Source organism: Pseudomonas sp. SJZ131 (assembly GCF_007828705.1).
Taxonomy (GTDB): Bacteria; Pseudomonadota; Gammaproteobacteria; order Pseudomonadales; family Pseudomonadaceae; genus Aquipseudomonas; species Aquipseudomonas prosekii.
The window spans coordinates 1-57,671 of the sequence record NZ_VIVC01000007.1 but is presented as its reverse complement, the minus strand read 5'-3'; the positions used below and the strand labels follow the sequence as shown (position 1 = coordinate 57,671).

Here is a 57,671-nt window from a genome sequence, read left to right as displayed (position 1 = left end):
CCTGGTGGTGGTCGGCAGCATGAGCCACATGTGCATCGACGGCATCACCCGCGCCGCCGCCGATTTTGGCTACACGGTCACGGTCATCCACGACGCCTGCGCCACCCGTGACTTGGAATTCAACGGCGTCAGCGTGCCAGCCGCGCATGTTCACGCGGCGTTCATGGCGGCGCTGGGTTTTGCTTACGCGAGTGTGGTTTCTGCTGACGAATTCCTCGCCGGCAAGCGCTGAGCGGGTGCAGCGTTGAACAAACAAAGCCCGGTGCCGTGCATCGGGCTTTTGCACGAAACGGCTTTCATTCAGGCTCAGAACCAGACAACGACAAGACATACGATTGAAAAGCCGGATAATGACGGCCATTTCGTCTATCCCGTTATTCTGGTAATCCCCCATGGAAATCAAGGTCAACTTTCTCGACAACCTTCGACTTGAAGCAAAGTTCGATGACTTCACGGTGGTGGCCGATCAACCAATCCGCTACAAGGGCGATGGCTCGGCGCCGGGCCCGTTCGATTATTTCCTGGCTTCATCGGCGCTGTGCGCGGCGTATTTCGTCAAGCTGTACTGCGACACTCGCAGCATCCCCACCGACAACATTCGCCTGTCGCAGAACAACATCGTTGACCCGGAAAACCGCTACAACCAGATTTTCAAGATTCAGGTCGAGTTGCCTGCGGACATTTCCGACAAGGATCGCCAAGGCATCCTGCGTTCGATCGATCGCTGCACCGTAAAGAAAGTGGTGCAAGCCGGGCCTGAGTTTGTCATCGAAGAAGTCGACAACCTCGACGCCGATGCCCAAGCGTTGTTGATGCCGGCGTCCAGTTCAGCGGCGAGCACTTTCATTGCTGGCAAGGACCTGCCGCTGGAGCAGACCATCGCCAACATGTCGGCGATTCTGGCGGACCTGGGGATGAAGATCGAAATCGCCTCGTGGCGCAATATCGTGCCCAACGTCTGGTCGCTGCACATCCGCGACGCGCACTCGCCGATGTGTTTCACCAACGGCAAAGGCGCGACCAAGGAAGGCGCGCTGGCCTCGGCGCTGGGCGAGTTTATCGAGCGCCTGAACTGCAACTTCTTCTATAACGATCAGTTCTGGGGCGAAGACATCGCCAATGCGCCGTTCGTGCATTACCCGGATGAACGCTGGTTCAAGCCCGGCCGTAAAGACGCACTGCCAACGGAAATTCTCGACGCGTACTGCCTGAAGATTTACAACCGCGACGGCGAACTGCGTGGTTCGCACCTGATCGATACCAACTCGGGCAATGAAGAACGCGGCATCTGCTCGCTGCCGTTTGTGCGCCAGTCGGACGGCGAAGTGGTGTATTTCCCGTCCAACCTGATCGAAAACCTGTTCCTCAGCAATGGCATGAGCGCCGGCAACACCCTGGAAGAAGCTCAGGTGCAATGCCTGTCGGAGATTTTCGAGCGCGCGGTCAAACGCGAAATCATCGAAGGCGAATTTGCCCTGCCGGACGTCCCGGCCGAGGTGCTGGCCAAATACCCAGGGATTCTTGCCGGGATTGAAGCACTGGAAGCACAAGGCTTCCCGGTACTGGTCAAGGATGCGTCGCTGGGCGGCGAATTCCCGGTGATGTGCGTGACGCTGATGAACCCGCGCACCGGCGGCGTGTTCGCCTCGTTCGGCGCGCACCCGAGCCTGGAAGTGGCGCTGGAACGCAGCCTCACCGAACTGCTCCAGGGCCGCAGTTTCGAAGGCCTTAACGACTTGCCGCAGCCGACCTTTGAAGGCCACGCGGTGACCGAGCCCAACAACTTTGTCGAGCACTTCATCGACTCGAGCGGCGTGGTCTCGTGGCGCTTCTTCAGTTCCAAGTCGGATTACGAATTCGTCGAGTGGGATTTCTCCGGCCAAGGTGAAAACTCGAATGCCGAAGAAGCCGCAACCTTGTTCGGCATCCTCAAAGACATGGGCAAAGAAGTGTACATGGCGGTTTACGAGCACATCGGCGCCAAGGCCTGCCGCATCCTCGTGCCGGACTATTCGGAAATCTATCCCGCCGACGATCTGATCTGGGATAACACCAACAAGGCGTTGTTCTTCCGCGCCGACATTCTCAACTTGCATCGTCTCGACGAAGAAGAATTGCAATCGCTGGTCGAGCGCCTGGTCGAAAGTGAACTGGACGATTACACCGACATCACTTCGCTGATTGGCATCGAATTCGACGACAACACGGCGTGGGGTCAGTTGACCATTCTGGAATTGAAACTGCTGATCTACCTCGCCCTGCAGCGATATGAAGAAGCGAAGGAAGCGGTGGAAATGTTCCTGCAGTACAACGACAACACGGTTGAGCGCGGCTTGTTCTACCAGGCGGTCAACGTGGTGCTGGAAATGAAACTGGACGAAGACCTGGAGCTGGAAGACTACGAAGCCAACTTCCGCCGGATGTTCGGCAACGAGCGCACCGATGCCGCCATCGGCTCGGTGGACGGTAGCGTGCGTTTCCACGGCTTGACGCCGACCAGCATGAAACTCGAAGGACTTGACCGGCATCTGCGGCTGATCGACAGCTACAAGAAATTGCACTCGGCACGGGACAATGTGACCGCTTCATAAAGCTGAATAGCGCCCATAAAAAAAGCGAAGCCAGATGGCTTCGCTTTTTTTTGTCTTGCGGGTCTGAACAGAGTTGCAGATCAAAATGGTTATGCCTACCTTAAAACAGTAAGCATTGCGATTTATCCTTAAAAAACATAGTGATTTGCTGAAAAATCAGCACTTCTGGTCAGTTTTTTGTTAACAAATCGGATCATTCACGCGTATTTGTTTACATCTCATCTTGCTTGATTGAGATGTCGCGATCATGGGGTCAGCTTGGATGGATCTATGAAGCGGCTCTCATTAAGAGGAACCGCCCCCATGGGACTGAGCCGATGGGTGCTTTGCGATGGGGTAAAGCGAGGGTTAGTGGCTGTTTATTTCAGTAGACCAGCATTCTACCGTGTCAGCTGATCTCAAGATCGGCTAGCAAGCGGTCATATTTTTAGCAGAGGAAGCACGATCTTACAAGGGACTCGAAAATGAAAAGGGAGCCGACCTCGTAACACTGCCCACCATCCGCAACTGCCCGAACAGAACCCTTGAGTTGATAGGCAATGACGGCCAATAGCTGCCCTTCTTGACAGGCAACTATTTGGATGCCGATTGGGAGATCAGGAGATTTATTTCTTCAACTGTCAAATGCCATCATTTGGCCGCTGTGCGCAAGAAGTTGCGCAGTAGGTCGTAATATTTCAGCGGTCAGATGCTCTGCAGGCCAAGCCAATCATGGCCTGCAGCTAAGTGCTGCAAGAAGTTGCGCAGTGCTTCGCGCAATTGCGCAACTTCTTGCGCACTTTGCGCCTGACCGCTAATCAAAAACGATCAAAATCCTGCACCTCTGCCACGAAGTCCCCGTTTGACAGGCACTTCACAAAAGCTGGCACGCTCCTTGATAACAGTCAGGCACCCACCGGGCGATATCGCCTCCCGGGCACCCTAAATTTTCAGCAAGGAGCACCTCCATGGCTACACCAGCGTACATGTCCGTCACTGGCGAAAAACAAGGCCTGATCACTGCCGGCGCTTTCACTGCCGACTCGGTTGGCAACACCTACCAGGAAGGTCACGAAGACCAGGTCATGGTTCAGGGTTTCCAGCACGAAGTGATCATCCCGCGTGACCCGCAGTCCGGCCAACCTACTGGTCAGCGCGTTCACAAGCCAGTTGTCATCACTAAAGTGTTCGACAAGGCTTCCCCACTGTTGCTGGCTGCCCTGACTTCGGGCGAGCGCATGACCACTATCGAAATCAAGTGGTACCGCACCTCCGCTCAAGGCACCCAAGAGCACTACTACACCACCAAACTTGAAGACGCGATCATCGTTGACATCAAGGACTACATGCACAACTGCCAAGACCCGGCGAACTCGCACTTCACCCACCTGGAAGACGTGCATTTCACCTACCGCAAAATCACCTGGACCCACGAAGTATCCGGTACTTCGGGTTCCGATGACTGGCGTTCCCCGGTCGCTGGCTAAGTCCGGCTGACCGCTTCAAGCATCGGCCAGCTCTGCTGGTCGATGTTGTTTACGCCCCTCCAGAATTTCGCGTCCGTTGACCCGGTTTCCGGGTGTCGACGAGCGCAGTAAGCACTGCACAAGGAACAAGGGATGTTCGCGCCGGCCAATCAGACTCACTTTGCCCTGACTATCGAAGGTCTTTCCAACGATCTGCAGGTTCTTGCCCTGCAAGGCCGGGAAGCCATCAGCCAGCCGTTTGTGTTTGAGGTGGATCTGGTCAGTGAGCAGCCGTCGCTGGACCTCGAAACCCTGCTGCACAAACCTGCATTCCTGCAGCTATCGCCCGATGGCAGCGGTATCCACGGCCAGATCTATCGCGCCGCCCAGGGTGATTCCGGCAAACGCCTGACCCGCTACGCGGTGACCCTGCGCCCGCAACTGTCCTACCTGGCGCACCGCATCAACCAGCGCATCTTCCAGAACATGACCGTGGCAAAAATCATCGCCACGGTCCTCGAAGAGCATGGCCTGAAGGGCAACGCCTACGAGTTCACCCTCGGCGCGACTTATCCGGAACGCATCTACTGCGTTCAATACGATGAGTCGGACCTGCAATTCGTCCAGCGCCTGTGCGAGGAAGAAGGTATCCACTACCACTTTGAGCACAGCACCACCGCGCACAAACTGGTGTTCGGCGATGACCAGACGGTGTTCCCGAAGCTTGCGCCAGTGGCCTACCTGCAAGACTCCGGCATGGTCGCCAAAGACCCGGTGATCAAGCGCTTCGACCTGCGCCTGGAAACCCGCACCAGCCGCACCACCCGCCGCGACTATGACTTCGAAAAACCACGCCTGACCCTCGAAGCGGAAAACCGTGGCGACGCCCTGCCCGACCTCGAAGACTACGACTATCCCGGTCGCTTCATCGACCGCGAGCGCGGCAAACACTTGGCCAAACGCGCCCTCGAACGCCACCGCAGCGACTTCCAGCTCGCCGAAGGCAAAAGCGATCAACCGTTGCTCGTCAGCGGCCACTTCCTGGCCCTGACCGAGCACCCGAAAGCCAAATGGAACGACTTGTGGCTGCTCACCGAAATCTTCCACGAAGGCAAACAGCCACAAGTGCTGGAAGAGTCAGTCACCAGCGACACCACCACGCTCAAAGATGACTTCCACCAGGGTTATCGCAACCGCTTCCAGGCCACCCCGTGGGACGTGCCGAACCGCCCGCCGCTGAACCACCCGAAACCGCGCATCCTTGGCAGCCAAAGCGCCGTGGTCACTGGGCCAAAAGGTGAAGAGATCCACTGCGACCAGTACGGCCGCGTCAAAGTCCAGTTCCGCTGGGACCGCGAAGGCCAGGCCGACGACAAAACCAGCTGCTGGCTGCGCGTCTCCTCCGCCTGGGCGGGCGCCCACTACGGCGGCATCGCCATCCCGCGCATCGGCATGGAAGTGCTCGTCACCTTCCTCGAAGGCGACCCCGACCAACCGCTGATCAGCGGCTGCCTGTACCACAAGGAAAATCTCGTCCCCTATCCCCTGCCGGCGAACAAAACCCGCAGCACCTTCAAAACCCTGAGCTCCATGGGTGGCGGCGGCTACAACGAACTGCGCATCGAGGATAAGAAGGGTCAGGAACAGATCTTTCTGCATGCTCAACGCGACTGGGATGAGAACGTCGAGCACGACCAGAAGATTCGCGTCGGCAATGAACGGCACGATACGGTTAAGCAGAACAGCTACACGGAATTCAAGGCTGAAGAGCATCACACGGTTTATGCGGATCGCAAGGTCGAGGCGCGGGCGAATGATCACCTCACTGTAGGTGTGAATCAGCACATCAAGGTCGGCACCGGCCAGTTCCTCGATGCTGGTCAGGAGATCCACCTGAGCAGCGGCATGAAAGTGGTGATGGAAGCCGGCGCCGAGTTGACCCTGGTCGGCGGCGGCAGCTTCATCAAAATCGATGCCGGCGGCGTGACCATGAGCGGCCCGGTGATCAACATGAACTCCGGCGGCAGCCCCGGCAGCGGCACGGGCGCCGCCCCGCTGATGCCCGGCCTGCTGAAACAGGCCGACGCCGACAAGGCCGGCCAGGTCCTGACCCCGGCCCAGATCAACACCCTCAAACGCAACGCGCCGTTCTGCGAAGAATGCGAAAAATGCAAGGCAGGTGCCTGTGCCATCTGATCGAATTACTCCCAAGGATTGGCTGGCACAACAGCCGTTGCAGACTGGCGAGCGTTTGTATCTGGTTATCAGCGCCGCGAGTGATTCCGACGCGCTGAAAAACCTGTATCTCACCGAACCCACCGCCCAACTCATCCCAATCTGGGGCGGCACGCCCTACTCCACTTGGCAACCGGTGATGCCCTACGTCACCGAACTAAAAGCCAATTCCGCGTTCCTGCCGTGGATCGCTGAAACCGATGCCATCGATTGGGGATGGCTGGCGGTGTCGTGCTCCGAGCCGAACGAAGTGTTCGAACATCTGCGCAGTCTGACGCAGGTGAAAATGCCGGACGGGACCGAGGTGTTTTTCCGGTTTTGGGATGGGCGGCATATCTACCCGATTCTGCATGGGCTTGGGGAGAAGGCCGGGGACGTACTGCCGATGTTTGAGCGGTATCTGATTAACGGGCAGTCGTTGGAGGTTGGGACGCGGGTTGTGCCGAAGGTGAAAGATTGGCCGTGGTGGGAGGTGCCGAAGGAGCTGTTGGATGGGTTGAATAAGGAGAATCCATCCACCGTAATTGACAACCTGATGCAGTGGCTGCGTGAAGATTGCCCCGAGCTTTATTTTGCCTTTCCTGAAAACAACCTGCACCACAAAGTCGAACGCTTCGTCCGACATCAACCGAATACAGAAGATATGGCAGAGCGCCTCGCCGCCCAGCTGACAAAGGAAGTCAACGCATGATTAGCAGCCCACTGGGAACCTTGGTTCTTCAGGTACTGGACGCCAAAGCACCCGACGTCAACCTGATCCTCAAAGACTTCAATAATTGCCTGAGTGACTACAAAAATTGGGCGGATGGCTTCTGGACACGCTGGGTTATGGACGTTGACCAAAAATTCAAGGTCGGCAACGAAGTAAGCGTTACTCAGCGCAGGACCAGGACAGGGGCCGTCGAGACCTTTGCCGTGTGTCCTAAGGATGGCAAATTTACGCTAATCCATGCATTCGAGACTGCACGCTACGTGCCCATCGGTAATACCCCGGTGCGCGTCGAACAGGTCGAAAAAGCACTGATTGGCTACTCCGTGGTGGGAGCACCGATCAATAAAGTGATTGGCCCCAGCGGTATAGAAACCATCGAAAACTGCATGCCTGGAAAACAATATCGCATCACCTTTTTTCCAGATGTCTCTGAAACAGATGTCAAAGCGCTTTATGGTTCCTATAAAGGCGTGATCAGCGATCTCGACGGCTGGCTGAAAAACGAGTGGGCGAGCAAATTCCAAGCACCATGGAGCGCCTACTCCGCGGCAGATAGGTCGCGTCGCGTGATGATTTTGCTTCAAGAGGCCCTCGATAGCTTCGAACAGGCGTTGCTCAGTTTATGGGATGACTTGAAAGACCTTGTAGGTCTTCTAGCCGACCCGATAGGCAACGCCAAAAAGCTTCGTGACTACTTGTCAGAACTTGAACTCGAAAAGCTCTATTCCACTTCCAAAGAAGCCATTGCCTCAGCCTTGTTGATACTCAACGATGAACCACTAATGTTCATCTACATCTCGGCGATTGTCGCCTGGGTAGGCATGCTGCCGCCGCAAGTAATCGTCAACGTGATCGCAAGTATCGGCGTCGAATTCCTGATCAACGTGGTCATCGGCATTTGCCTAACCGGCGGCGCCGGCCTGGCCGTACGCCTGGGCACAAAGGCCCTTAGTAAAATGAAGCCTGGGGGAGCCACCAAATACCTTGCGGATCTGGCTGAGCAACTGATGACGGCCAGTACCAAGCACAGTCTTCCGGCCCATACACAGCTATCCAAACCTGTGATGCTCAAGGCTAAAGATGCTCCGCTGAACGCGAGCAAGAAGGCCCCCCTCTCCATCAGCCCCTTGGATGCTGGCGGTGGCCCTGTGCCTCTGCCCAAGACTGTCGACACTCCCACACTGAAGGAGCCGAACGCCTCGGTGTTTGCCCGAAAGAAAACAAAACCTCAAAGCCTACTGGTCAAAGAAGAGCCGATAAAGGATGTGCCCAAGCAGTCCGAGAATCCGGCAGGGCAAGCAACACAATGCACGAAGAACACTCGCTGTGAGGGCGACCCCATCTCGATGGTCACCGGCGAGGAACTGCTGACTATCGCCGATGGCAAACTGGACGGTCTGCTACCGTTGGAATGGACACGCCTTTACCGCACCAGCGCGGCGGAGATCGATAGCCGTTTGGGCTTCGGCTGGAGTCATTCACTATCGCATAGTCTACAAATCAACGATGAAGGCGTGCTGTGGACTGATAACGAAAACCGCCAGACCCAGTTTCCGCTGCCGAACGAACAGCGTCCGGCTATCATCAATAGCCTCGCCGAGGCGGCGATTTTCTTGGGAGATGCGCCAAACGAACTGATATTGGCTCAGGCCGGACAGAACGTATGCTTTTATCATTTCCGCTCCGAGCGCCTGACCACCATCAGCGATGCCTACGACAATCAACTGCACATTAGTTATGACTTGGTTGATCGCATACAGCGCATTGATAACGGCGCCGGGCGTTCATTGTTTTTACGCTATGAAGATCGGCATATTGTTGCTCTGGACTATCAGCAACGACGCGCCGAGTACGACGAACGAGGTACCCGTCAAGACCCGTGGCAGACGGTTAAGACACTGGTCAACTACGAGTATAACGAGCATAACCAACTGGTCAGTGCTACCAACTCGGCAGGCGAAATCGAGCGCTATCGCTATGACGATCAGCATGTTATCCAGCAACGTCAACTGGCCGGTGGCGCAATCTTTCACTGGGAGTGGGAGCGCGAAGGCAAGGCGGCCCGATGCATTCGTCAGTGGTCTAATATTACGCAAATCGATACGCGTTTTGTGTGGGACGACGAAGGCACCGTCACCGCCATCAACTCCGATGGTGGTGAGCAGATATACGTACACGACAAAAACGCCCGACTAGTTAGCCAGACCGGGCCGGACGGCGCGCAAACGCAAAAAGTCTACGATGAAAAAGGCCGATTGACCGCTGAAAAAGACCCGCTTGGTGCCGTCACCGAATATCAATACGACGAAGCCGGACGCCTGGTCGCAATCATTCCCCCCGAAGATCAACCGACTACTTACCAGTATCACAACGGTCTAATAAGAGTAGTTCGTCGAGGCGAAGCCACTTGGAAATACCAGCGTAACCTCCAGGGTGACATCACCCAACAGACTGACCCCGACGGCAACGAGACTCAATACCGCTATGACCGCCAGGGCCGCTTACTGGAGATCACACATCCCGACGGTAGCCGCCATCAACTTGCCTGGAACGGACTCGGGCAATTGCTTGAAGACCGCCTGCCCGATGGTAGTCAGCGCAAGTACCGCTACGATGCCTTAGGACGACAGGTCATTCAGCAGGACGAAAGCGGTGCCATCACCGAGTACCAATGGGACGCCGCCGACCGCTTGGCGCAGATCAATCTTCCCGGCGGTGCGACCCGCGCCTTCAGTTACAACGCCTACGGCAAAGTAACCGCCGAACGCGACGAGATGGGGCGCATCACCCGTTACGAATACGCCGACAACCTGCACTTGGTCAGCCGTTGCATCAACCCGGACGGCAGTCAACTGCGTTATCGCTACGACAACGCCCGTCTGTTGCTCTCCGACATCGAAAACGAACGAGGCGAACACTATCAGCTGGATTACTACTCGAACGGGCTGATCCAGCAGGAAACCGGTTTCGACGGTCGTCGTACTGCCTATGAGTACGACCTCAACGGCCAACTGCTGAAGAAAACCGAGTTCGGCGACGACGGCAGCGAACTGGTCACTGAATATCAGCGTGACGCTGCTGGCCGACTATTGGTAAAAACCCTGGCCGATAGCGAGGAAATCCACTACAGCTACGACGCCCTTGGGCGACTCGTAAACATCGACGACGGCCATTGGCCGCTCGCATACAAGTACGACCTCCAAGACCGCCTCATCGAAGAACACCAAGGCTGGGGTACCCTGCGCTACGAATACGACAGCGTCGGCCAGCTCAAACACTGCCGCCTGCCTGACGGCAGCAAACTCGATTATCGTCGCCAACCCGGCGGGCAACTCAGCAGCATCGACCTTAACGGCTCACGCCTGACCTCCCACCAGTTCAGCGCCGGTCGCGAACAACAGCGCCAACAAGGCTTGCTGCTCAGTCAGTACCAGTACGACGAACAGGGGCGCCTGCAAGCGCACAGCGTCAGCCAGCGAGACCAAAATCTGTTTCAGCGTCGCTATGCCTACGACGCCAACGGCAACCTTGCCGGGATAGATGACAGTCGCAAAGGTAGCCGCAGGTATCACTATGATCCGCTCGATCGCCTCATCAGCGTCCGTGGCGCGATGCCGGAAAGCTTTGTACATGATCCGGCAGGCAACCTCCTCGGTCAGAACGATCTGCCCGCGGCCAACCTCGCCAATGTCAAAGGCAACCGCCTGCTGATGCAGGGTGATCGTCACTACGAGTACGACGCCTACGGCAACCTGAGCCGTGAAGGCCGTGGTACCGGGCAAAAACTGGTTACCGAGTATCGTTACGACTGCCAACACCGCTTGATCGGTGTAAGCCTACCGGGTGGTAGCATCGCGACGTACAAGTACGACGCCTTCGGTCGTCGTATTGAGAAAACCGTCGAAGGCCACACCACCGAGTTCCTGTGGCAAGGCGAACGCCTCATCGCGGAGAGCGCCAAAAACCGCTATCGCAGCTACATCTACGAACCGGGCACCTTCCGCCCATTGGCGATGCTCGACGGCGAAGGCCCGCTCAGGGCTACACCGTTCTATTACCAACTCGACCATCTCGGTACCCCGCAGGAACTCACCGATTACAGCGGCGAAATCATGTGGTCGGCCAAGTTCCGAGCTTACGGCAACCTCGCAGCATTGGAAGTCAGTGAAATCGATAACCCTTTACGGTTCCAGGGTCAGTATTTCGATGCCGAGACAGGTCTACATTACAATCGCCATCGTTACTACAATCCGAACACTGGGCGTTTTTTGACCCCGGATCCGATCAAGTTGGCGGGGGGGCTGAACAATTATAAATATGTCCATAACCCAACAGGCTGGGTAGACCCGTTAGGTTTAGACGAGTGCCCAGGAGCATCGGAAGGAAAATCTTCACGCACCCGACTCCCAAGGAACCAAGGTCGCTGGGGGCCTGACGGAAAGGGAAAGCCGGGAGAAAGCCCTTGGTACTCTGACATTCCTGAGGTCAACGAAGTAACCAAAGGAGAGCCTATTCCCTTCGTAAATGGTCGTCCCGACTTTTCACAGTGGTCCAAAGGTACTGTCAAATTCAAACCTGGTGTACTAGATGGAACAGATCAAGACTTCAAAAAAGTATATGAAAGGCTGAAAGAGGATCGGGGCCTGAAAAGTGCCAATGCTGCTAGACTACTTTTACGAAAAGCTGGCCTCACGCCGCATCATCTTGACAAAGAGACCATTCAGTTAATACCTACAGACCTGCATGGAAATATCCCCCATATCGGCTCTGCTTCAGACATGAGGAATTAGTTATGTTATATGACAAGATTTTAAACGAGCTCGGCGCGGAATCGATGTCTTTCGAGAAAAAACGGCTTCACAATAGTTTGCCAGACGATATTAAAATTTCAGAAAGCCTGAATAAGTTACTTGATAAATTCAATACAGCCATTGTCTTTTCCAATGGGGCAAAATTTAAAACCCCTAAAAAGATGCCTATCGGCGACAAAGATGGCTTCGTATTCTTAGATGTAATATACGGACTAGCCCCGGACTCAAACAACATTTACTACAAAAATGAAATGTATGCAAACCAAATACGCAGTGACCTCTACACTTTTGGCGAATCTGGTGGGGGAGATCAATTTTGCATTAACAAAAATACAGAAGAAGTATATTACTGGTATCACGAAGCAAAAGATGATGCATCTTCACTATTTCTAATTGCACCATCCTTTGCTCATTTTTTCGAGCACCTCATACCTGACAATGATGAAACCAATTCGAAAGATGACGATGGAATCGTCAGCGCCGAGTTTAATTTTTAAAAATCACAAAAAAGTACACATTCAGTTAGAGGGGGAATTCTCCACGCTTGGATTCGGGGTGCCCCCCCCTTGATTTCGTGGCCTCATGGCTCCTTTGATATTGACCGACGAAGATCTAGCCAATGCCGACTCTCTGACGGCATTACGCGCGATAACAGCCAAAATGAAATTCGCTCCTATCCCCGGAGATCCCGAATGCACCACTTTATGATCAGTCGGGGCGATTCACAGCAACTGCTTGGATTGATCAAACGCTCTTGGCTGGAAAGCGGTGGTGTTTATGGCTATCGCAAGATCCATGATGACCTGCGAGGGGTGGGTGGAGCTGTGGCCGTCACCGGGTAGCTAGGTTGATGCGCCTTGAAGGTTTACGTTCTCAGACTGGGTATCGACGGAGATCGGGGAAATATGGCGGTAAACCAGCCGTTGCCTCACCGAACTTACTGAAACGCCAATTCGATGTCAGAGAAACCTAGCTTCCTTTGGCAGTCTGCTGCTTATCTCGCAATTGGCTCATCCCCGGCGCCAGTCGATCAATACAGTTCTTGGTAACCGCCTCGTGCTCAGCGAGCATGGATTGAATTTCATAACCGATAGCGACGAATCGATCAGACGCGGTCTTATCCTCAGCTCGTTCAGCGATATGCGATGCCGCGACGCAATAAAACATGACGGAGTGAGTGGCTAAGTAAAAAGCGAAGGAGATCTTCTCTGCCTTCTGTTCCTCAAAGCATTCTGCCTTTTCTGCATCACTTAGCGGGGATTTCTCCACAACAAAGTGATTAAAGATATCATTGCTAAAGCTGTGGATGGAGTCTGACGCAGGAGTGAACAGCACGTGGTAAAAATGCTCATAGCCTGCATCCCGGAATCGCGCGGCAGCGTCCGGCCATCCCTTAACCCCTTTTGTGTCCAAGTCGCCGAACAACGCCCTGAAAACATCGAGCGATTCATCGAACTCCCTGGATCGTTCTATAGATTCGGCGTCACTGCTTTGCAAAGCGTACCGGAGCCAATTCCGAGCGCCCTTTTTAGCTCGCTCGAAGTAGTTGAGCAGGATCGATTTCGGACGATTCGAGGTACGGTCATTTTTGTAGAAAATCAGGTTTATCGCGTTTTCCAGCGACGTCCTGGACAACGACTCCGCAGCTGAGTAGCTACCAATTTTCAGACACTGCAGGATCGCATGGTTAACGTCCTCAATGATTTCAGCGGTGGTGTAGCAGCAAATCTTCGTGGCGAAAACAAAATCGCCTGGCCCATTCAGACTGACGCTGTGTAAAACGCTTTCGATTTCACGCTGTAGTTGCTCAAGTCTATGGAGGTGACGCATGTGTGCGAGGTGGGGCTTCAGCAGATGTTCTCTACGATCAAATTGCTCCACAGCTTTCAACTCCTAGTTTTCGTCAAGTGACCGGAGCTTACGCCTCTCTTATCAGAGATGGCTATTCTGAATAATCGATGCGCCCGGTAATTACATTGGATACCCTAAGATCCAGATAAAACCCAGGACAGTCGAAATACTCGCAATACGAAATCCATATGAGGAAGCAAAACTGCTCCAACAAATGCCGGGGTATTGGTTCACCGCCGAATTTGAGTAATCCTACGCAGGTCGACTCTTCCAACTAGCCTAATCAACAAACCCGCCAGGACGTTGTCTGCAGATAAGTCCGTCATGAATCAATTTTTTTACCGTTCACCTGCCCTTCCAGCCCTCTGCTAAGCGGCACGGCGACGCCATTCGATCCCCACGCATATAGCGTTTGATATGAGACCAAAATTGGCCGAGATGTGTCAGCCATTCCAAACCGAGCAGAACATTTTAAGGTTGCAAGCGAAAGCCTTTCAAGCCAGCCGATACTTATGCGGATTTAATAAAATAATGGAAACCATGGTGCCAGGCTTCAGGCGAGTAAAGGGCACCAAGATACCTACCAAAGGCATTAGCCCTGGCAAAGAAGTCACATGGCACCACATACCGGGAACGGATACACTCCAGTTGGTTTGGCGCTATCAACATGAACAGTCGAAAGACCCTCAGTGGAATGCTTTTTGGCAGAAAATGTTCCACCCTGGAAACAAAAAGGGGGCTTTGCAGATGAAAAGAAATAATTACGGAGGGCTGACATGAAGTTTGACTGGAGTTCTTTTGGGATCGAACAGGGTTCTTCAGTGGATACCAATACGATTTCCCAAGTAGAAAAACTTCTTAGCGTAAGTTTTCCAAAGTCATACTTGGACTTGGTCACATATTCCGATGAGGCCTCTCCAGAGATATCTTCATTTCCATATACCAACGAAGGGACTTGCATAAGTGAATTCTTTTCTTTCTCGCCTGATGTGGCCCCGCATACCATCTCATGGTACTCAGGGGCGGAAAAACCTCCAGGGCTTCCCAAAAAAATGATCCCGATAGCAAGGGATGCAAGTGGTTATCTAATTTGCCTAAACTTCAACACACCCTCCATCACCGTTGAGATATTTGATCCAAGCTCAAGCAAAACCGACTTCGTCGCAAACAATTTTGATGATTTTGTTAATTTGTGGAGTGAGTAAAAAAGCGAGTAAAAACAGTCTGATAAGGATCATTTTAACGACCAGTAGTAGTTGGTATGGAGGACTGTTTTTGAGGAAAGCCGCCTGTCGGCGAGATCAGCGCCTGTGAAAGTCGGCCAGTATTTGTGCCAACTTCTTCAGAAATCACCTACAAGCGCATACCTTCGATCAGCAACAGCATACCCATGAACTTACCAAACCCCGCATTCGATAACGGTAGCCCCTGCGAAACTCCCGACTTATGCGTTATAAAGAGATAGCCGTGTTTTTTGGCGCGAGGTATTTTATTTCTGAGTCTGATTACATAGTTATAAATCTGATTTGCAAGTTCAGGTATCAGCGGGAAGACCCGCTCCCGCGTCTTCACCACTGGCTGATAGGCCCGACGTCTTCGGTCGGTTGGCCTTGATCTGCGACACCATTCGCCCAATACCATCATGGCTCGGAACAGAGGTCGGTAGATTCTGGTCTGCGAGAAAGCCCAGGTAGTCCGCAATTACTGACATCCGCGTGTACTGATTGCCCTTGCTTACGGTTCGCACCGTGCGGGAAATTAAAATGCCACTCCCCCTATCCTCATCGGCCAAAGGCTTCTGCATGAAATCACGCAGCGAATGAATTTCGTGACTTAGCAGCAGCTCACCAGACGAAAAACGCGATTCGACATCAATGTTGTAATAACGCTGCCATGCATACATGGCTTTGAGGGCACTGAGTGCGCTTTGAATTGTATTCAGAGCTAATGAGCGTCCGCGCATGTGCACGGTTACGTAAAGCGCAGGGTAAAACAGAGGCATCCCAAGCTCATCGACGAGAACGATGAGCCGCTCACCATTTGAGGAATTAACCCTACGAAGAGAGAGGTTCATAGCAGCCAACTATTCTTTACATTTTTACAGGGTAGTACCTCACAGGAATTTGCTCAGAATATTTTTAACGCTCAGAAAAAACGAAGCCCCCGCATGGCGGGGGCTTCGTGGCTAAACTTTACAAAAAGCTCTAAGGTATGGCCTAGAACGGGATATCGTCATCAAAGCTGTCGAAATCCGGAGCCGGTTGCGGCGCGGCTTGCTGGGGAGCAGGTGCCTGGCGCTGTTGCGGAGCGGATTGCTGCTGCGGACGCGGAGCCTGTTGCTGGCGTGGTGCCGGCGCGGACTGCTGGTAGTTGTTGCCGCCGCCCTGCTGCTGGTCGCCCTGTTGTGGACGGCCGCCGAGCAGTTGCATGGTGCCTTGCATGTCGACCACGATTTCAGTGGTGTAACGCTTGATACCGTCTTTTTCCCACTCGCGGGTTTGCAGCTTGCCTTCGATGTACACCTGCGAACCTTTACGCAGGTATTCGCCGGCGATTTCCGCAACCTTGCCGAACATCGACACACGGTGCCATTCGGTCTTCTCGACCTTCTGACCGGTTTGCTTGTCGGTCCACTGTTCGCTGGTCGCCAGACTCAGGTTGGTCACGGCGTTACCGTTAGGCAAGTAGCGAACTTCGGGATCCTGGCCGCAAGTACCGACCAATATGACTTTGTTAACCCCACGGGCCATAACGTTCTCCTAGGCTACGCACGCTGCCTCGGCCGGGTTGTTCACCAGGCGCTCAAGGGTCGTGCGATCCAATAGTTCTGTGTCCAATTTGATGTAAATCGCCGCTTCGTCTGCGACGACCACTGCATCTGTTACCCCTACGACAGCCTTCAGGCGCTCGACCAGACCCGCTTCGCGGATTGCCTCGGGAGACAACGGCAAGCGCAGGCTCGTGACGTAAGGAGGTTCGCGCATGGTAACAGCAAAGACCAGCCAAAGTGCAGCCAGGCCGGCGCATCCAAGGAACACAACCGACAAACCGCCATGCTGGAAAAGCCAGCCGCCGAGGATGCCACCCAGCGCCGAACCGAGGAACTGGCTGGTGGAATAAACCCCCATTGCCGTGCCTTTGCCGCCTGCTGGTGAAACCTTGCTGATCAGTGATGGCAATGAAGCTTCGAGCAAGTTGAACGCGGTGAAGAACACCACCGTCCCGATCACCAGAGCCCGCAAGCTGTCACCGAACTGCCAGAAGAATAGCTCAGTGAGCATCAGCGTCGCGACGGCGCCCAATAAAACTCGTTTCATTTTGCGTTTCTTCTCGCCATAGATGATGAAAGGAATCATGGCGAAGAAAGAAATCAGCAGCGCGGTCAGGTACACCCACCAGTGCTGCTCCTTGGGCAGCCCGGCTTTTTCGACCAGGGCCAGGGGCAATGCGACAAAGCTCGACATCAACATCGCATGTAACACAAAAATGCCCAGGTCCAGGCGCAACAGGTCGGGATGCTTGAGTGTCGGAATCAGCGCCTGGCGCGCGACGCCGGACTCGCGATGCTGCAACGGCCCGGTCGCACGCGGCACCATGAACATCACGATGACGATACCGAGCAGCGCCATGCCACCCGTGGCGTAGAACAACCCGGACAAGCCGAACGCACTGGTCAGCAGCGGGCCGACGACCATAGCGACAGCGAACGACAGACCGATGGTCATGCCGATCATGGCCATGGCTTTGGTCCGATGCTGTTCGCGGGTCAGGTCTGACAGCAGCGCCATGACCGCCGCCGAAATCGCCCCGGCGCCCTGCAGGATTCGCCCGGCGATGACGCCCCAGATCGAATCGGCATTGGCCGCCAGCACACTGCCCAATGCAAAGACAATCAGCCCCAGATAAATCACCGGGCGCCGGCCAATGCGGTCGGAAATGAACCCGAACGGAATCTGAAACAGCGCCTGAGTCAGGCCGTAAGCGCCAATCGCCAGCCCGATAAGGGCCGGGGTCGCTCCCGCCAGATCCATCCCATAGGTCGCCAATACCGGCAACACCATGAACATGCCAAGCATACGGAAGGCGAACACCAGGGCCAGACCGCTGGCTGCGCGGGTCTCACTGCCACTCATGCGTTCGCTGTGGGGATCGTGCATGGAAAAACCTCATGTGAACCGGCGGCGATTCTACCAGTCCCATCGATTGACGGGGTATATCGCGACGCTATGACGCGCATAGATGACGCAGTCTTCATGTAAGCCTGCGCTGCCCCGATTTGATAGTGTGCATCCATCCAGTATTTGGCCGTATACTCCTACGTTTTCGACGCCCGCCAAGCGAGGCCACTTTGGACAAGATCCTGATTCGTGGGGCCCGAACCCACAACCTGAAGAACATCGACCTGACCCTGCCACGGGACAAACTGATCGTCATCACCGGCCTGTCCGGATCCGGCAAGTCGTCCCTGGCATTTGACACGTTGTACGCTGAAGGCCAGCGCCGCTACGTCGAATCGCTCTCGGCCTACGCCCGGCAGTTCCTGTCGATGATGGAAAAACCGGACGTCGACACTATTGAAGGTTTGTCGCCGGCGATTTCCATCGAACAGAAGTCGACCTCGCATAACCCGCGCTCGACGGTCGGCACCATTACCGAAATCTACGATTACCTGCGCTTGCTGTATGCCCGCGTCGGTATTCCGCGTTGCCCGGACCACGATATTCCGCTGGAAGCGCAGACCGTCAGCCAGATGGTCGACCTGGTCCTCGCGCAGCCCGAAGGCAGCAAATTGATGTTGCTGGCGCCGGTGATTCGCGAGCGTAAAGGCGAGCATCTGTCAGTCTTCGAAGAACTGCGCGCCCAGGGTTTTGTGCGCGCGCGGGTCAACGGCCGCCTGTGCGAGCTGGACGAGTTACCGAAGCTGGATAAACAGAAGAAGCATTCGATCGATGTCGTGGTCGACCGCTTCAAGGTCCGCGCCGATCTGCAGCAGCGCCTCGCCGAATCCTTCGAAACCGCACTGAAGCTGGCGGACGGCATCGCGCTGGTTGCGCCGATGGACGACGAACCCGGCGAAGAGATCATTTTCTCCGCGCGCTTCGCTTGCCCGATTTGCGGTCATGCGATCAGCGAACTGGAACCGAAGCTGTTTTCCTTCAACAACCCGGCCGGCGCCTGCCCGACGTGCGACGGCCTGGGCGTGAAGCAGTTCTTCGACATCAAGCGCCTGGTCAACGGTGAATTGACCCTGGCCGAGGGCGCGATACGCGGCTGGGACAGGCGTAACGTCTATTACTTCCAGATGCTCGGGTCATTGGCGTCCCACTATAAATTCAGCCTTGAAGTGCCGTTCAACGAACTGCCGGCCGACCAGCAGAAATTCATCCTGCACGGCAGCGGTTCGCAAAACGTCGACTTCAAATACCTGAACGACCGTGGCGATATCGTCAAACGCTCGCACCCGTTCGAAGGCATCGTGCCGAACCTGGAACGTCGTTATCGCGAAACCGAGTCCGCCTCGGTGCGTGAAGAGCTGGCCAAGTTCCTCAGCACCCAGCCTTGCCCGGATTGCCGTGGCACGCGTCTGCGCCGGGAAGCGCGGCACGTGTGGGTTGGCGAGAAGACCTTGCCGGCGGTGACCAATCTGCCGATCGGCGATGCCTGCGAGTACTTCGGTGTATTGAAGCTGACTGGCCGTCGCGGCGAAATTGCCGACAAGATTCTCAAGGAAATCCGCGAGCGTCTGCAGTTCCTGGTTAACGTCGGTCTGGATTATCTGTCGCTGGATCGCAGTGCGGACACGTTGTCCGGCGGTGAAGCGCAGCGCATTCGTCTGGCCAGCCAGATCGGCGCCGGTCTGGTTGGGGTTTTGTACATCCTCGACGAACCGTCGATTGGTCTGCATCAACGCGACAATGACCGGCTACTTGGCACGCTCAAGCATTTGCGCGACATCGGCAACACGGTGATCGTGGTCGAGCATGACGAAGACGCGATTCGCCTTGCCGATTATGTGGTGGACATCGGCCCGGGCGCAGGCGTCCACGGCGGCCACATCGTCGCCGAAGGCACACCGGCCGAGGTCATGGCGCATCCAGACTCGTTGACCGGCAAATATTTGTCGGGCCGCGTGAAGATTGCTGTCCCGGCCAAACGCACACCGCGCAACAAAAAGCTGTCGCTGTCGCTCAAGGGCGCTCGCGGCAACAACTTGCGCAATGTCGATCTGGATATTCCGATCGGCCTGCTGACCTGCGTGACCGGGGTTTCCGGTTCGGGTAAATCGACGCTGATCAACAACACCCTGTTCCCGCTGAGCGGGACCGCACTCAACGGTGCAACCACCCTCGAAGCTGCCGCACATGACAGCATCAAGGGCCTGGAGCATCTGGACAAGGTTGTCGACATCGACCAGAGCCCGATCGGCCGGACGCCGCGTTCCAACCCGGCGACCTACACCGGTTTGTTCACGCCGATCCGCGAACTGTTCGCCGGCGTGCCCGAGTCGCGCTCGCGCGGTTATGGCCCGGGGCGTTTCTCCTTCAACGTCAAGGGCGGACGCTGCGAAGCCTGCCAGGGCGATGGCCTGATCAAGGTTGAAATGCACTTTTTGCCGGACATCTATGTGCCGTGCGACGTGTGCAAGAGCAAGCGCTACAACCGCGAAACGCTCGAGATCAAGTACAAGGGCAAGAGCATCCACGAAACCCTAGAGATGACTATCGAGGAAGCACGGGTGTTCTTCGATGCGGTCCCGGCACTGGCGCGCAAGCTACAGACGCTGATGGACGTCGGCCTGTCGTACATCAAACTCGGGCAATCGGCGACTACCTTGTCCGGCGGCGAGGCGCAACGGGTGAAACTGTCCCGTGAGCTGTCCAAGCGCGATACCGGCAAGACGCTGTACATCCTCGATGAGCCAACCACTGGTTTGCACTTCGCCGATATTCAGCAATTGCTCGACGTCCTGCATCGACTGCGCGACCACGGCAACACTGTGGTGGTGATCGAGCACAATCTGGACGTGATCAAGACCGCCGACTGGTTGGTGGACCTTGGCCCGGAAGGTGGTTCGAAAGGCGGGCAGATCATTGCGGTCGGTACGCCGGAAGAAGTCTCGGAGATGAAGCAGTCTCACACCGGCTTCTACCTCAAGCCGCTGCTGGCTCGCGACAAGGCCTGAATCAGGCCCACGAAAAAGCCCCTGTCACTTCATCAGTGACAGGGGCTTTTTTGTAGACGGGTATTTCATTTCCGTTGTTGTATCTGGAGATCAGAACTGCGATTGCAGGTAATTCTCCAGACCGATCAGCTTGATCAGGCCCAACTGCTTCTCCAGCCAGTAGGTGTGATCTTCTTCGGTGTCGTTCAGCTGAACGCGCAGGATCTCGCGGCTGACGTAGTCTTTGTGCAACTCGCAAAGCTCGATGCCTTTGCAGAGTGCGGCGCGGACTTTGTATTCCAGTCGCAGGTCGGCAGCCAGCATTTCCGGCACCGTGGTGCCGACATCGAGATCGTCGGGACGCATGCGCGGCGTGCCTTCGAGCATCAGGATGCGGCGCATCAAGGCGTCAGCGTGCTGCGCCTCTTCTTCCATCTCGTGGTTGATACGTACGTAGAGCTCGGTGAAACCCCAGTCCTCATACATCCGCGAGTGAACGAAATATTGGTCACGCGCGGCCAGTTCGCCGGTCAGCAACGTGTTGAGGTAATCGATTACGTCTGGGTGGCCTTGCATCGCCCTACATCTCCCTGCTTGAAAGTCTGTAGTTTGAACCAAGCGGACTGATTGGTCACCCTGCACGCGCGATAAAAGCGAAGATATTCAGAGAAAAGTGGCTTAAAAAACGCAAAAACCGCCCAAATGAGGGCGGTTCTGCTTCTCGTTTAGACTTCGTTAAGCTGTACGCCCAACGCCTTTGCGATTGCTTCTCCATACGCCGGGTCAGCTTTGTAGAAGTGCTGCAACTGACGGTCTACTACATCGCCGGAGACCCCGGCCATCGCACCGGCAATGTTGCTGATCAGCAGGTGTTTTTGCTGATCACTCATCAAGCGGAACAGCGCACCGGCGTGGCTGTAGTAATCGGTATCTTCGCGGTGATCGTAGCGATCAGCCGCACCACTCAAGGCCAACGCCGGTTCGGCGTAACGCGTCGCTTGTTTTGGCGATTCGATGTAGCTGTTCGGCTCGTAATTTGGCGCTGCACCACCGTTGCTGCCGAACGCCATCGAACCATCGCGCTGATAGGTGTTGACCGGGTTGCGCGGCGCATTCACCGGCAGTTGCTGGTGATTGGTGCCAACGCGATAGCGGTGCGCATCGGCGTACGCAAATACGCGTCCCTGCAACATGCGATCCGGCGACAGGCCAACACCTGGGACCATGTTGCTCGGGCCGAACGCGGCTTGCTCGACTTCGGCAAAGTAGTTCTGCGGATTACGGTTGAGTTCCAGTTCACCCACTTCAATCAGCGGGAATTCCTTCTGCGACCAAGTCTTGGTCACATCGAACGGATTCTCGTAATGCGCTGCAGCCTGAGCCTCGGTCATGATCTGGATGCAGACCCGCCATTTCGGGAAATCACCGCGCTCGATCGCACCGAACAGGTCGCGCTGTGCGTAGTCCGGATCGGTCCCGGCCAAGCGAGCAGCTTCTGCCGGCGCCAGGTTCTTGATCCCTTGCTGGGTCTTGTAGTGCCATTTCACCCAGTGACGCTCGCCCGTCGCGCTGATCAGGCTGTAGGTGTGGCTGCCGAAGCCGTGCATGTGCCGGTAGCCGTCAGGGATGCCGCGATCCGAAAACAGGATCGTGACCTGGTGCAGCGCCTCGGGAGAATGCGACCAGAAGTCCCACATCATCTGCGCACTCTTCAGGTTGCTTTGCGGCAGACGTTTTTGCGTGTGAATAAAGTCGGGGAATTTCAGCGGATCGCGAATGAAGAATACCGGCGTGTTGTTACCAACGATGTCCCAGTTGCCTTCTTCGGTGTAGAACTTCAGGGCGAAACCACGTGGATCGCGCTCGGTATCAGCCGAACCGCGCTCGCCACCAACGGTGGAAAAACGCAGGAAGGTCGGGGTTTGCTTGCCAACGGATTCGAACAACTTGGCGCTGGTGTACTGAGTAATGTCGCGCGTTACGGTGAAAGTACCGTAAGCGCCCGAACCCTTGGCGTGGACGCGGCGTTCTGGAATGTTTTCACGATTGAAGTGAGCCAGCTTCTCGAGCAGGTGGAAATCGTCGAGGAGCAGCGGGCCACGCGGGCCGGCGGAACGGGAATTCTGGTTATCGGCGACGGGCGCGCCACTGGCGGTGGTCAGCGTTTTATTTTGGCTCATGCGATCTCTTCCTCAGTCAGTCTTGAACTGCCGGCTAATCGGCGTGGGAGGAGTATTGACCATTGATCGGCTTGCTTACAAATTCATTAATTTGTGCCGATCAATAGAAAATTACTAACAACAATCCCGCGCACATAGTGATGGCATCTACCGCAAGGAAGCTTGTACGAACCGCGCATTTCTTACAGGCACAAAAAACCGGGCACTAGGCCCGGTTCTTCGTTTCAGACTGATGTCTTACTCAGCGGATACAGCTTCACCGCCAACAGGACGATCAACCAACTCGACGTACGCCATAGGCGCGTTGTCGCCAGTGCGGAAACCGCACTTGAGGATGCGCAGGTAGCCACCCTCACGGGTAGCGTAACGCTTGCCCAGGTCGTTGAAGAGCTTGCCAACGATAGCTTTCGAACGAGTACGGTCGAAAGCCAGACGGCGGTTAGCCAGGCTGTCTGTCTTGGCCAAAGTGATCAGCGGCTCAGCAACGCGACGCAGTTCTTTAGCTTTCGGCAGTGTAGTTTTGATCAGCTCGTGCTCGAACAGCGACACTGCCATGTTTTGAAACATGGCCTTGCGGTGCGAGCTAGTGCGGCTCAGGTGACGACCACTTTTACGATGACGCATGGTTCATTCCTTACCAAACACAACGTTCGGTGATTACGACGATCAGGCAGTCGCCTTGTCGTCCTTCTTAAGACTTGCAGGCGGCCAGTTGTCGAGGCGCATGCCGAGGGACAGACCGCGGGAGGCCAGAACGTCCTTGATTTCAGTCAAGGATTTCTTGCCAAGGTTCGGAGTCTTCAACAGCTCTACTTCGGTACGCTGAATCAGGTCACCGATGTAGTAGATGTTTTCCGCCTTAAGGCAGTTAGCCGAACGTACAGTCAGTTCCAGATCGTCAACCGGGCGAAGCAGGATCGGATCGATCTCGTCTTCCTGCTCGACAACCACTGGCTCACTGTCACCTTTGAGATCGACGAACGCAGCCAACTGCTGTTGCAGGATGGTTGCAGCACGGCGGATAGCCTCTTCAGGATCCAGGGTACCGTTGGTTTCCAGATCAATAACCAGCTTGTCCAGGTTAGTACGCTGTTCGACACGGGCGTTTTCCACCACGTATGCGATACGGCGAACCGGGCTGAACGAAGAGTCAAGCTGCAAGCGACCAATGCTGCGGCTTTCGTCTTCATCGCTCTGACGCGAGTCTGCCGGTTCATAACCACGACCACGAGCTACGGTGAGCTTCATGTTCAGGGCGCCGTTAGACGCCAGGTTAGCGATTACGTGATCGGGATTAACGATCTCGACATCATGATCCAGCTGAATATCGGCAGCGGTAACCACCCCCGAACCCTTCTTCGACAAGGTCAGCGTAACTTCGTCACGGCCGTGCAGCTTGATAGCCAGACCTTTAAGGTTCAACAGGATTTCAATTACGTCTTCCTGTACACCTTCGATGGCGCTGTACTCATGGAGCACACCGTCAATCTCGGCCTCGACTACTGCGCAGCCGGGCATTGAGGACAACAGGATGCGTCGCAGCGCGTTGCCCAGGGTGTGGCCGAAACCACGCTCGAGAGGCTCGAGAGTGATCTTGGCGCGGGTTGGACTGACAACCTGCACATCAATATGGCGGGGTGTCAGGAACTCATTTACCGAAATCTGCATGGATGCACCTATTTTCTAGCCCTTACTTGGAGTAGAGCTCGACAATCAGGCTTTCGTTGATGTCGGCGGACAGATCACTGCGAGCAGGAACGTTCTTGAAAACGCCCGACTTCTTCTCAGTGTCTACTTCTACCCATTCTACGCGGCCACGTTGGGCACACAGATCGAGAGCTTGGACAATGCGAAGTTGGTTCTTTGCTTTCTCGCGAATCGCGACCACGTCACCAGCACGAACCTGGTACGACGGCACGTTTACGGTCTGACCGTTAACGCTTACGGATTTGTGCGATACCAGCTGACGGGATTCGGCACGAGTAGAGCCAAAACCCATACGGTATACAACGTTGTCCAGACGGCATTCGAGCAGTTGCAACAGGTTTTCGCCAGTTGCACCTTTCTTGCCAGCAGCTTCTTTGTAGTAGCCGCTGAATTGACGCTCGAGAACGCCGTAGATACGACGGACCTTCTGCTTTTCACGCAGTTGGGTGCCGTAATCGGACTGGCGACCGCGGCGTTGGCCGTGGATACCAGGTGCTGCTTCGATGTTGCACTTCGATTCGATCGCGCGCACGCCGCTCTTCAGGAAGAGATCGGTGCCTTCGCGACGAGCGAGTTTGCATTTTGGACCAATGTAACGAGCCATTCTTTACAATCTCCTGGATTACACGCGGCGCTTCTTCGGCGGACGGCACCCGTTGTGCGGGATTGGCGTCACGTCGGTGATGCTGGCGATCTTATAGCCACAGCCGTTCAAAGCACGGACAGCAGACTCACGACCTGGACCTGGACCTTTGACGTTAACGTCGAGGTTTTTCAGGCCGTATTCCAGCGCAGCTTGACCAGCACGTTCAGCAGCTACTTGAGCAGCAAACGGGGTGGACTTGCGGGAACCGCGGAAACCCGAACCACCGGAGGTAGCCCAAGAAAGCGCGTTACCTTGACGGTCGGTGATGGTCACGATTGTGTTGTTAAAAGAAGCATGGATGTGGGCGATGCCATCAACCACTGTCTTTTTAACTTTTTTACGAGGACGAGCAGCAGGTTTTGCCATGATAATTTTCCTGTCGATTCGCTGGGGCGATTACTTGCGGATCGGCTTACGCGGACCTTTACGGGTACGCGCGTTAGTCTTGGTACGCTGACCGCGTACTGGAAGACCACGACGATGACGCAGACCGCGATAGCAACCGAGGTCCATCAAACGCTTGATTTTCATGTTGATTTCGCGACGCAGGTCACCTTCAGTGGTGAACTTCGCCACTTCGCCACGCAGCTGTTCAATCTGCTCGTCGCTCAGATCTTTGATCTTTGCTGCTGGGTTTACCCCAGTCACCGCACAGATCTTCTGTGCAGTAGTGCGACCAACACCATAGATGTAGGTCAGCGAGATAACAGTATGCTTGTTATCTGGAATGTTAACGCCTGCAATACGGGCCATTCAGTGGGACTCCAATTGACAGCTACCTACGCCCCGGAAGCCAAGAAATAGGGCGCGAGATAATATCGCTGTAATAACAAATAATCAACCCGGTAGCGCACTAGCTACCGGGCTTGAAGCACAATCACACTCAGCCTTGGCGCTGTTTGTGACGCGGTTCCGCGCTGCAAATTACTCGAACAACACCTTCGCGGCGAATAATCTTGCAGTTACGGCACAGCTTTTTCACCGATGCACGAACTTTCATCACCAACTCCTCGAACCTTATGGGTACTCAGCGCAACATGCCGCTGCCGTAACCCTTCAGGTTGGCTTTCTTCATCAGGGATTCGTACTGGTGCGAAACGAGGTGCGATTGTACTTGGGACATGAAGTCCATCACAACCACGACGACGATCAGCAACGAGGTCCCGCCAAGGTAGAACGGTACGTTTGCCGCAACCACCAGGAACTGGGGCAGCAGGCACACGGCCGTCATGTAAAGAGCACCGAACATGGTCAAACGAGTCAAAACGCCATCAATGTAGCGCGCAGACTGCTCGCCTGGACGGATGCCCGGAATAAAGGCACCGGACTTCTTCAGGTTTTCCGCTACGTCTTTCGGATTGAACATCAACGCCGTATAGAAGAAGCAGAAGAAAATAATCCCTGCACTAAACAGCAGAATATTCAACGGCTGACCAGGAGCGATCGACTGCGAGATGTCCTGCAACCAGCCCATACCTTCAGACTGACCAAACCAGGCACCCAACGAAGCCGGGAACAGCAAAATGCTGCTCGCGAAAATAGCCGGAATAACACCGGCCATGTTCACCTTCAGCGGCAAGTGGCTAGTCTGCGCAGCAAAAACCTTGCGGCCCTGCTGACGCTTGGCGTAGTGAACAGCAATACGACGCTGACCACGCTCAATGAACACCACGAAACCGATAATCGCTACTGCCAGCAAACCGATGGCTACCAAAGCGAAGATGTTGATATCGCCCTGACGTGCAGACTCGAAAGACTGCCCGATCGCTCTCGGAAGACCGGCGACGATACCCGAAAAAATCAACATCGAGATACCGTTGCCAACACCACGCTCAGTAATCTGCTCACCCAGCCACATCATGAACATCGCACCAGCCACAAAAGTGGATACCGCGACGAAATGGAAGCCAAAGTCACCATTGAACGCAACACCCTGCCCCGCCAGACCAATGGACATGCCAATAGCCTGAACGAGAGCGAGGATGACAGTGCCGTAGCGGGTGTACTGGCTTATCTTGCGACGGCCAGCTTCACCTTCCTTCTTCAACTGTTCCAGCTGCGGGCTGACGGCGGTCATCAGTTGCATGATGATCGATGCCGAAATGTACGGCATGATCCCCAGTGCAAAGATGCTCATCCGTTCCAGCGCGCCGCCGGAAAACATGTTGAACAAGCTAAGAATGGTCCCCTCATTCTGTCGAAACAGGTCCGCGAGTCGGTCCGGGTTAATACCTGGAACCGGGATGTGTGCGCCTATTCGGTAGACGATAATCGCCAGGAACAGAAAACGCAGACGAGCCCAGAGTTCAGACATACCGCCTTTGCCGAGCGCAGAGAGAGCACCTTGCTTAGCCATTTATTCCTCGAACTTGCCGCCAGCTGCTTCGATAGCCGAACGCGCACCTTTGGTGGCGCCGATTCCCTTTCCGATGGTGACAGCGCGAGTAACTTCGCCGGACAGCATGATTTTCACACGCTGTACGTTGACGTTAATTACGTTGGCATCTTTCAGGGACTGCACGGTAACGATGTCGCCTTCCACTTTGGCCAGCTCGGACAAACGCACTTCTGCGCGATCCATGGCTTTCAGGGAAACGAAACCGAACTTCGGCAGACGACGATGCAGCGGCTGTTGACCGCCTTCAAAGCCTGGTGCAATGGTGCCACCGGAGCGGGAGGACTGACCTTTGTGGCCACGGCCACCGGTCTTGCCCAAACCACTACCGATACCACGGCCCGGACGATGCTTTTCGCGACGGGAACCCGGCGCTGGACTCAGATCATTGAGTTTCATCGATTAACCCTCGACACGCAGCATGTAGTAAGCCTTGTTGATCATCCCGCGATTCTCGGGAGTATCAAGTACTTCTACAGTGTGACCGATGCGACGCAGACCCAAACCCTTAACGCACAATTTGTGGTTAGGGATGCGGCCGGTCATGCTTTTGATCAGCGTAACTTTTACGGTAGCCATGATCAGAAGATCTCCTTGACGCTTTTGCCACGCTTGGCGGCAATGGATTCAGGAGATTGCATAGCTTTCAAACCTTTGAAAGTGGCGTGAACCACGTTTACCGGGTTAGTCGAGCCGTAGCACTTGGCCAGAACGTTCTGAACGCCAGCAACTTCGAGGACAGCACGCATAGCGCCGCCAGCGATGATACCGGTACCTTCAGAAGCAGGCTGCATGTACACCTTCGAAGCGCCGTGACCGGACTTCATTGCGTACTGCAGAGTTGTGCCGTTCAGATCAACTTGGATCATGTTGCGACGAGCAGCTTCCATTGCCTTCTGGATCGCAGCAGGCACTTCACGTGACTTGCCGCGGCCGAAGCCAACACGCCCTTTACCATCACCAACCACGGTCAACGCGGTGAAAGTGAAGATACGGCCGCCTTTAACGGTTTTGGCTACGCGGTTAACTTGAACCAGCTTCTCAATGTAGCCTTCGTCGCGCTTTTGGTCGTTATTTGACATAACTTAGAACTCCAGCCCAGCTTCACGAGCAGCATCAGCCAGCGCCTTGACGCGGCCATGGTACTTGAAGCCAGAGCGGTCGAAAGCCACCTGCGAGACGCCAGCGGCTTTTGCACGCGTAGCGACCAGCTGGCCAACCTTAGTGGCCGCGTCGATGTTGCCAGTGGCGCCATCACGCAGTTCTTTATCCAAAGTCGAGGCAGATGCCAGGACTTTGTTGCCGTCGGCCGAAATGACCTGGGCGTAGATGTGCTGCGACGAGCGGAACACGCAGAGACGCACGACTTCGAGTTCGTGCATTTTCAGGCGTGCTTTGCGAGCGCGACGCAGTCGAGTAACTTTTTTGTCGGTCATTTGCTATGCCCTACTTCTTCTTGGCTTCTTTACGACGGACGACTTCGTCCGCGTAGCGCACACCTTTGCCTTTGTACGGCTCTGGTGGACGGAAGTCGCGGATCTCGGCGGCCACTTGACCTACCAGCTGCTTATCGATGCCCTTGATCAGGATATCGGTCTGGCTAGGAGTCTCAGCGGTGATGCCTTCCGGCAGTTCATAATCCACTGGGTGCGAGAAGCCAAGAGCCAGGTTCAGCACTGTGCCTTTTGCTTGCGCTTTGTAACCAACACCGACCAGCTGGAGCTTGCGCTCGAAGCCTTGGCTTACGCCTTGGACCATGTTGTTTACCAACGCACGAGTGGTACCAGCCATTGCGCGAGTTTGTTGATCGCCATTGCGAGCAGCGAAACGCAGCTCACCAGCTTCTTCAACAATCTCAACGGACGAATGGATGTTCAGTTCGAGAGTGCCCTTGGCACCCTTCACCGAAAGCTGTTGGCCTGCGAATTTTACTTCGACACCGGCCGGCAGCTTAACGGGGTTCTTAGCGACGCGTGACATGCTTATCCCCCCTTAGAACACAGTGCAAAGAACTTCGCCGCCGACACCGGCAGCGCGCGCAGCACGATCCGTCATCACACCTTTGTTGGTGGAGACGATAGACACACCGAGACCGCCACGAACTTTTGGCAGATCATCGACGGACTTGTACTGACGCAGGCCTGGACGGCTAACGCGCTTCACTTCTTCGATAACCGGACGGCCTTCGAAGTATTTCAGCTCGATAGACAGCAGTGGTTTTGTTTCGCTGCTGATCTGATAACCCGCAATGTAACCTTCGTCCTTCAGGACTTTGGCAACAGCTACCTTCAACGTAGAAGATGGCATGCTTACGACGGACTTTTCAGCCATCTGGGCATTACGGATTCGAGTTAGCATGTCCGCTAACGGGTCCTGCATACTCATGGGCTAGACGCTCCTAATACAAAAAAATAAGCCTTGCGGCTACTACCTTCGCCGAGAACCTCCGCGCGAAAAAAGCACGGGCTCAGGCGAGCCGGGTATTCTAGACACACCCCACAAATGAATCAAGCCCCAAAAGGGGCTTGATTCAAGTTCAAGGTCACCGGCGGTCAGTATCTTGCGAAACCGAACGCCGAGACTTTGACAGTGCTTACCAGCTGGCTTTAACCAGACCAGGTACGTCACCACGCATTGCAGCTTCACGCAATTTGTTACGGCCGAGGCCGAACTTGCGGTAAACGCCGTGTGGACGACCGGTCAGGCGGCAGCGGTTACGCATGCGCGAGGCGCTTGCGTCACGTGGCTGCTTCTGCAGAGCTACTGTAGCTTCCCAACGCGCTTCTGGACTTGCGTTCAGATCAACGATGATAGCTTTCAGTGCTGCACGCTTTTTGGCGTACTTGGCAACCGTGAGCTGACGCTTCAGCTCGCGGTTTTTCATGCTCATCTTGGCCATTTTCCTACTCCAATCAGTTGCGGAACGGGAATTTGAAAGCACGCAACAGGGCGCGACCTTCATCATCGTTCTTGGCAGTGGTGGTCAGGGTAATGTCCAGACCGCGGAGAGCATCGATCTTGTCGTAGTCGATTTCCGGGAAGATGATCTGCTCTTTAACGCCCATGCTGTAGTTACCACGACCATCGAAGGACTTGGCATTCAGGCCGCGGAAGTCGCGAACCCGAGGCAGGGAGATCGACAGCAGACGATCCAGGAATTCATACATACGCTCACGGCGCAGGGTCACTTTGACGCCGATCGGCCAACCTTCACGGACTTTAAAGCCAGCGATGGATTTCCGAGCGTAAGTCACAACGACTTTCTGACCGGTGATCTTTTCCAGGTCGGCAACAGCGTGCTCGATGACTTTTTTGTCACCGACCGCTTCGCCCAGACCCATGTTCAGGGTGATTTTGGTAACGCGTGGAACTTCCATCACGTTCGAAAGCTTAAGTTCTTCCTTAAGTTTCGGTGCGATTTCCTTCCAGTAAATCTCTTTTAGTCGTGCCATGGTCTTCTACCTAGCAGTGTTCAAGCATCAACCGCTTTTTGGGTCGACTTGAAGACACGAATTTTCTTGCCGTCTTCTACTTTGAAACCAACGCGATCAGCCTTGTTGGTTTCGCCGTTGAAAATGGCGACGTTAGAAGCGTCCAGTGGAGCTTCTTTTTCGACGATACCGCCTTGTACGCCCGACATCGGGTTAGGCTTGGTATGACGCTTGACCAGGTTCAGACCGCCGATAACCAGACGGTTATTAGCGAGAACCTTAAGCACCTTACCGCGCTTACCTTTGTCTTTGCCGGCGATCACGATGATCTCGTCGTCACGACGAATCTTTTGCATGTCGGATCTCCTTACAGCACTTCTGGGGCGAGCGAGACGATCTTCATGAACTTCTCAGTACGAAGTTCACGGGTCACTGGCCCAAAGATACGGGTGCCGATCGGCTCTTGCTTGTTGTTCAGAAGAACAGCAGCGTTGCCATCAAAGCGGATAATGGAGCCATCAGCACGACGTACGCCGTGACGAGTGCGGACTACAACAGCAGTCATCACTTGGCCTTTTTTCACTTTACCGCGAGGAATTGCTTCCTTGACGGTAACTTTGATGATGTCACCGATACCAGCGTAACGACGATGGGAGCCACCCAGCACCTTGATGCACATAACGCGGCGTGCGCCGCTGTTATCGGCCACATCGAGCATGGATTGAGTCTGAATCATATAATTTCTCCGACCCCTAGTCCTTAGACTTCCACAGCGCGTTCGAGAACATCAACCAGCGCCCAAGACTTAGTCTTGGCCAAAGGACGAGTTTCACGAATAGTGACTTTGTCGCCGATGTGGCACTGATTGGTTTCGTCGTGCGCGTGCAGCTTAGTCGAACGCTTAACGTATTTACCGTAGATCGGGTGCTTAACGCGACGCTCGATCAGAACGGTGATGGTCTTGTCCATTTTGTCGCTGACAACACGGCCAGTCAGCGTACGGACGGTTTTTTCGGCTTCAGCCATGATTACTTACCTGCCTGCTGTTTGAGCACAGTCTTCACGCGAGCGATGTCACGCTTAACTTGCCGGAGCAGGTGAGACTGCCCCAACTGGCCAGTTGCTTTCTGCATGCGCAGATTGAACTGGTCGCGCAGCAGGCCGAGCAGTTGCTCGTTAAGCTGCGGCGCGTCTTTTTCACGAAGTTCGTTCGCTTTCATCACATCACCGTCCGTTTAACAAAGGCGGTGGCGAGCGGCAGCTTTGCAGCAGCCAGGGCAAAAGCCTCACGCGCCAGCTCTTCAGAAACGCCCTCGATTTCATACAGGACTTTGCCTGGCTGAATCTGGGCAACCCAGTACTCCACACTACCCTTACCTTTACCCATCCGAACTTCGAGTGGCTTCTTGGAAATAGGCTTGTCCGGGAATACACGGATCCAGATCTTGCCGCCACGTTTAACGTGACGGGTCAGTGCACGACGCGCTGACTCGATCTGACGAGCGGTGAGACGACCACGAGCTACAGACTTCAGCGCGAACTCGCCGAAGCTGACTTTGCTACCGCGCTGTGCCAGACCACGGTTGTGGCCTGTCATCTGCTTGCGGAACTTCGTACGCTTTGGTTGCAACATTTGGCGTACCCCTTACTTAGCAGCTTTTTTACGAGGCGCTGGTGCTTGTGGTTTCAGTTCTTCTTGGCGACCACCAATTACTTCGCCCTTGAAGATCCAAACCTTTACACCGATCACACCATAAGTGGTGTGAGCTTCGTAGTTGGCATAGTCGATGTCGGCACGCAGGGTGTGCAGTGGCACACGACCTTCGCGATACCATTCAGTACGTGCGATTTCAGCACCGCCGAGACGACCGCTCACTTGGATTTTGATGCCTTTGGCACCAATGCGCATGGCGTTCTGTACAGCGCGCTTCATAGCGCGACGGAACATTACGCGGCGCTCCAGCTGCTGAGCTACGCTCTGCGCAACCAACATACCGTCGAGTTCCGGCTTGCGGATTTCTTCGATATTGATGTGCACAGGCACACCCATTTGCTTGGTCAGGTCCTGACGCAGTTTCTCAACATCTTCACCTTTCTTCCCGATAACGATACCTGGACGAGCGGTGTGGATGGTGATACGTGCAGTTTGAGCCGGACGATGGATATCGATACGGCTTACGGACGCGCTTTTTAGTTTGTCTTGGAGATACTCACGCACCTTCAGATCAGCGAACAAATAGTCCGCATAAGTCCGACCGTCTGCGTACCAGACGGAGGTGTGCTCCTTGACGATTCCCAGGCGAATGCCAATGGGATGTACTTTCTGACCCATCTCTTCGACTCCGTTACTTGTCAGCAACCTTGACAGTGATATGGCAAGACCGCTTGACGATGCGATCAGCACGGCCTTTGGCACGTGGCATGATTCGCTTCAGCGAACGCCCTTCGTTGACGAAAACGGTGCTGACTTTAAGGTCATCAACGTCTGCGCCTTCGTTATGCTCGGCGTTGGCTACGGCCGACTCCAGCACTTTCTTCATGATCTCGGCGGCTTTCTTACTGCTGAAAGCCAACAGGTTGAGCGCTTCGCCCACCTTCTTCCCGCGGATCTGGTCGGCGACCAAGCGGGCTTTCTGGGCGGAGATTCGAGCGCCCGACAACTTAGCGGCTACTTCCATCGTTCCTTACCCCTTAACGCTTGGCTTTCTTGTCTGCCACGTGCCCACGATATGTGCGGGTACCGGCAAACTCGCCTAGTTTGTGGCCGACCATGTCTTCGTTCACGAGAACTGGAACATGTTGACGACCGTTATGCACTGCAATGGTCAAACCGACCATTTGTGGCAGGATCATCGAACGACGCGACCAGGTTTTCACCGGTTTGCGATCGTTCTTTTCCGCCGCCACTTCGATCTTCTTCAGTAGGTGAAGATCAATAAAAGGACCTTTTTTCAGAGAACGTGGCACTGTCGTATCCCTCTATTTACTTGCGACGACGGACGATCATTTTGTCGGTACGCTTATTACCACGAGTCTTCGCGCCCTTAGTCGGGAAGCCCCATGGCGATACCGGATGACGACCACCAGAGGTACGACCTTCACCACCACCATGTGGGTGGTCAACCGGGTTCATGGCAACACCACGAACGGTTGGGCGAACGCCACGCCAGCGTTTGGCACCAGCTTTACCCAGCGAACGCAGGCTGTGCTCGGAGTTCGAGACTTCACCCAAGGTCGCGCGGCATTCAGCCAGCACTTTACGCATCTCACCAGAACGCAGACGCAGGGTCACGTAGACACCTTCACGAGCGATCAGCTGAGCCGAAGCACCAGCGGAACGAGCGATTTGCGCGCCTTTACCTGGCTTCAATTCGATGCCGTGTACGGTGCTACCAACTGGAATGTTACGCAGTTGAAGAGCGTTGCCCGGCTTGATCGGTGCCAAAGCACCTGCGATCAGCTGGTCGCCAGCACTCACGCCTTTAGGGGCGATGATGTAGCGGCGTTCGCCATCTGCGTACAGCAGCAGAGCAATGTGAGCAGTACGGTTTGGATCGTATTCAATACGCTCGACAGTGGCAGAGATGCCATCTTTGTCGTTGCGACGGAAATCGACCAGACGATAATGCTGCTTATGGCCACCACCGATGTGACGAGTGGTAATGCGACCATTGTTGTTACGACCACCAGTCTTCGATTTTTTCTCGAGCAGCGGTGCGTGAGGAGCGCCTTTATGCAGCTCCTGGTTGACCACCTTGACCACAAAACGGCGGCCAGGGGAAGTCGGTTTGCATTTAACGATTGCCATGATGCACCCCTTCCTTACTCAGCACTGCTGCTGAAATCGAGATCTTGGCCTGGCTGAAGGGAGATAACTGCCTTCTTCCAGTCATTACGCTTGCCCAGACCGCGAGCAGTGCGCTTGCTTTTACCCAAAACATTCAGGGTAGTAACACGCTCTACTTTCACGCTGAACAGGCTTTCGACGGCCTTCTTGATTTCCAGCTTGGTTGCGTCAGTTGCAACCTTGAAAACGAACTGGCCTTTCTTGTCAGCCAGAACCGTAGCCTTTTCGGAAACGTGCGGGCCAAGCAGAACTTTAAATACGCGTTCCTGGTTCATCCCAGCAGCTCCTCGAATTTCTTCACGGCCGACACGGTGATCAACACCTTGTCGTATGCGATCAGACTAACTGGATCGGAACCTTGCACGTCACGTACATCAACGTGTGGCAGGTTACGAGCAGCCAGGTACAGGTTCTGATCAACAACTTCGGACACGATCAAGACGTCAGTCAGGCCCATGCCGGTCAGTTTGTTCAGCAGATCTTTGGTCTTCGGTGCATCAACAGCGAAGTCCTGAACCACAACCAGACGATCAGTACGCACCAGCTCAGCAAGGATGGAACGCATTGCTGCGCGATACATCTTCTTGTTCAGCTTCTGGGTGTGATCCTGAGGACGAGCTGCGAAAGTGGTACCGCCGCCACGCCAGATTGGGCTACGGATAGTACCGGCACGAGCACGGCCAGTACCTTTCTGACGCCAAGGGCGCTTACCGCCACCACGAACGTCGGAACGGGTCTTTTGCTGCTTGCTACCTTGACGGCCGCCGGCCATGTAGGCCACGACTGCTTGGTGAACGAGCGTCTCGTTGAATTCGCCGCCAAATGTCAGTTCGGAAACTTCGATCGCTTGAGCGTCATTTACATTTAATTGCATGTCAGCTTCCCCTTAACCGCGAGCCTTGGCTGCTGGACGTACAACCAAGTTGCCGCCAGTAGCGCCAGGAACAGCGCCCTTGACCAACAACAGATTGCGTTCAGCGTCCACGCGCACTACTTCGAGGGACTGCACGGTCACGCGCTCAGCGCCCATATGACCGGACATTTTTTTGCCCTTGAATACACGACCAGGAGTCTGGCACTGGCCGATAGAGCCTGGAACGCGGTGGGACACGGAGTTACCGTGCGTATTATCTTGCCCGCGGAAGTTCCAACGCTTGATCGTACCCTGGAAGCCTTTACCCTTGGACTGACCGGTTACATCAACCAGTTGACCAGCGGCGAAGATTTCAGCGTTGATCAGATCGCCGGCCTGGTACTCGCCTTCTTCAAGACGGAATTCCATTACGGTACGACCAGCGGCAACGTTCGCTTTAGCGAAGTGGCCAGCTTGAGCAGCTGTAACACGCGAAGCACGACGCTCACCTACAGTGACTTGCACTGCACGATAGCCATCGGTCTCTTCAGTTTTGAACTGGGTGACGCGATTCGGCTCGATCTCAATGACCGTGACCGGAATGGAGACACCTTCTTCGGTGAAAATACGGGTCATACCGCATTTACGACCGACTACACCAATAGTCATGTTGTAAACCTCATGAGTGTACGGGGCTTTCACCCGCTATGGCCGCCCATTTCAGAGCGTTACACGACTAAGACCGAGTCTTAGCCGAGGCTGATCTGTACTTCCACACCGGCCGCAAGGTCGAGCTTCATAAGAGCGTCAACGGTTTTATCCGTTGGCTGGACGATGTCCAGAACGCGCTTGTGAGTACGGATCTCGTACTGGTCACGCGCGTCTTTGTTGACGTGCGGGGAGACCAGAACGGTGAACCGCTCTTTGCGGGTAGGCAGTGGAATAGGACCACGCACTTGAGCACCAGTACGTTTCGCGGTTTCCACGATTTCCTGGGTGGATTGGTCGATCAGGCGATGGTCAAAAGCCTTCAACCTGATACGGATTTGCTGATTTTGCATTGGATTTCAGACTCCGGCTGCTATTCCCAGCGAGCGCAATACGCCCGTTAAAAGGAGGCGCAATTCTATAGACGGGCTACTACAGTGTCAACCCAATAAAAAAGCCCCCGCTAGGCGGGGGCTTTTTCAAGTCATCACTTATTAAGCGATGATTTTGGCTACGACGCCAGCGCCGACGGTACGACCGCCTTCACGAATAGCGAAACGCAGACCATCTTCCATTGCGATGGTTTTGATCAGGGTGACAACCATTTTGATGTTGTCGCCTGGCATTACCATTTCAACGCCTTCCGGCAGTTCGCAGTTACCGGTCACGTCAGTGGTCCGGAAGTAGAACTGTGGACGGTAGCCTTTGAAGAACGGAGTGTGACGACCGCCTTCTTCTTTGCTCAACACGTACACTTCGGCTTCGAAGGTAGTGTGCGGCTTAACCGAACCTGGCTTGACCAGAACCTGGCCACGCTCAACGTCGTCACGCTTGGTGCCGCGCAGCAGCACGCCGCAGTTCTCGCCAGCACGACCTTCGTCGAGCAGCTTACGGAACATTTCAACACCGGTGCAGGTGGTGACGGTAGTGTCACGCAGACCAACGATTTCCAGTGGATCCTGAACCTTGACGATACCGCGCTCGATACGGCCAGTTACAACAGTACCGCGACCGGAGATCGAGAATACGTCTTCGATTGGCATCAGGAACGGCTTGTCGATAACACGGACTGGATCTGGGATGTAGCTGTCCAGAGTCTCAACCAGTTTACGAACGGCAGTGGTGCCCATTTCGTTGTCGTCTTGGCCGTTCAGAGCCATCAGAGCCGAACCGATGATGATCGGAGTGTCGTCACCTGGGAAGTCGTAAGTGCTCAGCAGATCGCGCACTTCCATCTCAACCAGTTCCAGCAGCTCAGCGTCGTCAACCATGTCAGCCTTGTTCAGGAAGACAACGATGTACGGAACGCCAACCTGACGGGACAGCAGGATGTGCTCACGGGTTTGTGGCATCGGACCATCAGCGGCCGAACAAACCAGGATAGCGCCGTCCATTTGAGCAGCACCGGTGATCATGTTCTTCACATAGTCAGCGTGACCTGGGCAGTCAACGTGAGCGTAGTGACGGATCAGCGAGTTGTATTCAACGTGTGCGGTGTTGATGGTGATACCACGAGCCTTTTCTTCTGGAGCGCTGTCGATTTTATCGAAAGCAACAACAGCCGAACCGAAAACTTCGGAGCAGACGCGAGTCAGAGCAGCGGTCAGCGTGGTTTTACCGTGGTCAACGTGACCAATGGTGCCAACGTTGACGTGCGGGAGGGTACGGTCAAATTTTTCTTTAGCCACGACAATTAACTCCTAGCCTAAAGGGGCTGAATCAGCCTTGTTTTTTGGTAACGGTTTCGACGATGTGCGACGGAGCCGTATTGTATTTTTTGAATTCCATAGAGTAGCTTGCGCGACCTTGGGACATGGAACGGACGTCGGTCGCATAACCGAACATCTCACCCAGCGGAACCTCGGCACGAATTACTTTGCCGGAAACCGTGTCTTCCATACCCAGGATCATGCCGCGACGACGGTTAAGGTCGCCCATCACGTCACCCATATAGTCTTCAGGTGTAACAACCTCTACAGCCATGATCGGCTCAAGCAACTCACCACCGCCCTTCTGGGCCAGTTGCTTGGTCGCCATGGAAGCAGCCACCTTAAACGCCATCTCGTTGGAGTCGACGTCGTGGTAGGAACCATCAAACACAGTTGCCTTCAGGCCGATCAGCGGATAGCCGGCAACAACGCCGTTCTTCATCTGCTCTTCGATACCCTTCTGGATAGCCGGGATGTATTCCTTAGGAACCACACCACCCACTACTTCGTTCACGAATTGCAGACCTTCCTGACCTTCGTCAGCAGGAGCAAAACGGATCCAGCAGTGGCCGAACTGACCACGACCGCCGGACTGGCGAACGAACTTGCCTTCGATTTCACAGTTCTTCGTGATGCGCTCACGATACGAAACCTGAGGCTTGCCGATGTTGGCTTCGACGTTGAACTCACGGCGCATCCGGTCAACCAGGATGTCCAGGTGAAGCTCGCCCATGCCGGAGATGATCGTTTGACCAGTCTCTTCATCAGTCTTAACGCGGAAAGATGGATCTTCCTGAGCAAGTTTGCCCAGTGCGATACCCATTTTTTCCTGGTCATCCTTGGTCTTAGGCTCAACGGCAACCGAAATAACCGGCTCCGGGAAGTCCATACGAACCAGGATGATTGGCTTGTCAGCGCTGCACAAGGTTTCGCCAGTGGTGACGTCCTTCATGCCGATCAAGGCCGCGATGTCACCAGCGCGTACTTCCTTGATTTCTTCACGGGCGTTTGCGTGCATTTGCACCATACGACCCACGCGCTCTTTCTTGCCTTTAACCGAGTTGATCACGCCGTCGCCGGAGTTCAACACGCCCGAGTAAACGCGGACGAAGGTCAAGGTACCCACGAATGGGTCGGTAGCGATCTTGAACGCCAAAGCCGAGAACGGCTCGTCATCGTTTGCATGACGTTCCATCTGCTTTTCCTCGTCATCCGGGTCAGTACCCTTGATGGCAGGAATGTCAGTTGGAGCAGGCAGGTAATCGATAACGGCGTCGAGAACCAGGGGAACGCCCTTGTTCTTGAAGGAAGAACCGCAAACTGCCAGGACGATTTCGCCAGCGATAGTACGCTGACGCAGAGCGGCCTTGACTTCCGCGTTGGTGAGTTCTTCACCTTCGAGGTACTTGTTCATCAGCTCTTCGCTGGCTTCGGCCGCAGCCTCAACCATGTTGCCGCGCCACTCGTCAGCCAGTTCCTGCAGTTCAGCAGGGATAGGCTTACGAACTGGAACCATACCTTTGTCAGAATCGTTCCAGTAAACAGCTTCCATGGACATCAGATCGATCTGACCCTGGAAGTTGTCTTCGGAACCGATAGCCAACTGGATAGGCACTGGAGTGTGACCCAGACGCTGTTTGATCTGACCGATCACGCGCAGGAAGTTCGCACCAGCACGGTCCATCTTGTTTACGTAAACAAGACGCGGAACGCCGTATTTGTTGGCTTGACGCCATACGGTTTCCGACTGAGGCTCAACGCCCGAAGTACCGCAGAACACAACGACCGCGCCGTCGAGTACACGCAGGGAACGTTCAACTTCAATAGTGAAGTCTACGTGGCCCGGGGTATCGATTACGTTGAAACGATATTGGTCTTTGTGCTGCTTCTCGGAACCCTGCCAGAAGGCGGTAATAGCAGCAGAAGTAATGGTAATACCACGCTCCTGCTCCTGAACCATCCAGTCTGTGGTCGCGGCGCCGTCATGCACCTCGCCCATCTTGTGACTTTTGCCAGTGTAAAAAAGGACGCGCTCGGTGGTGGTGGTTTTACCAGCATCCACGTGAGCGACGATACCGATGTTACGGTAGCGACTAATCGGAGTAGTACGAGCCATAAAGCCCTCGCAAAATTAGTGAAGCTGAAATTAGAAGCGGTAGTGCGAGAAAGCTTTGTTGGCTTCGGCCATACGGTGCACGTCTTCACGCTTCTTAACAGCAGCACCTTTACCTTCAGCAGCGTCCAACAGTTCGCCAGCCAAACGCAGAGCCATAGACTTCTCGCCGCGCTTGCGGGCGAAGTCTACCAACCAGCGCATTGCCAGGGCGTTACGACGGGACGGACGAACTTCGACCGGAACCTGGTAAGTAGCACCGCCTACACGGCGCGACTTTACTTCGACCAGCGGAGCGATGGCGTCGAGAGCTTTCTCGAAGATTTCCAGGGGGTCGCTGTTCTTGCGTTCTTTAACCTTTTCCAGCGCGCCATAAACGATACGCTCGGCAACGGCTTTCTTGCCGCTTTCCATAACGTGGTTCATGAACTTGGCCAGGATTTGGCTTCCGTATTTTGGATCGTCAAGCACTTCGCGCTTGGCTGCTACGCGTCTTCTTGGCATGGATAAGCCCTCAAACGGTCTTCAGGTTCGCTCGGAATCGGTGCCCTTTCGGGACGCCTCCGACCTTACTCTTATCGACTCAGAAAAATAGAAAATCAGTTCTTACAAAAAGCCGCTACTACTTAGGCTTCTTGGTACCGTACTTCGAACGACCCTGGTTACGACCTTTAACGCCGGAAGTATCCAAAGAACCGCGTACGGTGTGGTAACGAACACCTGGCAAGTCTTTTACACGACCGCCGCGGATCAATACCACGCTGTGCTCTTGCAGGTTGTGGCCTTCACCGCCGATGTACGAGGAAACCTCGAAACCGTTGGTCAGACGCACACGGCATACTTTACGCAGTGCCGAGTTAGGTTTTTTCGGCGTGGTGGTATACACACGGGTGCATACGCCACGACGTTGCGGGCAGTTCTGCAGCGCAGGTACGTCGGATTTCTCGACGATACGCTTACGCGGCTGACGTACCAGCTGGTTGATAGTTGCCATCTACTAGCTCCACTGTTGTCTTGCGACGCTATTGTCTTGCAAGAAAAGCAAAATGGCAGGAACGAATTCCCGCCAAATTTAGGGGTACAAGAGTCTAAAGAGGATCTTGTCCCCAGTCAAGGCAAGGCCCCGACCTCCCCGCTCATCCAACCTCGACAAATTGTCTCGATTCGATGAACGGTTAGACCGGGGCCCCACGCTCATTTACCGCAGAACTCAGTTACCGCTTGAGTTCAGTGCTTCGGTCAGTGCAGCTTCCACTTCACTGGCGCTGACGCGCAACGGTTTGTCAGCATCACGGCGGCGCTTGCGCTCGCTGTGGTAAGCCAGACCGGTACCGGCCGGGATCAGACGACCCACGACTACGTTTTCTTTCAGGCCGCGCAAGTAATCGCGCTTGCCGGTTACCGCCGCTTCGGTCAGTACACGGGTGGTTTCCTGGAAGGAAGCCGCCGAGATGAACGATTCGGTGGACAACGACGCCTTGGTGATACCCAACAGCACGCGAGTGAACTTGGAAACGAATTTCTCGTCGCCGGCCAGACGCTCGTTCTCTACCAGAACGTGAGTCAATTCCATCTGGTCGCCCTTGATGAAACTGGAATCGCCGGATTCAGCGATTTCAACTTTACGCAGCATCTGACGCAGGATGGTCTCGATGTGCTTGTCGTTGATCTTCACGCCTTGCAGACGATAAACGTCCTGGATCTCGTTCACGATGTACTTGGCCAGCGCACTCACACCCAGCAGACGCAGGATGTCGTGTGGATCGCTCGGGCCGTCGGAGATAACTTCGCCGCGGTTTACCTGTTCGCCTTCGAAGACGTTCAGGTGACGCCACTTCGGAATCAGCTCTTCGTACGGATCGCTACCGTCGTTCGGGGTAATGACCAGACGGCGCTTGCCTTTGGTCTCTTTACCGAACGCGATGGTGCCGCTGACTTCAGCCAGAATCGAGGCTTCTTTCGGACGACGCGCTTCGAACAAGTCTGCAACACGCGGCAGACCACCGGTGATGTCACGGGTCTTCGAAGTTTCTTGCGGGATACGGGCGATAACATCACCGATCGCAACCTGCACACCATCCGCTACACCGACCAGGGCGTTAGCCGGCAGGAAGTACTGAGCCGGTACGTCGGTACCTGGCAGCAGCAGATCCTTGCCATCGACACCAACCATCTTCACGGCAGGACGAATGTCTTTACCGGCAGCTGGACGGTCTTTCGCGTCGAGTACTTCAATGTTGGTCATACCGGTCAATTCGTCAGTCTGACGCTTGATCGTGATGCCTTCTTCCATGCCCACGTAGGTCACGGTACCTTTCATTTCGGTAACGATTGGGTGAGTGTGCGGATCCCACTTGGCCACGATTGCGCCAGCGTCGACCTTGTCACCTTCTTTAACCGAAATCACAGCACCGTACGGCAGCTTGTAACGCTCGCGCTCACGACCGAAGTCATCAGCGATTGCCAGCTCACCGGAACGGGACACAGCAACCAGGCATCCATCCACTCGCTCAACGTGTTTCAGGTTGTGCAGACGGACAGTACCGCCATTCTTCACCTGAACGCTGTCAGCTGCGGAGGTCCGGCTTGCCGCACCACCGATGTGGAACGTACGCATGGTCAGCTGGGTACCCGGCTCACCGATGGACTGGGCAGCGATAACGCCGACCGCTTCACCGATGTTCACCTGGTGACCACGAGCCAAGTCACGGCCGTAGCACTTGGCGCAGATGCCGTAGCGGGTTTCGCAGCTGATCGGCGAACGCACGATCACTTCGTCGATGCTGTTCAGCTCGATGAACTCGACCCACTTCTCGTCTACCAATGTGCCGGCAGGAACGATGATTTCTTCGGTACCTGGCTTGAACACGTCACGGGCGATAACTCGACCCAGTACGCGCTCGCCCAATGGCTCGACAACGTCACCGCCTTCAATGTGCGGAGTCATTACCAGGCCATGTTCGGTGCCGCAATCGATCTCGGTCACAACCAGATCCTGCGCCACGTCTACCAGACGACGAGTCAGGTAACCGGAGTTCGCAGTTTTCAACGCGGTATCCGCCAAACCTTTACGAGCACCGTGAGTAGAGATGAAGTACTGAAGTACGCTCAAACCTTCACGGAAGTTCGCAGTAATCGGCGTTTCGATGATGGAACCGTCCGGCTTGGCCATCAGGCCACGCATACCGGCGAGCTGACGGATCTGCGCAGCAGAACCCCGTGCGCCCGAGTCAGCCATCATGTACATCGAGTTGAAAGATTCCTGGTCGACTTCGACGCCATGACGGTCGATGACTTTCTCTTTCGAGAGGTTGGCCATCATCGCCTTGGAAACTTCGTCGTTCGCCTTGGACCAAAGGTCGATCACTTTGTTGTACTTCTCGCCCTGGGTTACCAGGCCGGAGGCGTACTGACTTTCGATCTCTTTCACTTCGTCGGTAGCAGCACCGATGATGCGGGCTTTTTCATCCGGTATAACGAAGTCGTTAACACCGATGGAAACGCCGGAAATGGTCGAATAGGCAAAACCGGTGTACATCAACTGGTCAGCGAAGATCACGGTCTCTTTCAAACCAACCACGCGGTAGCACTGGTTGATCAGCTTGGAGATCGCCTTTTTCTTCATTGGCTGGTTGACTACGTCGTACGACAGGCCAGGTGGAACAACCTGGAACAACAGCGCACGGCCGACAGTGGTGTCGACGATACGGGTGTTCTTGACGCTGCCACCATCACGATCGTTGACGGTTTCGTGAATCCGCACTTTAACCTTGGCGTGCAGCGCGGCTTCGCCGGCACGGAACACACGGTCAACTTCTTGCAGATCCGCGAACACACGACCTTCGCCCTTGGCGTTGATCGCTTCACGAGTCATGTAGTACAGACCCAATACAACGTCCTGCGACGGAACGATGATTGGCTCACCGTTGGCTGGCGACAGAATGTTGTTGGTCGACATCATCAACGCGCGCGCTTCCAACTGGGCTTCCAGTGTCAGCGGTACGTGCACGGCCATTTGGTCGCCGTCGAAGTCGGCGTTGTACGCAGCACAGACCAGAGGGTGCAGCTGGATAGCCTTACCTTCGATCAGTACCGGCTCAAACGCCTGGATGCCCAGACGGTGAAGGGTCGGTGCACGGTTGAGGAGAACCGGGTGTTCACGGATCACTTCAGCGAGAACGTCCCATACCTCTGGCAGTTCGCGCTCGACCATTTTCTTGGCAGCTTTGATGGTGGTCGCGAGACCACGCATTTCCAGCTTGCCGAAAATGAACGGCTTGAACAGCTCGAGAGCCATCTTCTTCGGCAGACCGCACTGGTGCAGACGCAGGGTCGGACCTACGGTAATTACCGAACGACCGGAGTAGTCAACACGCTTACCGAGCAAGTTCTGACGGAAACGACCTTGTTTACCCTTGATCATGTCAGCCAGGGATTTCAGAGGACGCTTGTTCGAACCGGTGATAGCGCGGCCACGACGACCGTTGTCGAGCAGTGCATCGACAGCTTCCTGCAACATACGCTTTTCGTTGCGCACGATGATGTCCGGAGCGGACAGATCAAGCAGGCGCTTCAAGCGGTTGTTACGGTTGATCACTCGACGATACAGATCATTGAGGTCGGAAGTCGCGAAGCGACCGCCATCCAGCGGGACCAGTGGACGCAGATCTGGCGGCAGAACCGGCAGAACGGTCAGCACCATCCATTCTGGAAGGTTGCCGGAACCCTGGAAGGCTTCCATCAACTTCAGACGCTTGGACAGCTTCTTGATTTTGGTTTCGGAGTTGGTTTGCGGAATTTCTTCACGCAGACGGCCAATCTCGTGCTCCAGATCGATAGCGTGCAGCAGTTCGCGGACAGCTTCGGCACCCATGCGGGCATCGAAATCGTCGCCAAACTCTTCCAGCGCTTCGAAGTACTGCTCGTCGTTCAGCAGCTGACCTTTTTCAAGGGTGGTCATGCCTGGGTCGATAACGACGTAGCTCTCGAAGTAGAGAACGCGTTCGATATCACGCAGGGTCATGTCCATCAGCAAACCGATACGCGACGGCAGCGATTTCAGGAACCAGATGTGAGCAACCGGCGAAGCCAGTTCGATGTGCGCCATGCGCTCACGACGAACTTTGGCCAGTGCGACTTCAACGCCACACTTCTCGCAGATCACACCACGGTGCTTCAAGCGCTTGTACTTACCGCACAGGCACTCGTAATCCTTTACCGGGCCAAAGATCTTGGCGCAGAACAGGCCGTCACGTTCTGGTTTGAACGTACGGTAGTTGATCGTTTCCGGCTTTTTAACTTCACCGAACGACCACGAACGGATCATCTCAGGCGATGCCAATCCAATACGGATGGCGTCGAACTCTTCGACTTGACCCTGGTTTTTCAGCAAATTCAGTAGGTCTTTCAAGGCCTTTCCTCCTGGCGGAGCAGAGAGCGGGCAATCCTGCCCCGCTCTCGATTCGCGTCACGTGTTATTCGGTTTCCAGATCGATATCGATGCCGAGGGAACGAATTTCCTTGATCAACACGTTGAAAGACTCGGGCATGCCCGGCTCCATACGGTGATCGCCGTCCACGATGTTTTTGTACATCTTGGTCCGGCCGTTCACATCGTCCGACTTCACTGTGAGCATTTCTTGCAGAGTGTAAGCAGCACCGTATGCTTCCAGTGCCCAGACCTCCATCTCCCCGAAACGCTGACCACCGAACTGTGCCTTACCACCCAGCGGCTGCTGGGTAACCAGGCTGTACGAACCGGTAGAACGAGCGTGCATCTTGTCGTCTACCAAGTGGTTCAGCTTCAGCATGTACATGTAGCCAACAGTAACCGGGCGCTCGAACTTGTTGCCGGTACGGCCGTCGGTCAGCTGCATCTGGCCGCTTTCTGGCAGGTCAGCCAGTTTCAGCATGGCCTTGATTTCGCTTTCCTTGGCACCGTCGAACACTGGAGTGGCCATTGGAACGCCGCCACGCAGGTTCTTCGCCAGATCCAGGATTTCCTGGTCGGAGAAGCTATCCAGATCTTCGTTACGACCGCCGATCTGGTTGTAGATCTCGTCGAGGAATTTACGAAGTTCGGCGACTTTGCGCTGCTCTTCGATCATCCGGTTGATCTTCTCGCCCAGACCTTTGGCCGCGAGGCCGAGGTGGGTTTCGAGGATCTGACCAACGTTCATACGCGAAGGTACGCCCAACGGGTTGAGGACGACGTCGACCGGGGTGCCATTGGCATCGTGCGGCATGTCTTCAACCGGCATGATCACGGAGACCACACCTTTGTTACCGTGACGACCGGCCATCTTGTCGCCCGGCTGGATGCGGCGACGGATTGCCAGGTAAACCTTGACGATTTTCAGCACGCCTGGAGCCAGGTCATCGCCCTGCTGCAGTTTGCGCTTCTTGTCTTCGAACTTGTCGTCCAGCAGACGGCGGCGATCAACGATGTAGGCCTGAGCCTTCTCGAGCTGCTCGTTCAGAGCATCTTCAGCCATGCGCAGTTTGAACCACTGACCATGCTCAAGACCGTCGAGAACTTCGTCGGTGATGTCCTGACCTTTCTTCAGACCAGCGCCGCCTTCAGCCTTGTGGCCTACCAGAGCGGAACGCAGACGTTCGAAAGTTGCGCCTTCAACGATACGGAACTCTTCGTTCAGGTCCTTGCGGATCTCGTCGAGTTGAGTCTTCTCGATCGACAGTGCACGAGCATCACGCTCAACGCCGTCGCGGGTGAAGACCTGTACGTCGATGACGGTACCCTTGGTGCCGGTAGGCACGCGCAGGGAGGTGTCTTTAACGTCGCTGGCTTTTTCACCGAAGATGGCACGCAACAGCTTCTCTTCTGGAGTCAGCTGGGTCTCGCCTTTCGGAGTGACCTTACCAACCAGAATGTCGCCTGCGCCAACTTCAGCACCTACGTAAACGATACCGGCTTCGTCCAGCTTGTTCAGTGCAGCCTCACCCACGTTCGGGATGTCTGCAGTGATTTCCTCTGGCCCAAGCTTGGTGTCACGTGCCACACAGGTCAGTTCCTGAATGTGGATCGTGGTAAAGCGATCTTCTTGAACAACTCGTTCCGACAGGCAGATGGAGTCTTCGAAGTTGTAACCGTTCCAGGCCATGAACGCGATGCGCATGTTCTGACCCAGCGCGAGTTCACCCATGTCGGTGGACGGGCCGTCAGCCATGATGTCGCTACGCTGAACCCGATCACCTTTACGCACCAGCGGACGCTGGTTGATGCAGGTGTTCTGGTTGGAGCGGGTGTATTTGGTCAGGTTGTAGATGTCGACACCAGCTTCACCGGTCTCAACTTCATCATCAGCAACACGAACCACGATACGGCTGGCGTCGACGGAATCGATAACGCCGCCACGACGAGCCACGACGCAAACGCCGGAGTCACGAGCTACGTTACGCTCCATGCCGGTACCGACCAGCGGCTTGTCAGCGCGCAGGGTTGGTACAGCTTGACGCTGCATGTTCGAACCCATCAACGCACGGTTGGCGTCATCGTGCTCGAGGAACGGGATCAGCGACGCTGCAACAGAAACAACCTGTTTCGGCGAAACGTCCATCAGGGTGACGTCTTCCGGCGCCTTGACGGTGAACTCGTTCAAGTGACGAACAGCTACCAGTTCGTCGACCAGCATTTTCTTGTCGTTCATCGTGGCCGAAGCCTGAGCGATCACGTGATCAGCTTCTTCGATGGCGGACAGGAACACGATCTCGTCGGTGACCAGAGCGTCTTTCACCACACGGTACGGGCTCTCGAGGAAGCCGTACTGGTTGGTGCGCGCATAAGCGGCCAGGGAGTTGATCAGGCCGATGTTCGGACCTTCCGGCGTTTCAATCGGGCATACACGACCGTAGTGAGTCGGGTGTACGTCACGAACTTCAAAGCCAGCACGCTCACGAGTCAAACCGCCAGGGCCGAGTGCAGACACACGACGCTTGTGGGTGATCTCGGACAGCGGGTTGTTCTGGTCCATGAACTGGGAAAGCTGGCTGGAACCGAAGAACTCTTTCACCGCCGCAGCCACTGGCTTGGCGTTGATCAGGTCTTGCGGCATCAGGCCTTCGCTTTCAGCCATCGACAGACGCTCTTTGACCGCACGCTCAACACGTACCAGGCCAACGCGGAACTGGTTCTCGGCCATTTCGCCTACGCAGCGAACACGACGGTTACCCAGGTGGTCGATGTCATCGACGATGCCTTTACCGTTACGGATGTCGACCAGAGTCTTCAGTACCGCGACGATGTCTTCCTTGCACAACACGCCCGAACCTTCGATCTCGGTACGACCGATACGACGGTTGAACTTCATCCGGCCGACCGCAGACAGGTCATAGCGCTCAGGGCTGAAGAACAGGTTGTTGAACAGAGTCTCGGCAGCGTCTTTGGTTGGCGGCTCGCCTGGACGCATCATGCGATAGATCTCGACCAGCGCTTCCAATTGGTTGCTGGTGGAGTCGATCTTCAGCGTGTCGGAGACGAACGGACCGCAGTCGATATCGTTGGTGTACAGAGTTTCGATGCGAACAACCTGGGCCTTGGCGATTTTTGCCAGGATCTCGGTGTTCAGCTCGGTGTTGCACTCTGCCAGGATTTCGCCGGTTGCCGGATGCACGATGGCCTTGGCGGTAGTGCGACCCAGGACGTAGTCCAGAGGCACTTCCAGGGTCTTGAGCCCGGCTTTTTCGATCTGGTTGATGTGGCGCGCAGTAATACGACGACCCGCCTCAACGATGACCTTGCCTTTCTCGTCCTGAATATCAAGAACAGCGATTTCACCACGCAGACGCGAAGCAATCAGTTCCAGGCTGAGGGTTTCGCCGCTCAGGTGGAAAACGTTGGTGGTGTAGAACGCGTCCAGCACTTCTTCGGTGGTATAGCCGAGTGCGCGCAGCAGCACGGATGCCGGCAGCTTGCGACGACGGTCGATACGCACGAACACGCAGTCTTTCGGGTCGAACTCGAAGTCCAACCACGAACCGCGGTAAGGAATGATGCGCGCGGAGTACAGCAGTTTACCGGAGCTGTGCGTCTTGCCACGGTCGTGGTCGAAGAACACGCCCGGGGAACGGTGCAGCTGGGAAACGATTACACGCTCGGTACCGTTGATTACGAAGGTACCGTTCTCAGTCATCAGGGGGATTTCACCCATGTAGACTTCTTGCTCTTTGATGTCCTTGATCGCTTTGTTCGACGATTCTTTGTCGAAAATGATCAGGCGCACTTTTACCCGCAAAGGTACGGCGTAAGTTACACCGCGCAATACGCATTCTTTGACATCAAATGCCGGTTCGCCCAGACGATAACCGACGTACTCCAGCGCAGCATTGCCGGAGTAGCTGATGATCGGGAAAACGGATTTGAAGGCCGCATGCAGGCCCACGTCGCGGAACTGATCTTTAGTCGCTCCCGCTTGCAAGAATTCACGATACGAATCCAGCTGGATGGCCAGGAGGTACGGCACATCCATGACGTCCGGCAACTTGCTAAAGTCCTTGCGGATACGTTTTTTCTCAGTATATGAGTAAGCCATCAGCGTTCCCCAGCTTGGTCACCTGCTTGTTTGGCCCCTCCCGACGGGAGCAGCCAGAAAATCGTGCAAACCCCATGGTTTGCTCCACCGCATCGGGTGGTTACAGCTCGTTATCAGCACCGACCCAGTCGGCTGCCAATAACGGAAAAAGGCCGGTGGCAAGAGCCACCAGCCATCAGCCTTTCGCTTAACGCTCGGGCTGGAGACGCAAAGTCGATGCTTACTTCAGCTCGACTTTAGCGCCTGCTTCTTCCAGAGTGGCTTTGGCTTTGTCAGCTGCGTCTTTCGCTACAGCTTCCAGAACCATGGCAGGAGCGCCGTCAACTACAGCCTTGGCTTCTTTCAGGCCCAGACCGGTCAGTTCACGTACTGCCTTGATCACGTTAACTTTCTTCTCGCCAGCTTCCAGCAGCATGACGTTGAATTCAGTTTGCTCTTCAGCAACGGCAGCAACAGCAGCTGGACCAGCGGAAGCAGCGGCAGCGGAAACGCCGAACTTCTCTTCCATGGCCTTGATCAGCTCAACGATTTCCAGAACGGATTTTTCGCCGATTGCTTCGATGATTTGGTCGTTAGTCAGAGACATGACTATAAATTCCTGTATTGGGGTGACAGCCTACGCGGCCATCGAAATAAACAATAAACGCTGAAAGGAGTTGCTCAGCCTTAGGCTGCGGCAGCTTCTTTCTGGTCGCGAAGGGCCGCCAGAGTACGAGCCAATTTGCTGGTTGCGCCTTGAATCACGCTCATCAGCTGAGAAATTGCTTCGTCACGGGTCGGCAGACTTGCCAGTACGTCGATCTGATTAGCTGCGAGGAACTTGCCCTCGAACGCAGCTGCCTTGATCTCGAACTTATCCTGACCTTTTGCGAACTCTTTGAAGATACGAGCAGCAGCGCCCGGATGTTCTTTGGAGAATGCAATCAAGGTCGGGCCGGTGAACACGTCGTTGAGCACGTCATATTGAGTGCCAGCAACGGCGCGCTTGAGCAGGGTGTTACGTACAACACGTACGTAAACGCCAGCTTCACGAGCCTCTTTACGGAGTCCGGTCATAGCGCCAACTGTCACGCCGCGGGCATCAGCCACAACAGCAGACAGGGCAACATTGGCAGCCTCGTTGACTTCAGCGACGATGGCCTTCTTGTCTTCGAGTTTAATTGCCACGGGTTTAACTCCTGCTTGTTACCGTTTCATCCAACCGAAGCCGGATGTCGTTTTGGTGTCTGATTCGGTAAGGAACCGGGAGCACCATCTGCGTAGGCTTGAGGTTTAAGACTTGCGTCGCCTACGGTCTTGGATAGCCCCCGCCAGGCAGGGACCCCAATCTTTCAATTGGCGCAATCACTTGCGCCAACCTTTGTCTTACGCGTCGAGCGAGCCTTGGTCGATGACCAGACCTGGACCCATGGTGGTGCTCAGGGTAACGCGCTTGACGTAAATGCCTTTCGAGGAAGCTGGCTTGATACGCTTCAGATCAGCGATCAGGGCTTCAACGTTTTCCTTCAGCTTGACAGCGTCGAAACCGACTTTGCCAACGGAAGTGTGGATGATGCCGTTTTTGTCGGTGCGATAACGAACCTGACCAGCCTTGGCGTTTTTAACCGCGGTAGCTACGTCTGGAGTTACGGTGCCGACTTTAGGGTTAGGCATCAGACCACGTGGACCGAGGATCTGACCCAACTGACCAACAACGCGCATTGCATCCGGGGATGCGATAACTACGTCATAGTTCAGGTCGCCGCCTTTCATTTCGGCAGCCAGATCGTCCATACCTACACGGTCAGCGCCGGCAGCCAGAGCGGCCTCAGCAGCTGGACCCTGGGTGAACACTGCAACGCGAACAGTCTTGCCAGTGCCGTGTGGCAGCACGGTAGCGCTACGAACGACCTGATCAGATTTACGCGGGTCAACGCCCAGGTTTACAGCAACGTCGAAGGACTCGCTGAACTTGACAGTCGACAGCTCAGCCAACAAAGCAGCAGCGTCTACAAAGTTGTAGGACTTGCCAGCTTCGATTTTGTCGGCGATAGCCTTTTGACGTTTGGTCAACTTAGCCATTACACACCCTCCACGTTAAGGCCCATGCTACGAGCAGAACCGGCGATAGTACGCACGGCTGCGTCCATATCAGCTGCAGTCAGATCCGCGTTTTTGGTTTTCGCGATTTCTTCCAGCTGAGCACGGGTCACGGTGCCAACCTTAACGGTGTTCGGACGAGCGGAACCGCTAGTCAGACCAGCAGCTTTCTTCAGCAGAACCGAAGCAGGTGTGGATTTTGTTTCGAAAGTGAAGCTACGGTCGCTGTAGACAGTGATGATCACTGGAGTCGGCAGACCTGGCTCAATACCCTGAGTACGGGCGTTGAAAGCCTTGCAGAATTCCATGATGTTCACGCCGTGCTGACCCAAAGCAGGACCAACAGGTGGGCTTGGGTTAGCCTGAGCGGCCTTCACTTGCAGCTTGATGTAAGCGGTAATCTTCTTGGCCATGAGGCACTCCAATTACGGGTTCGAACGCCTCGAAAGGCTCCCCGGTTACTTGCGCGTTTATCCCAGTGACGACAAAACCCCACAGCCTAGGGCTGCGGGGTTGGGATGCTTGCTCAGCTAGACCTTTTCGACCTGGCTGAACTCTAGCTCTACCGGAGTAGAGCGACCGAAAATGAGCACCGCCACTTGGATCCGGCTCTTTTCGTAGTTAACTTCTTCAACCGTGCCAGTGAAATCAGCAAACGGCCCATCGTTGACACGTACCGACTCGCCTGGCTCGAAGAGTGTCTTCGGCTTCGGCTTGTCACTACCATCAGCGACACGACGCAGAATCGCTTCTGCCTCTTTATCTGTGATCGGTGCAGGCTTATCAGCGGTACCGCCGATGAAGCCCATCACCCGAGGAGTATCCTTGACCAAGTGCCAAGTACCCTCGTTCATGTCCATCTGAACCAGCACATAACCTGGGAAGAACTTGCGCTCGCTTTTGCGTTTCTGGCCATTACGCATTTCAACCACTTCTTCAGTGGGAACCAGAATTTCGCCGAAGCCATCTTCCATGCCAGCCAGCTTTACGCGCTCTAACAACGAGCGCATGACATGCTTCTCGTAACCGGAGTAAGCATGCACAACGTACCAACGCTTAGCCACGGGACACCCTTAGCCGACAATCAAGGAAACAAGCCAGCCGAGCAGGGAATCAAGCCCCCACAACAGCAACGCCATAACCAGTACAACAGCCACAACGATCAACGTGGTCTGCGTGGTTTCTTGGCGAGTTGGCCATACGACTTTACGAATCTCGGTGCGAGCTTCCTTTACCAGTACAAAGAAAGACTTGCCCTTGACTGTTTGCAGGCCTACAAAGGCAGCTGCAGCAGCAAGAGCGAGCAATGCTAGTACGCGGTACAGGATCGGCGAAGCAGAGTAATACTGATTGCCAACAACGCCAACAACCACCAAAGCGACTACTACTAGCCACTTGAGCAGATCGAAGCGAGAGCCTTGAGCTTCAGCTTTAGGAGTCATCTATGAAGATCCTGTGAAAAGAAAGCCAGACACACCAAGTGAATCTGGCAGGTCAGGAGGGAATCGAACCCCCAACCTACGGTTTTGGAGACCGTCGCTCTGCCAATTGAGCTACTGACCTAAAACAAAATCAGGCCGACCATTATGCCGGCCCGAAAAAGACATTACAACAACTTACTCGATGACTTTAGCCACGACACCTGCGCCGACGGTACGACCGCCTTCACGGATAGCGAAACGAAGCCCATCTTCCATCGCGATGGTTTTGATCAGAGTGACAGTCATCTGGATGTTGTCACCTGGCATTACCATTTCGACGCCTTCTGGCAATTCGCAGTTACCGGTCACATCCGTAGTACGGAAGTAGAACTGTGGACGGTAGCCCTTGAAGAATGGCGTATGACGACCACCCTCCTCCTTGCTCAGAACGTAAACCTCTGCAGTGAACTTGGTATGCGGCTTGACGGTGCCTGGCTTGACCAATACCTGGCCACGCTCAACATCATCACGCTTGGTACCGCGCAGCAATACGCCGCAGTTCTCGCCAGCACGACCTTCGTCGAGCAGCTTGCGAAACATCTCAACACCAGTGCAAGTAGTTTTGACAGTGTCACGAAGACCAACAATCTCAACTTCTTCCTGAATGCGGACAATGCCACGCTCAACACGACCAGTCACAACAGTACCGCGACCGGAGATCGAGAATACGTCCTCGATCGGCATCAGGAACGGCTTATCAATAGCGCGCTCAGGCTGCGGAATGTAGGTATCCAGGGTCTCGACCAACTTCTTAACGGCAGTGGTGCCCATCTCGTTGTCGTCTTGACCATTCAACGCCATCAGCGCTGAACCAATGATGATCGGAGTGTCATCACCTGGGAAATCGTAAGTGCTCAGCAGATCGCGCACTTCCATCTCAACCAACTCGAGCAGTTCAGCATCATCAACCATGTCAGCCTTGTTCAGGAAGACAACGATGTACGGAACGCCAACCTGGCGAGAGAGCAGAATGTGCTCGCGGGTTTGCGGCATCGGACCATCAGCGGCCGAGCAAACCAGGATCGCGCCATCCATCTGAGCAGCACCGGTAATCATGTTTTTTACGTAGTCAGCGTGACCTGGACAGTCAACGTGTGCGTAGTGACGCACTGCCGAATCGTACTCAACGTGAGCGGTGTTGATGGTGATGCCACGTGCTTTTTCTTCTGGGGCGCTATCGATTTTGTCGAAGTCGACCTTCGCGGAACCGAAAACTTCGGAGCAAACGCGGGTCAGGGCTGCGGTCAAAGTAGTTTTACCGTGGTCTACGTGACCGATAGTGCCTACGTTAACGTGCGGCTTATTACGTTCGAACTTTTCCTTAGCCATCGAAACAACCCCCAGCAGAAGAATTGAGCAAGTAACATCAGCCATTAAAACAAAGGCAGATATTTTCATATCTGCCTTGTTATATGGAGCTCTTGAGCGGATTTGAACCGCTGACCTCACCCTTACCAAGGGTGTGCTCTACCAACTGAGCTACAAGAGCAAAACACTTTGCAGGACCTGCAAACTTGGAGCGGGTAGCGGGAATCGAACCCGCATCATCAGCTTGGAAGGCTGAGGTTCTACCACTAAACTATACCCGCGGAGCTTGCAGCTCTCGCTAAAAATGGTGGAGGGGGAAGGATTCGAACCTTCGAAGTCGTAGACGTCAGATTTACAGTCTGATCCCTTTGGCCGCTCGGGAACCCCTCCTAAGCGAGCCGGCATTCTATATCATGCCAGCCTTCTGTCAAGCATTTTCTCATTAAAAACCTGAGGTTAGCTGCGTTGACCTCGCTTCTCACTGCTGACCGCTAAAGGTCTTCACTGCGAAGCGGGCGCCATTCTATGCAAACTATTCGGCGGGTGCAACCCCCTCACACGGCATTATTTTATGTTTTAACTCATTGAATTCTTTGGAAAGGTTTTGCAGCTTCGAGTCGTCCAGCAAACGTCGGCTTTCAGGGACCACTCGAACCCAGAATCCAGCGGAATCGAACGAATCCCGCGGCAATGACTGAACAGGGATCTGTAAGCCGCTCAAGCGACGCTCTACGGCTTGCATGGTTTCCTGGCGAGAAAAACCACCTACATATAGACACTCACTTTCCTGCCGAGGCTTTTCTTTGTCTCGAACGGGTTCATTGGTTTCACTCAACAAGCGAATATCCTGCTGAGAACCTCGATACAAACTTAAAGGGGTGACGTCTTTCGCACGAAGCGGTGCCTCTTGTTGATGCCAGATGTAATAAAACACATTGAGAACAAGCAACAGCAGAAACAACCAACGCATAAAAACCTCAAGGCAAAGGACAAGCCATGGCCAAACCTACAAACACCAGGTCTGGAACGACTCTGGCGGCAGGCACCACTCCGCGGACCAAGTCTGCATCTCCACCAGTGAGGAAGACCGTGAAACCATCCCCCCAATAGCTGTGCGCCAACTGAAGCTGGGTGAGGACGAATCCTTGAAGCATCAAAGAACATCCTCGCTCGACCGCCTCAACGGTTGTGCGACCCGGCACAAGACTTTCCAAAGCGCGCTCGGCGGCAACATCGCCGTAGCGAATGCGACGAGTGTGAGTGCGCAGCTGGTTGCGCATCAGAGGCATTCCAGGGCAAATGAATCCGCCAATGTGCTCTCCATCAGCCGCAATGAAGTCAGCCGTGACAGCCGTGCCGAAATCCAGCACCAGGCACGGACCGCCGGCCAGGTGGAAACCGCCCAGCATCGCCAGCCAGCGATCAAGACCAAGCTTTTCATAATCCTCGTAGCCGTTGCGAACGCCGGACATTTCACGAGCAGGAGCAGCACAGGTTACCGATACTCCAAAAGCATCAGTCAGAAGCGTAATCAACGCACTCGTTTCATCCCCCGTTCTGACACTGACCAGTCGACACCGCTTCAGAGCCAGGCCATCGAGCTGCTTCAGACCCTGCAGTAGAGCAAGATCCGAATCGACAACGCCTTCAGCGACCACGACCCGAACATCAGCACCCAGCACTCGCCATTTGATAAAACTGTTTCCGCAGTCAAGCTCAAGAATCATCACGCAACCTCAGGCTGAGCTCACCACCACTAAAGACTTTTTCCACACCGTCCACCTGTAGGCGCAGAGCACCCTGACTGTCGATACCTGCAACAACCCCATCAATCCGATTGACGCCAGCAATCAATGAAACCGCCCTTCCCTGCCACACATGGTTTTGCTCCCACTCAGCATGGATAGCCGCAAATCCTTCGCTTTGATGGCGATTCAAGTAAGCCTGCAGTACCACCCCAAGCTCTGCGACCAGAAGGTTGCGATCAAACACCTTGCCGGACTCAAGCCGCATGGACGTCCATTGCTGATCCACCTCATCGGCGGCCTGCATGTTCACATTGATCCCAAGACCTAACACCACATGACACACATCCGCCGGATCGCCGACTAGCTCCAGCAATATGCCTGCGATCTTCTTTTGTCCAACAAGCAAATCGTTAGGCCATTTGAGCCCCACGCCTGAAACACCTTGGTTGCGCAACGCTTGCATTACCGCTAGCCCGACAACCAGGCTCAGACCTTCCAACTGGCGCATCCCACCTTCAATGCGTAGCACCAGACTGTAATAAAGGTTTTCTGCAAACGGGCTGACCCATTTGCGACCTCGCCTGCCACGACCAGCAGTTTGTCTTTCAGCAAGTATGAGAAATGGCGCAGCCTGGCCTCGCTCGATTGCGCGCAAGGCTTCGGCATTGGTGGAGTCGATGGAATCAAAGACCTGCGCAGGCCAACTATTGGCAGACGACTTGGCCTCGATTTCTGCAGGATCCAACAGTGTCAGCGGCGCAGCCAACTGGTATCCGCGACCACGCACCTTATGAATTGATAGGCCCAACTCTGCTTCCAGGTGCTGGAGCTGTTTCCATACAGCAGTGCGACTGATGCCAAGAGCTGCGCCCAAGGCCTGACCGGAATGGAATCGCCCATCCTTCAGAAGTTTTAACAACGTCAGCATGCAAGTCTCGCCTCACAATGAGGCCCGAATGATAGCCATGCCCCGAGCCGTTGCATAGAAACCCTGATGGTCGGATTTTTCTTTGGGCAAAACAAAACCCCTACCTGCATACGCAGATAGGGGTTTCGGAATTTAATCTTGACGATGACCTACTCTCACATGGGGAAACCCCACACTACCATC

At 54.9% G+C, this 57,671-nt stretch carries 60 protein-coding genes, 4 tRNA genes and 1 pseudogene (1 of these 65 running past the window's edge); 11 read left to right on the top strand and 54 right to left on the bottom strand.

The features are described from left to right. The 8 genes and pseudogenes from FBY12_RS25660 to FBY12_RS25620 all read left to right on the top strand — a co-directional run. Nucleotides 1-232, top strand: the 3' end of a protein-coding gene (locus tag FBY12_RS25660; protein ID WP_145257051.1) for a cysteine hydrolase family protein. Its footprint begins 323 nt before the window's first position; the window shows 232 of its 555 coding nt (coding positions 324-555); its start codon lies off the left edge, out of view; it ends in the stop codon at nt 230-232. A gap of 160 nt (nt 233-392) precedes the next feature. Beyond that, nucleotides 393-2,591: an OsmC domain/YcaO domain-containing protein gene (locus FBY12_RS25655; protein WP_145257048.1), complete on the top strand. Its 2,199-nt coding sequence runs from the start codon at nt 393-395 to the stop codon at nt 2,589-2,591. Between the two features lie 947 nt (nt 2,592-3,538). Beyond that, nucleotides 3,539-4,057: an Hcp family type VI secretion system effector gene (locus FBY12_RS25650; RefSeq protein WP_095131286.1), complete on the top strand. Its 519-nt coding sequence runs from the start codon at nt 3,539-3,541 to the stop codon at nt 4,055-4,057. A gap of 132 nt (nt 4,058-4,189) precedes the next feature. Continuing rightward, nucleotides 4,190-6,232 (top strand): type VI secretion system tip protein TssI/VgrG, encoded by a 2,043-nt coding sequence (gene tssI, locus FBY12_RS25645; RefSeq protein ID WP_145257045.1) that lies wholly within the window; start codon nt 4,190-4,192, stop codon nt 6,230-6,232. Beyond that, nucleotides 6,222-6,962: a DUF4123 domain-containing protein gene (locus FBY12_RS25640; protein WP_145257042.1), complete on the top strand. Its 741-nt coding sequence runs from the start codon at nt 6,222-6,224 to the stop codon at nt 6,960-6,962. Before tssI ends, FBY12_RS25640 begins: the two co-directional genes overlap by 11 nt. Next, nucleotides 6,962-11,773, top strand: a complete 4,812-nt coding sequence (locus FBY12_RS27720; protein ID WP_256663363.1) for an RHS repeat-associated core domain-containing protein — start codon at nt 6,962-6,964, stop codon at nt 11,771-11,773. The genes FBY12_RS25640 and FBY12_RS27720 overlap by 1 nt, the downstream gene beginning before the upstream one ends. A gap of 2 nt (nt 11,774-11,775) precedes the next feature. Next, entirely contained in the window at nt 11,776-12,291 is a 516-nt protein-coding gene (locus FBY12_RS25625; RefSeq protein ID WP_121733977.1) for an SMI1/KNR4 family protein, read from the top strand. A 222-nt stretch (nt 12,292-12,513) separates the two neighbouring features. Beyond that, nucleotides 12,514-12,761 (top strand): annotated as a pseudogene (locus tag FBY12_RS25620) (IS3 family transposase); the annotation flags it as partial. Nucleotides 12,762-12,763: 2 nt separating this feature from the next. Here the strand turns inward: FBY12_RS25620 and FBY12_RS25615 are convergent. Continuing rightward, nucleotides 12,764-13,675, bottom strand: coding sequence for a DUF5677 domain-containing protein (locus FBY12_RS25615; protein ID WP_145257039.1), 912 nt, complete (start codon nt 13,673-13,675; stop codon nt 12,764-12,766). 387 nt (nt 13,676-14,062) lie between these two features. On the opposite strand from FBY12_RS25615, the gene FBY12_RS25610 reads away from it, so the two are divergent. Together FBY12_RS25610 and FBY12_RS25605 are read left to right on the top strand one after the other, a co-directional pair. Next, entirely contained in the window at nt 14,063-14,425 is a 363-nt protein-coding gene (locus FBY12_RS25610; RefSeq protein ID WP_145257037.1) for a hypothetical protein, read from the top strand. Next, complete coding sequence (locus tag FBY12_RS25605; RefSeq protein ID WP_145257034.1) at nt 14,422-14,850, top strand: SMI1/KNR4 family protein; 429 nt, start codon at nt 14,422-14,424, stop codon at nt 14,848-14,850. Before FBY12_RS25610 ends, FBY12_RS25605 begins: the two co-directional genes overlap by 4 nt. 329 nt (nt 14,851-15,179) lie before the next feature. Here FBY12_RS25605 and FBY12_RS25600 read toward each other — a convergent pair whose 3' ends face one another. The 3 genes from FBY12_RS25600 to FBY12_RS25590 form a co-directional block, all read right to left on the bottom strand. Next, nucleotides 15,180-15,719, bottom strand: a complete 540-nt coding sequence (locus FBY12_RS25600) for a hypothetical protein (protein WP_256663360.1) — start codon at nt 15,717-15,719, stop codon at nt 15,180-15,182. A gap of 142 nt (nt 15,720-15,861) precedes the next feature. Further along, nucleotides 15,862-16,395 (bottom strand): single-stranded DNA-binding protein, encoded by a 534-nt coding sequence (locus FBY12_RS25595; RefSeq protein WP_092277424.1) that lies wholly within the window; start codon nt 16,393-16,395, stop codon nt 15,862-15,864. Nucleotides 16,396-16,404: 9 nt separating this feature from the next. Next, nucleotides 16,405-17,802, bottom strand: coding sequence for an MFS transporter (locus FBY12_RS25590; RefSeq protein WP_092277421.1), 1,398 nt, complete (start codon nt 17,800-17,802; stop codon nt 16,405-16,407). A gap of 191 nt (nt 17,803-17,993) precedes the next feature. Here FBY12_RS25590 and uvrA point away from each other — a divergent pair, with 191 nt between their 5' ends. Then, nucleotides 17,994-20,828 carry an excinuclease ABC subunit UvrA gene (gene uvrA / locus FBY12_RS25585; protein ID WP_145257031.1) on the top strand — a complete coding sequence of 945 codons (2,835 nt, stop codon included), beginning with the start codon at nt 17,994-17,996 and terminating at the stop codon, nt 20,826-20,828. A gap of 90 nt (nt 20,829-20,918) precedes the next feature. Here uvrA and bfr read toward each other — a convergent pair whose 3' ends face one another. From bfr to birA, 50 genes are all read right to left on the bottom strand, one after another. Next, nucleotides 20,919-21,383, bottom strand: a complete 465-nt coding sequence (gene bfr / locus FBY12_RS25580; protein WP_092277415.1) for a bacterioferritin — start codon at nt 21,381-21,383, stop codon at nt 20,919-20,921. A 149-nt stretch (nt 21,384-21,532) separates the two neighbouring features. Next, the gene (locus tag FBY12_RS25575; RefSeq protein WP_145257028.1) at nt 21,533-22,987 is read right to left on the bottom strand and encodes a catalase; all 1,455 of its coding nucleotides are present in this window, start codon (nt 22,985-22,987) and stop codon (nt 21,533-21,535) included. 237 nt (nt 22,988-23,224) lie between these two features. After that, nucleotides 23,225-23,611, bottom strand: a complete 387-nt coding sequence (rplQ, locus tag FBY12_RS25570; RefSeq protein WP_007896790.1) for a 50S ribosomal protein L17 — start codon at nt 23,609-23,611, stop codon at nt 23,225-23,227. Between the two features lie 42 nt (nt 23,612-23,653). After that, nucleotides 23,654-24,655: a DNA-directed RNA polymerase subunit alpha gene (rpoA, locus tag FBY12_RS25565; RefSeq protein ID WP_003186012.1), complete on the bottom strand. Its 1,002-nt coding sequence runs from the start codon at nt 24,653-24,655 to the stop codon at nt 23,654-23,656. 22 nt (nt 24,656-24,677) lie between these two features. Then, nucleotides 24,678-25,298 (bottom strand): 30S ribosomal protein S4, encoded by a 621-nt coding sequence (rpsD, locus tag FBY12_RS25560; protein WP_003210056.1) that lies wholly within the window; start codon nt 25,296-25,298, stop codon nt 24,678-24,680. 18 nt (nt 25,299-25,316) lie between these two features. After that, nucleotides 25,317-25,706, bottom strand: coding sequence for a 30S ribosomal protein S11 (gene rpsK / locus FBY12_RS25555; RefSeq protein WP_002555466.1), 390 nt, complete (start codon nt 25,704-25,706; stop codon nt 25,317-25,319). A gap of 30 nt (nt 25,707-25,736) precedes the next feature. After that, entirely contained in the window at nt 25,737-26,093 is a 357-nt protein-coding gene (gene rpsM, locus FBY12_RS25550) for a 30S ribosomal protein S13 (protein ID WP_003186020.1), read from the bottom strand. A gap of 130 nt (nt 26,094-26,223) precedes the next feature. Next, nucleotides 26,224-26,340, bottom strand: a complete 117-nt coding sequence (gene rpmJ, locus FBY12_RS25545; RefSeq protein WP_002555468.1) for a 50S ribosomal protein L36 — start codon at nt 26,338-26,340, stop codon at nt 26,224-26,226. A gap of 27 nt (nt 26,341-26,367) precedes the next feature. Beyond that, nucleotides 26,368-27,696 carry a preprotein translocase subunit SecY gene (gene secY / locus FBY12_RS25540; protein ID WP_092277409.1) on the bottom strand — a complete coding sequence of 443 codons (1,329 nt, stop codon included), beginning with the start codon at nt 27,694-27,696 and terminating at the stop codon, nt 26,368-26,370. After that, a complete protein-coding gene (gene rplO, locus FBY12_RS25535; RefSeq protein ID WP_010467269.1) occupies nt 27,697-28,134 on the bottom strand; it encodes a 50S ribosomal protein L15 in 438 nt (145 codons plus the stop codon). Between the two features lie 3 nt (nt 28,135-28,137). Further along, entirely contained in the window at nt 28,138-28,314 is a 177-nt protein-coding gene (gene rpmD, locus FBY12_RS25530) for a 50S ribosomal protein L30 (RefSeq protein ID WP_003186033.1), read from the bottom strand. Nucleotides 28,315-28,316: 2 nt separating this feature from the next. Further along, nucleotides 28,317-28,817 carry a 30S ribosomal protein S5 gene (gene rpsE, locus FBY12_RS25525; protein WP_007943782.1) on the bottom strand — a complete coding sequence of 167 codons (501 nt, stop codon included), beginning with the start codon at nt 28,815-28,817 and terminating at the stop codon, nt 28,317-28,319. 3 nt (nt 28,818-28,820) lie between these two features. Continuing rightward, entirely contained in the window at nt 28,821-29,171 is a 351-nt protein-coding gene (gene rplR, locus FBY12_RS25520; RefSeq protein WP_003186037.1) for a 50S ribosomal protein L18, read from the bottom strand. A gap of 10 nt (nt 29,172-29,181) precedes the next feature. Next, nucleotides 29,182-29,715: a 50S ribosomal protein L6 gene (gene rplF, locus FBY12_RS25515; RefSeq protein WP_003176412.1), complete on the bottom strand. Its 534-nt coding sequence runs from the start codon at nt 29,713-29,715 to the stop codon at nt 29,182-29,184. 12 nt (nt 29,716-29,727) lie between these two features. Continuing rightward, on the bottom strand, nt 29,728-30,120 hold the full coding sequence (rpsH, locus tag FBY12_RS25510; RefSeq protein WP_008065722.1) for a 30S ribosomal protein S8: 393 nt from the start codon (nt 30,118-30,120) through the stop codon (nt 29,728-29,730). 208 nt (nt 30,121-30,328) lie between these two features. Beyond that, complete coding sequence (gene rpsN, locus FBY12_RS25505; RefSeq protein ID WP_003176414.1) at nt 30,329-30,634, bottom strand: 30S ribosomal protein S14; 306 nt, start codon at nt 30,632-30,634, stop codon at nt 30,329-30,331. 13 nt (nt 30,635-30,647) lie between these two features. Continuing rightward, nucleotides 30,648-31,187 (bottom strand): 50S ribosomal protein L5, encoded by a 540-nt coding sequence (gene rplE / locus FBY12_RS25500; protein WP_003176415.1) that lies wholly within the window; start codon nt 31,185-31,187, stop codon nt 30,648-30,650. A gap of 20 nt (nt 31,188-31,207) precedes the next feature. Beyond that, a complete protein-coding gene (rplX, locus tag FBY12_RS25495) occupies nt 31,208-31,522 on the bottom strand; it encodes a 50S ribosomal protein L24 (protein ID WP_003176416.1) in 315 nt (104 codons plus the stop codon). 11 nt (nt 31,523-31,533) lie between these two features. Further along, a complete protein-coding gene (rplN, locus tag FBY12_RS25490; protein ID WP_002555479.1) occupies nt 31,534-31,902 on the bottom strand; it encodes a 50S ribosomal protein L14 in 369 nt (122 codons plus the stop codon). A 23-nt stretch (nt 31,903-31,925) separates the two neighbouring features. After that, complete coding sequence (gene rpsQ, locus FBY12_RS25485) at nt 31,926-32,192, bottom strand: 30S ribosomal protein S17 (RefSeq protein WP_003176419.1); 267 nt, start codon at nt 32,190-32,192, stop codon at nt 31,926-31,928. A 2-nt stretch (nt 32,193-32,194) separates the two neighbouring features. Beyond that, nucleotides 32,195-32,386, bottom strand: a complete 192-nt coding sequence (gene rpmC / locus FBY12_RS25480) for a 50S ribosomal protein L29 (protein WP_008030901.1) — start codon at nt 32,384-32,386, stop codon at nt 32,195-32,197. Then, entirely contained in the window at nt 32,386-32,799 is a 414-nt protein-coding gene (rplP, locus tag FBY12_RS25475; RefSeq protein ID WP_007896757.1) for a 50S ribosomal protein L16, read from the bottom strand. Before rplP ends, rpmC begins: the two co-directional genes overlap by 1 nt. Nucleotides 32,800-32,811: 12 nt before the next feature. Continuing rightward, complete coding sequence (gene rpsC, locus FBY12_RS25470; RefSeq protein ID WP_003176422.1) at nt 32,812-33,498, bottom strand: 30S ribosomal protein S3; 687 nt, start codon at nt 33,496-33,498, stop codon at nt 32,812-32,814. Between the two features lie 13 nt (nt 33,499-33,511). Next, nucleotides 33,512-33,844 (bottom strand): 50S ribosomal protein L22, encoded by a 333-nt coding sequence (gene rplV / locus FBY12_RS25465; RefSeq protein ID WP_003103908.1) that lies wholly within the window; start codon nt 33,842-33,844, stop codon nt 33,512-33,514. Nucleotides 33,845-33,857: 13 nt separating this feature from the next. Beyond that, nucleotides 33,858-34,133, bottom strand: a complete 276-nt coding sequence (rpsS, locus tag FBY12_RS25460) for a 30S ribosomal protein S19 (protein ID WP_002555486.1) — start codon at nt 34,131-34,133, stop codon at nt 33,858-33,860. A 16-nt stretch (nt 34,134-34,149) separates the two neighbouring features. Further along, nucleotides 34,150-34,974 carry a 50S ribosomal protein L2 gene (gene rplB / locus FBY12_RS25455; protein WP_003176423.1) on the bottom strand — a complete coding sequence of 275 codons (825 nt, stop codon included), beginning with the start codon at nt 34,972-34,974 and terminating at the stop codon, nt 34,150-34,152. Nucleotides 34,975-34,988: 14 nt separating this feature from the next. Then, complete coding sequence (gene rplW / locus FBY12_RS25450) at nt 34,989-35,288, bottom strand: 50S ribosomal protein L23 (protein ID WP_002555488.1); 300 nt, start codon at nt 35,286-35,288, stop codon at nt 34,989-34,991. Then, the gene (gene rplD, locus FBY12_RS25445) at nt 35,285-35,887 is read right to left on the bottom strand and encodes a 50S ribosomal protein L4 (RefSeq protein WP_007896707.1); all 603 of its coding nucleotides are present in this window, start codon (nt 35,885-35,887) and stop codon (nt 35,285-35,287) included. Before rplD ends, rplW begins: the two co-directional genes overlap by 4 nt. 12 nt (nt 35,888-35,899) lie before the next feature. Beyond that, nucleotides 35,900-36,535, bottom strand: a complete 636-nt coding sequence (gene rplC / locus FBY12_RS25440) for a 50S ribosomal protein L3 (protein WP_003186059.1) — start codon at nt 36,533-36,535, stop codon at nt 35,900-35,902. A gap of 80 nt (nt 36,536-36,615) precedes the next feature. Further along, nucleotides 36,616-36,927 carry a 30S ribosomal protein S10 gene (gene rpsJ / locus FBY12_RS25435; RefSeq protein ID WP_003186070.1) on the bottom strand — a complete coding sequence of 104 codons (312 nt, stop codon included), beginning with the start codon at nt 36,925-36,927 and terminating at the stop codon, nt 36,616-36,618. Between the two features lie 141 nt (nt 36,928-37,068). Next, complete coding sequence (gene tuf / locus FBY12_RS25430; protein ID WP_008145495.1) at nt 37,069-38,262, bottom strand: elongation factor Tu; 1,194 nt, start codon at nt 38,260-38,262, stop codon at nt 37,069-37,071. A 31-nt stretch (nt 38,263-38,293) separates the two neighbouring features. Next, nucleotides 38,294-40,399, bottom strand: coding sequence for an elongation factor G (fusA, locus tag FBY12_RS25425; protein WP_121732710.1), 2,106 nt, complete (start codon nt 40,397-40,399; stop codon nt 38,294-38,296). A 30-nt stretch (nt 40,400-40,429) separates the two neighbouring features. Continuing rightward, nucleotides 40,430-40,900 (bottom strand): 30S ribosomal protein S7, encoded by a 471-nt coding sequence (gene rpsG, locus FBY12_RS25420; RefSeq protein WP_002555493.1) that lies wholly within the window; start codon nt 40,898-40,900, stop codon nt 40,430-40,432. Nucleotides 40,901-41,018: 118 nt separating this feature from the next. Next, nucleotides 41,019-41,390 carry a 30S ribosomal protein S12 gene (gene rpsL, locus FBY12_RS25415; RefSeq protein WP_002555494.1) on the bottom strand — a complete coding sequence of 124 codons (372 nt, stop codon included), beginning with the start codon at nt 41,388-41,390 and terminating at the stop codon, nt 41,019-41,021. Nucleotides 41,391-41,606: 216 nt separating this feature from the next. Continuing rightward, complete coding sequence (gene rpoC, locus FBY12_RS25410) at nt 41,607-45,806, bottom strand: DNA-directed RNA polymerase subunit beta' (RefSeq protein ID WP_121732711.1); 4,200 nt, start codon at nt 45,804-45,806, stop codon at nt 41,607-41,609. Between the two features lie 64 nt (nt 45,807-45,870). Then, complete coding sequence (rpoB, locus tag FBY12_RS25405; RefSeq protein ID WP_092277400.1) at nt 45,871-49,944, bottom strand: DNA-directed RNA polymerase subunit beta; 4,074 nt, start codon at nt 49,942-49,944, stop codon at nt 45,871-45,873. A 220-nt stretch (nt 49,945-50,164) separates the two neighbouring features. Next, the gene (gene rplL / locus FBY12_RS25400; protein WP_121732712.1) at nt 50,165-50,530 is read right to left on the bottom strand and encodes a 50S ribosomal protein L7/L12; all 366 of its coding nucleotides are present in this window, start codon (nt 50,528-50,530) and stop codon (nt 50,165-50,167) included. 80 nt (nt 50,531-50,610) lie between these two features. Next, complete coding sequence (gene rplJ / locus FBY12_RS25395; RefSeq protein ID WP_007896629.1) at nt 50,611-51,111, bottom strand: 50S ribosomal protein L10; 501 nt, start codon at nt 51,109-51,111, stop codon at nt 50,611-50,613. Nucleotides 51,112-51,309: 198 nt separating this feature from the next. Next, nucleotides 51,310-52,005: a 50S ribosomal protein L1 gene (rplA, locus tag FBY12_RS25390; RefSeq protein WP_028621538.1), complete on the bottom strand. Its 696-nt coding sequence runs from the start codon at nt 52,003-52,005 to the stop codon at nt 51,310-51,312. Next, nucleotides 52,005-52,436: a 50S ribosomal protein L11 gene (gene rplK / locus FBY12_RS25385; RefSeq protein ID WP_003210097.1), complete on the bottom strand. Its 432-nt coding sequence runs from the start codon at nt 52,434-52,436 to the stop codon at nt 52,005-52,007. Before rplK ends, rplA begins: the two co-directional genes overlap by 1 nt. A 117-nt stretch (nt 52,437-52,553) precedes the next feature. Next, nucleotides 52,554-53,087 (bottom strand): transcription termination/antitermination protein NusG, encoded by a 534-nt coding sequence (nusG, locus tag FBY12_RS25380; protein WP_054052239.1) that lies wholly within the window; start codon nt 53,085-53,087, stop codon nt 52,554-52,556. Between the two features lie 9 nt (nt 53,088-53,096). After that, nucleotides 53,097-53,465, bottom strand: a complete 369-nt coding sequence (gene secE, locus FBY12_RS25375) for a preprotein translocase subunit SecE (protein ID WP_092277394.1) — start codon at nt 53,463-53,465, stop codon at nt 53,097-53,099. Between the two features lie 45 nt (nt 53,466-53,510). Beyond that, nucleotides 53,511-53,586: transfer RNA gene (locus tag FBY12_RS25370), tRNA-Trp, on the bottom strand. A 53-nt stretch (nt 53,587-53,639) separates the two neighbouring features. After that, entirely contained in the window at nt 53,640-54,833 is a 1,194-nt protein-coding gene (gene tuf, locus FBY12_RS25365; RefSeq protein ID WP_010467251.1) for an elongation factor Tu, read from the bottom strand. Between the two features lie 84 nt (nt 54,834-54,917). Further along, nucleotides 54,918-54,993, bottom strand: a tRNA-Thr gene (locus tag FBY12_RS25360). A gap of 26 nt (nt 54,994-55,019) precedes the next feature. Continuing rightward, nucleotides 55,020-55,093 (bottom strand) — tRNA-Gly (locus FBY12_RS25355). Nucleotides 55,094-55,117: 24 nt separating this feature from the next. Beyond that, nucleotides 55,118-55,202 (bottom strand) — tRNA-Tyr (locus FBY12_RS25350). A 142-nt stretch (nt 55,203-55,344) separates the two neighbouring features. Continuing rightward, nucleotides 55,345-55,782 (bottom strand): hypothetical protein, encoded by a 438-nt coding sequence (locus FBY12_RS25345; RefSeq protein ID WP_145257025.1) that lies wholly within the window; start codon nt 55,780-55,782, stop codon nt 55,345-55,347. Nucleotides 55,783-55,789: 7 nt separating this feature from the next. Continuing rightward, nucleotides 55,790-56,539, bottom strand: coding sequence for a pantothenate kinase (locus FBY12_RS25340; protein WP_145257022.1), 750 nt, complete (start codon nt 56,537-56,539; stop codon nt 55,790-55,792). Beyond that, on the bottom strand, nt 56,529-57,488 hold the full coding sequence (gene birA, locus FBY12_RS25335) for a bifunctional biotin--[acetyl-CoA-carboxylase] ligase/biotin operon repressor BirA (RefSeq protein WP_145257019.1): 960 nt from the start codon (nt 57,486-57,488) through the stop codon (nt 56,529-56,531). Before birA ends, FBY12_RS25340 begins: the two co-directional genes overlap by 11 nt. Nucleotides 57,489-57,671 lie beyond the last annotated feature (183 nt).

Coding starts and splice junctions, on each gene's coding strand:
- FBY12_RS25340 (WP_145257022.1), bottom strand. CDS start 56,539: ATGATTCTTGAGCTTGACTGCGGAAACAGTTTTATCAAATGGCGAGTG.
- rpsQ (WP_003176419.1), bottom strand. CDS start 32,192: ATGGCTGAAGCCGAAAAAACCGTCCGTACGCTGACTGGCCGTGTTGTC.
- rpsH (WP_008065722.1), bottom strand. CDS start 30,120: ATGAGTATGCAGGACCCGTTAGCGGACATGCTAACTCGAATCCGTAAT.
- FBY12_RS25600 (WP_256663360.1), bottom strand. CDS start 15,719: ATGAACCTCTCTCTTCGTAGGGTTAATTCCTCAAATGGTGAGCGGCTC.
- tuf (WP_010467251.1), bottom strand. CDS start 54,833: ATGGCTAAGGAAAAGTTCGAACGTAATAAGCCGCACGTTAACGTAGGC.
- rpsN (WP_003176414.1), bottom strand. CDS start 30,634: ATGGCCAAGATGAGCATGAAAAACCGCGAGCTGAAGCGTCAGCTCACG.
- rpsD (WP_003210056.1), bottom strand. CDS start 25,298: ATGGCTCGTTACATTGGTCCAAAATGCAAACTCGCTCGTCGCGAAGGC.
- FBY12_RS25595 (WP_092277424.1), bottom strand. CDS start 16,395: ATGGCCCGTGGGGTTAACAAAGTCATATTGGTCGGTACTTGCGGCCAG.
- secE (WP_092277394.1), bottom strand. CDS start 53,465: ATGACTCCTAAAGCTGAAGCTCAAGGCTCTCGCTTCGATCTGCTCAAG.
- rplB (WP_003176423.1), bottom strand. CDS start 34,974: ATGGCAATCGTTAAATGCAAACCGACTTCCCCTGGCCGCCGTTTTGTG.
- rplQ (WP_007896790.1), bottom strand. CDS start 23,611: ATGCGTCATCGTAAAAGTGGTCGTCACCTGAGCCGCACTAGCTCGCAC.
- rpsK (WP_002555466.1), bottom strand. CDS start 25,706: ATGGCAAAACCTGCTGCTCGTCCTCGTAAAAAAGTTAAAAAGACAGTG.
- rplP (WP_007896757.1), bottom strand. CDS start 32,799: ATGTTGCAACCAAAGCGTACGAAGTTCCGCAAGCAGATGACAGGCCAC.
- rplE (WP_003176415.1), bottom strand. CDS start 31,187: ATGGCACGACTAAAAGAGATTTACTGGAAGGAAATCGCACCGAAACTT.
- FBY12_RS25610 (WP_145257037.1), top strand. CDS start 14,063: ATGAGACCAAAATTGGCCGAGATGTGTCAGCCATTCCAAACCGAGCAG.
- rpsM (WP_003186020.1), bottom strand. CDS start 26,093: ATGGCCCGTATTGCAGGCGTTAACATTCCAGATAACAAGCATACTGTT.
- rpsE (WP_007943782.1), bottom strand. CDS start 28,817: ATGTCAAATAACGACCAAAAGCGCGACGAAGGCTACATTGAGAAGCTG.
- rplA (WP_028621538.1), bottom strand. CDS start 52,005: ATGGCTAAGTTGACCAAACGTCAAAAGGCTATCGCCGACAAAATCGAA.
- tssI (WP_145257045.1), top strand. CDS start 4,190: ATGTTCGCGCCGGCCAATCAGACTCACTTTGCCCTGACTATCGAAGGT.
- bfr (WP_092277415.1), bottom strand. CDS start 21,383: ATGCAAGGCCACCCAGACGTAATCGATTACCTCAACACGTTGCTGACC.
- rpmC (WP_008030901.1), bottom strand. CDS start 32,386: ATGAAAGCGAACGAACTTCGTGAAAAAGACGCGCCGCAGCTTAACGAG.
- rplK (WP_003210097.1), bottom strand. CDS start 52,436: ATGGCCAAGAAGATTACCGCTTACATCAAGCTGCAAGTGAAGGCCGCT.
- rplW (WP_002555488.1), bottom strand. CDS start 35,288: ATGAACCAGGAACGCGTATTTAAAGTTCTGCTTGGCCCGCACGTTTCC.
- rplF (WP_003176412.1), bottom strand. CDS start 29,715: ATGTCACGCGTCGCTAAGAACCCCGTTAAGCTGCCGGCCGGTGTCGAA.
- rpsL (WP_002555494.1), bottom strand. CDS start 41,390: ATGGCAACTATCAACCAGCTGGTACGTCAGCCGCGTAAGCGTATCGTC.
- FBY12_RS25605 (WP_145257034.1), top strand. CDS start 14,422: ATGAAGTTTGACTGGAGTTCTTTTGGGATCGAACAGGGTTCTTCAGTG.
- rpsC (WP_003176422.1), bottom strand. CDS start 33,498: ATGGGTCAGAAAGTACATCCCATTGGCATTCGCCTGGGAATCGTCAAG.
- rplC (WP_003186059.1), bottom strand. CDS start 36,535: ATGACTATTGGTGTAGTCGGTCGTAAATGCGGTATGACCCGTATTTTC.
- rplX (WP_003176416.1), bottom strand. CDS start 31,522: ATGCAAAAGATTCGTCGTGACGACGAGATCATCGTGATCGCCGGCAAA.
- rplR (WP_003186037.1), bottom strand. CDS start 29,171: ATGACCGACAAAAAAGTTACTCGACTGCGTCGCGCTCGCAAAGCACGC.
- FBY12_RS25345 (WP_145257025.1), bottom strand. CDS start 55,782: ATGCGTTGGTTGTTTCTGCTGTTGCTTGTTCTCAATGTGTTTTATTAC.
- FBY12_RS25575 (WP_145257028.1), bottom strand. CDS start 22,987: ATGAGCCAAAATAAAACGCTGACCACCGCCAGTGGCGCGCCCGTCGCC.
- rplV (WP_003103908.1), bottom strand. CDS start 33,844: ATGGAAGTAGCCGCTAAGTTGTCGGGCGCTCGAATCTCCGCCCAGAAA.
- rplO (WP_010467269.1), bottom strand. CDS start 28,134: ATGAAACTCAATGATCTGAGTCCAGCGCCGGGTTCCCGTCGCGAAAAG.
- rpsJ (WP_003186070.1), bottom strand. CDS start 36,927: ATGCAAAATCAGCAAATCCGTATCAGGTTGAAGGCTTTTGACCATCGC.
- FBY12_RS25655 (WP_145257048.1), top strand. CDS start 393: ATGGAAATCAAGGTCAACTTTCTCGACAACCTTCGACTTGAAGCAAAG.
- FBY12_RS25650 (WP_095131286.1), top strand. CDS start 3,539: ATGGCTACACCAGCGTACATGTCCGTCACTGGCGAAAAACAAGGCCTG.
- rpmD (WP_003186033.1), bottom strand. CDS start 28,314: ATGGCTACCGTAAAAGTTACGCTGATCAAAAGCATGACCGGCCGCATC.
- secY (WP_092277409.1), bottom strand. CDS start 27,696: ATGGCTAAGCAAGGTGCTCTCTCTGCGCTCGGCAAAGGCGGTATGTCT.
- FBY12_RS25625 (WP_121733977.1), top strand. CDS start 11,776: ATGTTATATGACAAGATTTTAAACGAGCTCGGCGCGGAATCGATGTCT.
- rpsG (WP_002555493.1), bottom strand. CDS start 40,900: ATGCCAAGAAGACGCGTAGCAGCCAAGCGCGAAGTGCTTGACGATCCA.
- rpoA (WP_003186012.1), bottom strand. CDS start 24,655: ATGCAGATTTCGGTAAATGAGTTCCTGACACCCCGCCATATTGATGTG.
- rpmJ (WP_002555468.1), bottom strand. CDS start 26,340: ATGAAAGTTCGTGCATCGGTGAAAAAGCTGTGCCGTAACTGCAAGATT.
- rplN (WP_002555479.1), bottom strand. CDS start 31,902: ATGATTCAGACTCAATCCATGCTCGATGTGGCCGATAACAGCGGCGCA.
- rplL (WP_121732712.1), bottom strand. CDS start 50,530: ATGTCTCTGACTAACGACCAAATCATCGAAGCAATCGGCGAAAAATCC.
- rpoB (WP_092277400.1), bottom strand. CDS start 49,944: ATGGCTTACTCATATACTGAGAAAAAACGTATCCGCAAGGACTTTAGC.
- birA (WP_145257019.1), bottom strand. CDS start 57,488: ATGCTGACGTTGTTAAAACTTCTGAAGGATGGGCGATTCCATTCCGGT.
- FBY12_RS25590 (WP_092277421.1), bottom strand. CDS start 17,802: ATGCACGATCCCCACAGCGAACGCATGAGTGGCAGTGAGACCCGCGCA.
- rplD (WP_007896707.1), bottom strand. CDS start 35,887: ATGCAATTAAATGTAAATGACGCTCAAGCGATCGAAGTTTCCGAACTG.
- fusA (WP_121732710.1), bottom strand. CDS start 40,399: ATGGCTCGTACTACTCCGATTAGTCGCTACCGTAACATCGGTATCGTC.